46 protein-coding genes (1 of these 46 running past the window's edge) are annotated in these 57,671 nt (G+C 56.4%); 21 read left to right on the plus strand and 25 right to left on the minus strand.

From position 1 onward, the window contains the following. Positions 1 to 89: 89 nt before the first annotated feature. A complete protein-coding gene (locus M5B43_RS11540) occupies positions 90 to 1,658 on the minus strand; it encodes a sensor domain-containing diguanylate cyclase (RefSeq protein ID WP_248750224.1) in 1,569 nt (522 codons plus the stop codon). Positions 1,659 to 2,122: 464 nt separating this feature from the next. Between M5B43_RS11540 and M5B43_RS11545 the strand changes: the two genes are divergently transcribed. Next, positions 2,123 to 3,463, plus strand: a complete 1,341-nt coding sequence (locus tag M5B43_RS11545) for an amidase (RefSeq protein ID WP_248750225.1) — start codon at positions 2,123 to 2,125, stop codon at positions 3,461 to 3,463. A gap of 223 nt (positions 3,464 to 3,686) precedes the next feature. On the opposite strand, the gene M5B43_RS11550 is transcribed toward M5B43_RS11545, so the two are convergent. The 3 genes from M5B43_RS11550 to M5B43_RS11560 form a co-directional block, all read right to left on the minus strand. Then, positions 3,687 to 4,883 (minus strand): hypothetical protein, encoded by a 1,197-nt coding sequence (locus tag M5B43_RS11550; protein WP_248750226.1) that lies wholly within the window; start codon positions 4,881 to 4,883, stop codon positions 3,687 to 3,689. 13 nt (positions 4,884 to 4,896) lie between these two features. Further along, on the minus strand, positions 4,897 to 5,784 hold the full coding sequence (locus M5B43_RS11555; protein ID WP_248750227.1) for a nitrilase family protein: 888 nt from the start codon (positions 5,782 to 5,784) through the stop codon (positions 4,897 to 4,899). A 76-nt stretch (positions 5,785 to 5,860) separates the two neighbouring features. After that, positions 5,861 to 7,840 (minus strand): NAD(P)/FAD-dependent oxidoreductase, encoded by a 1,980-nt coding sequence (locus M5B43_RS11560; protein WP_248750228.1) that lies wholly within the window; start codon positions 7,838 to 7,840, stop codon positions 5,861 to 5,863. A 508-nt stretch (positions 7,841 to 8,348) separates the two neighbouring features. Between M5B43_RS11560 and M5B43_RS11565 the strand changes: the two genes are divergently transcribed. The 5 genes from M5B43_RS11565 (at position 8,349) to katG (ending at position 17,670) form a co-directional block, all read left to right on the plus strand. After that, the gene (locus M5B43_RS11565) at positions 8,349 to 8,831 is read left to right on the plus strand and encodes a hypothetical protein (protein WP_248750229.1); all 483 of its coding nucleotides are present in this window, start codon (positions 8,349 to 8,351) and stop codon (positions 8,829 to 8,831) included. Between the two features lie 84 nt (positions 8,832 to 8,915). After that, positions 8,916 to 10,472 carry a methyl-accepting chemotaxis protein gene (locus M5B43_RS11570; protein ID WP_248750230.1) on the plus strand — a complete coding sequence of 519 codons (1,557 nt, stop codon included), beginning with the start codon at positions 8,916 to 8,918 and terminating at the stop codon, positions 10,470 to 10,472. A gap of 165 nt (positions 10,473 to 10,637) precedes the next feature. Then, positions 10,638 to 12,830, plus strand: coding sequence for a TonB-dependent receptor (locus M5B43_RS11575; protein WP_248750231.1), 2,193 nt, complete (start codon positions 10,638 to 10,640; stop codon positions 12,828 to 12,830). Between the two features lie 188 nt (positions 12,831 to 13,018). After that, a complete protein-coding gene (locus M5B43_RS11580; protein ID WP_248750232.1) occupies positions 13,019 to 15,292 on the plus strand; it encodes an FdhF/YdeP family oxidoreductase in 2,274 nt (757 codons plus the stop codon). 197 nt (positions 15,293 to 15,489) lie between these two features. After that, positions 15,490 to 17,670 (plus strand): catalase/peroxidase HPI, encoded by a 2,181-nt coding sequence (gene katG / locus M5B43_RS11585; protein ID WP_248750233.1) that lies wholly within the window; start codon positions 15,490 to 15,492, stop codon positions 17,668 to 17,670. 499 nt (positions 17,671 to 18,169) lie between these two features. Here the strand turns inward: katG and M5B43_RS11590 are convergent, their stop codons facing one another. The 4 genes from M5B43_RS11590 to M5B43_RS11610 all read right to left on the minus strand — a co-directional run bounded on the left by M5B43_RS11590 (position 18,170) and on the right by M5B43_RS11610 (position 23,936). Beyond that, positions 18,170 to 18,610: a hypothetical protein gene (locus M5B43_RS11590; RefSeq protein WP_248750234.1), complete on the minus strand. Its 441-nt coding sequence runs from the start codon at positions 18,608 to 18,610 to the stop codon at positions 18,170 to 18,172. 1,538 nt (positions 18,611 to 20,148) lie between these two features. After that, on the minus strand, positions 20,149 to 21,309 hold the full coding sequence (locus tag M5B43_RS11600) for an NAD-dependent formate dehydrogenase (RefSeq protein ID WP_248750235.1): 1,161 nt from the start codon (positions 21,307 to 21,309) through the stop codon (positions 20,149 to 20,151). A gap of 169 nt (positions 21,310 to 21,478) precedes the next feature. Beyond that, on the minus strand, positions 21,479 to 22,492 hold the full coding sequence (cydB, locus tag M5B43_RS11605) for a cytochrome d ubiquinol oxidase subunit II (RefSeq protein ID WP_248750236.1): 1,014 nt from the start codon (positions 22,490 to 22,492) through the stop codon (positions 21,479 to 21,481). 37 nt (positions 22,493 to 22,529) lie between these two features. Continuing rightward, on the minus strand, positions 22,530 to 23,936 hold the full coding sequence (locus M5B43_RS11610; RefSeq protein WP_248750237.1) for a cytochrome ubiquinol oxidase subunit I: 1,407 nt from the start codon (positions 23,934 to 23,936) through the stop codon (positions 22,530 to 22,532). Between the two features lie 338 nt (positions 23,937 to 24,274). On the opposite strand from M5B43_RS11610, the gene M5B43_RS11615 reads away from it, so the two are divergent. From M5B43_RS11615 to M5B43_RS11625, 3 genes are all read left to right on the plus strand, one after another. Then, positions 24,275 to 26,548 (plus strand): FdhF/YdeP family oxidoreductase, encoded by a 2,274-nt coding sequence (locus M5B43_RS11615; protein WP_248750238.1) that lies wholly within the window; start codon positions 24,275 to 24,277, stop codon positions 26,546 to 26,548. A gap of 103 nt (positions 26,549 to 26,651) precedes the next feature. Beyond that, a complete protein-coding gene (locus M5B43_RS11620) occupies positions 26,652 to 27,593 on the plus strand; it encodes a Dyp-type peroxidase (protein ID WP_248750239.1) in 942 nt (313 codons plus the stop codon). A gap of 324 nt (positions 27,594 to 27,917) precedes the next feature. Beyond that, complete coding sequence (locus M5B43_RS11625) at positions 27,918 to 30,680, plus strand: AAA family ATPase (protein ID WP_248750240.1); 2,763 nt, start codon at positions 27,918 to 27,920, stop codon at positions 30,678 to 30,680. 115 nt (positions 30,681 to 30,795) lie between these two features. On the opposite strand, the gene M5B43_RS11630 is transcribed toward M5B43_RS11625, so the two are convergent. Further along, a complete protein-coding gene (locus M5B43_RS11630; RefSeq protein ID WP_248750241.1) occupies positions 30,796 to 31,701 on the minus strand; it encodes a bestrophin family protein in 906 nt (301 codons plus the stop codon). Between the two features lie 33 nt (positions 31,702 to 31,734). After that, on the minus strand, positions 31,735 to 32,733 hold the full coding sequence (moaA, locus tag M5B43_RS11635) for a GTP 3',8-cyclase MoaA (RefSeq protein WP_349292369.1): 999 nt from the start codon (positions 32,731 to 32,733) through the stop codon (positions 31,735 to 31,737). A 258-nt stretch (positions 32,734 to 32,991) separates the two neighbouring features. On the opposite strand from moaA (M5B43_RS11635), the gene M5B43_RS11640 reads away from it, so the two are divergent. Then, entirely contained in the window at positions 32,992 to 33,231 is a 240-nt protein-coding gene (locus M5B43_RS11640; protein WP_248750242.1) for a hypothetical protein, read from the plus strand. 1,086 nt (positions 33,232 to 34,317) lie between these two features. Here M5B43_RS11640 and M5B43_RS11645 read toward each other — a convergent pair. Together M5B43_RS11645 and M5B43_RS11650 are read right to left on the minus strand one after the other, a co-directional pair. Further along, the gene (locus M5B43_RS11645) at positions 34,318 to 34,578 is read right to left on the minus strand and encodes a YciI family protein (protein WP_248750243.1); all 261 of its coding nucleotides are present in this window, start codon (positions 34,576 to 34,578) and stop codon (positions 34,318 to 34,320) included. Positions 34,579 to 34,615: 37 nt separating this feature from the next. Further along, positions 34,616 to 35,860, minus strand: a complete 1,245-nt coding sequence (locus M5B43_RS11650; RefSeq protein WP_248750244.1) for a cytochrome P450 — start codon at positions 35,858 to 35,860, stop codon at positions 34,616 to 34,618. A 279-nt stretch (positions 35,861 to 36,139) separates the two neighbouring features. Here M5B43_RS11650 and M5B43_RS11655 point away from each other — a divergent pair, with 279 nt between their 5' ends. Then, the gene (locus M5B43_RS11655) at positions 36,140 to 36,577 is read left to right on the plus strand and encodes a thioesterase family protein (RefSeq protein ID WP_248750245.1); all 438 of its coding nucleotides are present in this window, start codon (positions 36,140 to 36,142) and stop codon (positions 36,575 to 36,577) included. 325 nt (positions 36,578 to 36,902) lie between these two features. Beyond that, on the plus strand, positions 36,903 to 39,176 hold the full coding sequence (locus M5B43_RS11660) for an FdhF/YdeP family oxidoreductase (RefSeq protein WP_248750246.1): 2,274 nt from the start codon (positions 36,903 to 36,905) through the stop codon (positions 39,174 to 39,176). Between the two features lies 1 nt (position 39,177). Here M5B43_RS11660 and fdhD read toward each other — a convergent pair whose 3' ends face one another. Further along, positions 39,178 to 40,005 carry a formate dehydrogenase accessory sulfurtransferase FdhD gene (gene fdhD, locus M5B43_RS11665; protein ID WP_248750247.1) on the minus strand — a complete coding sequence of 276 codons (828 nt, stop codon included), beginning with the start codon at positions 40,003 to 40,005 and terminating at the stop codon, positions 39,178 to 39,180. A gap of 18 nt (positions 40,006 to 40,023) precedes the next feature. Next, entirely contained in the window at positions 40,024 to 40,920 is an 897-nt protein-coding gene (locus tag M5B43_RS11670) for a LysR family transcriptional regulator (RefSeq protein WP_248750248.1), read from the minus strand. Between the two features lie 285 nt (positions 40,921 to 41,205). Between M5B43_RS11670 and moaB the strand changes: the two genes are divergently transcribed. Both moaB and glp read left to right on the plus strand, forming a co-directional pair. Beyond that, on the plus strand, positions 41,206 to 41,745 hold the full coding sequence (moaB, locus tag M5B43_RS11675) for a molybdenum cofactor biosynthesis protein B (protein ID WP_248750249.1): 540 nt from the start codon (positions 41,206 to 41,208) through the stop codon (positions 41,743 to 41,745). Continuing rightward, positions 41,742 to 42,947 (plus strand): gephyrin-like molybdotransferase Glp, encoded by a 1,206-nt coding sequence (glp, locus tag M5B43_RS11680; protein ID WP_248750250.1) that lies wholly within the window; start codon positions 41,742 to 41,744, stop codon positions 42,945 to 42,947. Before moaB ends, glp begins: the two co-directional genes overlap by 4 nt. A 54-nt stretch (positions 42,948 to 43,001) precedes the next feature. Here glp and moaE read toward each other — a convergent pair whose 3' ends face one another. Genes moaE through moaA (M5B43_RS11705) form a run of 5 tightly spaced genes read right to left on the minus strand, consistent with a single transcriptional unit; the run spans position 43,002 to position 46,151 of the window. Then, positions 43,002 to 43,454 (minus strand): molybdopterin synthase catalytic subunit MoaE, encoded by a 453-nt coding sequence (gene moaE, locus M5B43_RS11685; protein WP_248750251.1) that lies wholly within the window; start codon positions 43,452 to 43,454, stop codon positions 43,002 to 43,004. Between the two features lie 3 nt (positions 43,455 to 43,457). Next, positions 43,458 to 43,709: a molybdopterin converting factor subunit 1 gene (gene moaD, locus M5B43_RS11690; protein WP_248750252.1), complete on the minus strand. Its 252-nt coding sequence runs from the start codon at positions 43,707 to 43,709 to the stop codon at positions 43,458 to 43,460. Further along, a complete protein-coding gene (gene moaC, locus M5B43_RS11695; RefSeq protein ID WP_248750253.1) occupies positions 43,706 to 44,200 on the minus strand; it encodes a cyclic pyranopterin monophosphate synthase MoaC in 495 nt (164 codons plus the stop codon). The genes moaD and moaC overlap by 4 nt, the downstream gene beginning before the upstream one ends. Positions 44,201 to 44,213: 13 nt before the next feature. After that, on the minus strand, positions 44,214 to 45,113 hold the full coding sequence (locus M5B43_RS11700) for a bestrophin family protein (protein WP_248750254.1): 900 nt from the start codon (positions 45,111 to 45,113) through the stop codon (positions 44,214 to 44,216). Between the two features lie 39 nt (positions 45,114 to 45,152). Next, the gene (gene moaA, locus M5B43_RS11705; protein ID WP_248750255.1) at positions 45,153 to 46,151 is read right to left on the minus strand and encodes a GTP 3',8-cyclase MoaA; all 999 of its coding nucleotides are present in this window, start codon (positions 46,149 to 46,151) and stop codon (positions 45,153 to 45,155) included. Positions 46,152 to 46,595: 444 nt separating this feature from the next. Between moaA (M5B43_RS11705) and M5B43_RS11710 the strand changes: the two genes are divergently transcribed. The 7 genes from M5B43_RS11710 (at position 46,596) to M5B43_RS11740 (ending at position 53,152) form a co-directional block, all read left to right on the plus strand. Further along, a complete protein-coding gene (locus M5B43_RS11710) occupies positions 46,596 to 48,920 on the plus strand; it encodes an FdhF/YdeP family oxidoreductase (RefSeq protein ID WP_248750256.1) in 2,325 nt (774 codons plus the stop codon). Positions 48,921 to 49,033: 113 nt separating this feature from the next. Continuing rightward, on the plus strand, positions 49,034 to 50,455 hold the full coding sequence (locus M5B43_RS11715) for a cytochrome ubiquinol oxidase subunit I (protein ID WP_248750257.1): 1,422 nt from the start codon (positions 49,034 to 49,036) through the stop codon (positions 50,453 to 50,455). Between the two features lie 15 nt (positions 50,456 to 50,470). Then, entirely contained in the window at positions 50,471 to 51,487 is a 1,017-nt protein-coding gene (gene cydB / locus M5B43_RS11720) for a cytochrome d ubiquinol oxidase subunit II (RefSeq protein WP_248750258.1), read from the plus strand. Further along, positions 51,474 to 51,611: a hypothetical protein gene (locus tag M5B43_RS11725; RefSeq protein WP_248750259.1), complete on the plus strand. Its 138-nt coding sequence runs from the start codon at positions 51,474 to 51,476 to the stop codon at positions 51,609 to 51,611. The genes cydB (M5B43_RS11720) and M5B43_RS11725 overlap by 14 nt, the downstream gene beginning before the upstream one ends. Beyond that, complete coding sequence (locus M5B43_RS11730) at positions 51,598 to 51,759, plus strand: DUF2474 domain-containing protein (RefSeq protein ID WP_248750260.1); 162 nt, start codon at positions 51,598 to 51,600, stop codon at positions 51,757 to 51,759. The genes M5B43_RS11725 and M5B43_RS11730 overlap by 14 nt, the downstream gene beginning before the upstream one ends. Positions 51,760 to 51,820: 61 nt before the next feature. Further along, positions 51,821 to 52,060 carry a hypothetical protein gene (locus M5B43_RS11735; protein ID WP_248750261.1) on the plus strand — a complete coding sequence of 80 codons (240 nt, stop codon included), beginning with the start codon at positions 51,821 to 51,823 and terminating at the stop codon, positions 52,058 to 52,060. Positions 52,061 to 52,294: 234 nt separating this feature from the next. Next, the gene (locus tag M5B43_RS11740; RefSeq protein WP_248750262.1) at positions 52,295 to 53,152 is read left to right on the plus strand and encodes a DNA/RNA non-specific endonuclease; all 858 of its coding nucleotides are present in this window, start codon (positions 52,295 to 52,297) and stop codon (positions 53,150 to 53,152) included. A 34-nt stretch (positions 53,153 to 53,186) separates the two neighbouring features. On the opposite strand, the gene M5B43_RS11745 is transcribed toward M5B43_RS11740, so the two are convergent. The 6 genes from M5B43_RS11745 to M5B43_RS11770 all read right to left on the minus strand — a co-directional run. Beyond that, positions 53,187 to 54,539, minus strand: coding sequence for an ATP-binding protein (locus M5B43_RS11745; protein WP_248750263.1), 1,353 nt, complete (start codon positions 54,537 to 54,539; stop codon positions 53,187 to 53,189). Then, a complete protein-coding gene (locus M5B43_RS11750) occupies positions 54,515 to 55,180 on the minus strand; it encodes a response regulator transcription factor (protein ID WP_248750264.1) in 666 nt (221 codons plus the stop codon). Before M5B43_RS11750 ends, M5B43_RS11745 begins: the two co-directional genes overlap by 25 nt. A 97-nt stretch (positions 55,181 to 55,277) precedes the next feature. Further along, entirely contained in the window at positions 55,278 to 55,706 is a 429-nt protein-coding gene (locus M5B43_RS11755) for a hypothetical protein (protein ID WP_248750265.1), read from the minus strand. 23 nt (positions 55,707 to 55,729) lie between these two features. Next, complete coding sequence (locus tag M5B43_RS11760; RefSeq protein ID WP_248750266.1) at positions 55,730 to 56,494, minus strand: hypothetical protein; 765 nt, start codon at positions 56,492 to 56,494, stop codon at positions 55,730 to 55,732. A gap of 61 nt (positions 56,495 to 56,555) precedes the next feature. Further along, positions 56,556 to 57,623 carry an ABC transporter ATP-binding protein gene (locus tag M5B43_RS11765; protein ID WP_248750267.1) on the minus strand — a complete coding sequence of 356 codons (1,068 nt, stop codon included), beginning with the start codon at positions 57,621 to 57,623 and terminating at the stop codon, positions 56,556 to 56,558. Continuing rightward, positions 57,620 to 57,671: the 3' end of an iron ABC transporter permease gene (locus M5B43_RS11770; protein ID WP_248750268.1), read on the minus strand. Its footprint extends 1,505 nt past the window's final position; the window shows 52 of its 1,557 coding nt (coding positions 1,506-1,557); the start codon falls outside the window, past its right edge; the stop codon is at positions 57,620 to 57,622. Before M5B43_RS11770 ends, M5B43_RS11765 begins: the two co-directional genes overlap by 4 nt.

Consider the following 57,671-nt stretch of genomic DNA (forward strand, 5'->3'; position numbering starts at 1 on the left):
TCCTCAACGCGGGACAAGCCCGCTCGCCACGACAGCCGATTTGTTACAGATTTTGCGTTCGACGGTGATTGTGTAGAGACCTATGGACATCAGGGGGCATGCTGGTCGGTGGAGCACCAGCCATTGCGGCCCTTTTGCTTGGCCTGGTAGAGCATCGCATCCGCCGATTTCAGCAAGTCCCCGGGACTGATCTGCTCCGTGGCCGGATAGCCTGCGGTGATACCGGCACTGGCAGTGACGTAGCCCAGGGGATGACCGGCGTGCTCGATTTTCAGGGTTCGAATGGCTTGCAGGATATCGTTGGCAACCTGCGCTGCCCCCGCGTGGTTAGTATCGGGCAGTAGCACCGTAAACTCCTCCCCACCATAGCGGACGGCCAAATCCCCGGGGCGCTTGATCGCGTGTGCAATCGCCCGGCCCACGGCGCTCAGGCACACATCGCCGGCGGCGTGACCATAGGTGTCGTTGTAGCGCTTGAAGTGATCGACATCGAGCATGATCAAGGCGAGGGACGATCCCCGGCGCTTGGCCAGGCGAATTTCGTCAATCAGTACCGCATCGAGCCGCCGTCGATTGCCCAAGCCGGTCAGGCTGTCCGTCATCGCCATGTCTTGCATGGCCTGATGGGCGTGACGCAGGGCTTTTTCCGCCAACATTCTTTTGCGTAGCTGGTTTAAGACAATCAGCCCGAATATGGCGAGCACGACCATCAGAAAGACCAGCACCCATCCGGTTTTCCAGAGGTCGTGGCGCCAGGGTGCGATGATGGATTCACGCGAAAGCCCTGCTTCTACGACGAGGGGGTAGGTCGTCAAGGCTCTATAAGCGTAAAGCCGGTCGGTATCGTCGATGACGGCCTTGACCTCGGCGATGCCGGTGTTGGACACCGGCAGGTAGTTTTTGAAAATCTCGCTGTCCGCCAGGCTTTTACCGACCACTGAGGTGATGAACGGGCGCCGTACCAGGAGGGTGCCGTTACGCATGGCCAAGACCAGCGCGCCCTTGTCATCGATTTTGAAGTCACCGTAGTAATCCACGAAGTAACTGAGCTTGATCGTGGCCAGCAGCACCCCTGCGAAGGAGCCGTCAGGGTTGTTCAAGCGGCGCGAGATGGGAATGATGAGTTCGTCGGTGGAACGGCTTTTGACGACTTCGCCGATATGCACATTTCGGTCATCGTGGGTGCGGTGATACTGGAAATAATCGCGGTCGGCGTTGTTGGCGGTGTCCGGGGTCACGCGCTTGTCCGTCACCACCCATTGACCGTCGGGGCCGTAGATAAACAACCCATGAAGTTGCGGCATTATCTGGGTTTGCTGAATCAGCAGTTCGTGAATGCGTGGCACATTGATGCCTTGCAATCCATCGCCTTCTACCCGTTCGCTGAGGGCCGCGGTCAGCACATCGACTTGTCGAATGGCGTCTTCGGCATGCTGGGCCGTGGCGCGCGCCAGGTTGGTCACGGAGTCACGGGCAGCGTCGAAGGCGGCGTGATAGTCGCGCCATGTCCGCCAACCCTCAATGGCGATGAACGCAATCACGACCACCAGCATGAAGCTCACGGTGAGGCGTAAGGTGGCTCCCGGTTGCACAATGGGTCCGGCGTCGGGGGCGGTGGCGTTGTCGTCCTTGGGCGTTGGCTGTTTGCGTCCGAGCATCGGGTGTCCTTCTGTGGCTGGCGGGGTAGCGTGTGCGCCCGTTTGATCGTTCGAGAGAAGGCTCAATCGGGAAAATACTGTCGCGCCTCTTCGCTGGTATAGCGCAAGAAGATCTGCACTGCTTGTGGAATCAAGCGTCGCGTCAGTAGAAAAGCATACAGCGAGATGTTCGGCAGGGCATAACCGGACAGGATAGGCGCCGTGTTCTGTTCTCGACCGCCTCGTTGCCGCTGGGCCAGTTGAACTGCGTGTTGTCCAGGCCAGCTGTCGATCTCTACGAAGCCCTGGACGGCGCAAAGGGGTATCGGGTCGATTGTGAGGCCACTTCGATGGATGGGGAGCCTTCCTGTCATAAGTCTGACGTCCTTTTCCGAGCTTATTGAAAGACGCGGATGGCATACATCCGCCTGTCAATCAGGCAGAGTTCCTGTTCACAAGCCTACTTAAGCAGGGGTTTTTTGTTCATGACTCAACTTCGTGGCTACTTCAAAGACAAGACTGTCGCGGAGCTTTCCCGGCAGGTGCGCAACCAAGAGACAAGTTGCGTTCAACTCACCCAGGCGGCGCTGGATGCTATCCATCAACTGAACCCTGTGATCAATGCCTTCGTCTCGCTTCATGCAGGTGAGGCACTCCAGACCGCACAATTGCTCGACAGGGAGATCGCGGAGGGCATATATCGCGGGCCGCTGCATGGCATCCCCATCGCGATCAAGGACAACATTGATACTCAAGGTACGCTTACAACCTATGGTTCTCACCTGTTCCGGCATCAGCGGCCCACGGCCGATGCACGTTGTGTCGCGCAGCTCAGGCAAGCAGGCGCGGTGGTCGTTGGCAAAACGCTCACCAGTGAGTTTGCTCTCGGGCCGACGGGAGAGTTTTCGTTTCAGGGCCCGTCACACAACCCGCACGATCTGAACAGGGTCACAGGCGGATCCAGTGCCGGGAGTGCCGCGGCGGTAGCCGCAGGCATGGTACCTATCGCGATTGGCACTGATACCGCCGGCTCCATCCGTATTCCAGCGTCTTTTTGCGGAGTGGTGGGGTTCAAACCCAGTCATGGGCGCATTTCTCTCGAAGGGATTTATCCTGTCAGCGGCACCCTGGACCATATCGGTCCTCTGGCTCAATGTGTAGAAGACATTGCCATGCTGCTGGAAGTGCTCAGCGCCTCGCCAATAGGTAGGATGCAACCAACCGACGAGCCTCGGGTTGCATGGGTGGATCCCAGGTCGATCCACGATGTGGACGATCGCGTGCTTGCCGGTTGTCTTGCACGATTCCATGCGATATTTGATGCAGGGCGCAGTACTGTCGATATCGACGCGTTGATTCCAACGGCTCAAAGTGCCTTTAAAACCATCCTGCTTGCCGAGGCTTATGCCGTGCACAGCGTTTATCTCCAGGATGAGAGTAGCCATTTCAGCCGCGAGCTTAGAGAGCGCCTTGCACCTGGCGAAGCTATACGTGCCTGGCAGTATCTCAATGCACTGGAGAACCGTAAGTTGCTACAAGGCCAAGTGACCAAACTATTCGAGACGGTTGATTTGCTGGTGATGCCATCCACTGCAATATTGCCACCACCGTTTGGCCTCAAGACCGTCAATATCAACCGCGTTGAACATCCCATCAGGGAGGCTATCAACGGGTTGACGAGCATTTGGAGTCTGCTCGGTTTGCCCGCTATCAGCATTCCTGCCTGCATCGTGGATGGCCTGCCCTGCGGGTTGCAGATTGTTGCAGGGCCGAATCAGGATGAAAAGTTGTTGGCATGGTTGGCGGCGCTGAACATTCAGGTTTGAACGTGGTAAGCGCCATCTGGAAAGCCCATAAGGGGTACAAGTGTCTGTTTCAGATCGTTGCCGTCGGCTTGCCCGGGGTTGCCTAGGGCGACGCCGTCGGGGCCACCGTCGAATCCATGCCGTGCGGTTCGTTTGTCCCCGCCACTGGCGTGACTTGCGGTAGCCCTTTCAGCCCTAGCTTTTTGGGCGAGGCACAGTAGGAAACTCGCCCATCTCAAATAGGTTAATCCGCAATCAATCCACCGATCAAAGGTACGATCAACACTGTACTGATCGCCATGGACAATACGTTGCCGATATACGGATGCATGTATTTCGGCAGCCGCTCGGTAATCGCGCAGGCCAGCGGTGGGGCGATCAGCGCACCCAGTAGCGCGCTGGCCACGATGACCGTCGCGCTGCCGCCATAAGTCAATATGGCGGCGGGCACTACGGACACCAAGGGCACGTAGGTTGGATACCAACCACGTTCACGCCACTTCCGGCGCCACATTACGATGCCGAGCAGTGAGGTCAGCGCTTGGCCTGTCACCAAGTGGGGCAACCATCCCGATCCATAAGCAGGGCTTAGGGGGTTCAATGTATAGGCCACCAACACTCCTGCGAGCAAACCCAGGCTGGCCCATTCGTTACCAAAGAAAGGCGCCTCGGAAAAGTCTGCCAGCACGCGACGCAATGTCCAGCGTATGCCGTAGTCGGGTGTTTTCAGGAGAGCAGCAGGAGGTGCGCGGTCTTGGGATTCAGGCGCACGGCTTACCAGAACCGGAAGCGCACGGCACAGTAAGAACGCGACCACGCTACCTAAGGCCATGCCCAGCACATTACCAATCACCACCGGCAAACCCAGAGGTGTGCACAGGTAATTGACCATCAACAGGCTGCTCGGTGTTACCAAGAGCGCGCCGAGCAGCGCGCCATTCAGTGTGACCTTCCAGCCACCTCCGAACAGCAGTACCATGGCGGCCGGTAGCGACACAAATGCTGCAAAGGTCGGCTGCCAGGAGTCGGCCGTAAGAGTCCATCCCCAAAGTGCGTTACTCAGCAACAACCCGAGCAGCGAGCTGGTCACCAGCCAAGGCCAAAGCCCCGTACCGTAGGTGATGCTGAAGCCTTGCCAGCCTTGGGCATAGCGACTGGTCCAGTAACCGAATGCACCACCGAGCAGTAGGCCGAGTGAGGCAAATTCGTGTTTATAAAACGCCACTTCGCTGATATCACCCACCACCCAGCGTAGCCACGCCATAGGTGACGGCAGGCTTGCCATCATGTCATTGTAGCCTGGCCATAGCCCCGACGCTGAGGCGGAGTAAGCCACTGAAAGTCCTGCAAATGACACCACCAAAGTGAGTAAGGCCAGAACTAGAATGGCAAGGTGGCGAACAGACGAATCTGATGACGTTTTTGTCGGTATGAAATCCATGGTCGCACCCCCATCAGCGTGGCAGGCACGGGTGAGTGCGATAGCCGAGCATCCCGTCATATAGATCTGTACGGCGATCCCGCTGCAGGTCGTTAAGGCTGTTCCAGATCGGTGCGCTGCGGGCACTGGATAGGTCGATGTCGGCGTAAATTATCGTTTGTTCGTTGGGCGAGGCGACCTTGCCGATGGGCCAGCCGTTAGTACCTGCAATCAGCGAGCAGCCGAGATAGCGCGCGTCCCGTTCTTCACCGATTCGGTTGGCGGCAGCAATGAACACGTTGTTGGCGTGAGCGGCGGTCATAGTCAGATATGAGGCCATGCATTTGCCCGCCTCGTCGAACAAGGGGGGAGGTGTCCATACCCAATTGTTCAGGCTGCAAATGATATCGGCGCCTTGCTGGGTCAATATGCGTGGGACTTCGGGAAACCAGATGTCCCAGCAAATCAGCAAGCCAATACGGCCTATGGGCGTTTCGAACACCGGGAAACCCAGGTTGCCGGGGCTGAACCAGAGCTTTTCTTTGTTCCATAAGTGGGCCTTGCGGTACTTGCCTATCAGCCCTTCGGGCCCTAGCAGCACTGCTGTGTCGAACAGTTGCATGCCGTCACGCTCAGCCAAACCGGCCACAAGATACACCTGGTGAAGCTGGGCGAAGTCCATCCAGGCTCGCATGCTGGGACCGTCTGGAACAGGTTCGGCATGTAGATAGGCATCATGGCGAGTGTTGAATAGGTAACCGGTATTGGCGAGCTCCGGTAGCACAATCAGGTTGGCTCCATTGTTCACCGCTTGCAGGGCAAGGCTCAAACTGATTTCCAGGTTGGAGGGACGGTTTTGTATCCCGACTTGCGGATCGAATTGCACAACGGCGACGGTTACGGGGCTCGTAGATTCGTTCATGGCGCAGACCTCTTTTTATTGTTATGAGCCCACCGGAACGGCGGGCGTTTAATAGGAAGTCTTTTTTGCTTATGCGTCAGTAGGTTGTTTCCGTTTGAATCGTAGGCAGTTGCTGGATCGGTGGTTGCCCCTCGTAGCGCGGGTATTCGTCCAGGGTAAAACCACCGTTGAATACGGCGTGGGTGGTATCGCAAAGGTTGATCACGGCGTCGATGGCGCCACGCAGGCAGGGTTCGGTCCAGCCCGCATCCACGGAAAACGATTCCCCGGCCAGATACAGCCCCGAGACATGGGCATAGTCGCGGTTGTATCGCATCAAACTGACTGCCTCGTAGTAAGTCCCCGCGCGATAGAGCTTGGCGCACCCTAGCGCGTTCTTGTCAGTCATCCAGCGTTGGACGATCGCGTTTTTTGTATCGATGTACGGCGATATCGGCGTTTTGATATTGGCGCTGCGTAACAGGATACGGTCCAGTTCCGTGACGCACTTATTGACCAGCGTTTGGTCGTCAAAAGAGGCCAGTTTGGTCGCGTCATCCTCCCAGGTGTAACTGAGCAGGATGCAGTCATAGGGATAGGCGTCGCGATAGCGGTAGGTGTACACATCGTGAATAAAGCTGTCGGTGACCATGACCTGGGGGATCTTTTTGTTTTTCGATAGGAAGCTTTTCTTGAGCGGTGCGTAGATCTTGCAGCTGGTTTCCCAGTGAGCGGTTTTGTAAGCATTGGTGACGGAGTACGGCAGCATATCCTGGCTGAAATTTTCCAACTGAATATGGGTTTCGATAATCCAGGAGGGCAGGGTCATGATCACGGCGTCGAAGTCTTCATGACGTTCAGTTTTGCCAGTAGGACTGCTCGCTTGCCAGTCATAGGTCACTCGAATCTGGCCGTTTTCAAGCTTGGCCAATCGAGTGACTGAGGTATCGGTGAGAAAGCCATTGCCGCGTTGTCGGCAGTGATCATAAAAGGACTGGCCGTTGACCTTGGCTTCCATAAATAGCAGGCACTCGTCGAGTGCTGCCAATCCCAGATAGCGCGGCGCGTCGAACGCTAACTCATTGCTGTCCTTGAGAGTGGTTTCCCCCAAATACGGTGACGCAGCAGGATTGCCGTTGGTGTCGACGCGCCCGTGCACCAACTGCAGTTGGCTACTGAAACCAAAGATTGCAGTGCGTAAAGGGTAGAGGCAGCAGACGTCATAAAACGCCCCCCAGCTGCCATCGCCGATCCCGATGGAATAGAAAAGGGTAGACTCTTCCTGCGTCATGCCGAGCCCGCCAAAGTCCCCAGAGGTATTGGCATTCCACACGACACTTGGCAGTGTCACCATGTCTCGAAAGGACAGGCTTTGGTAGCGCGCGACGATAGCGGCCCATAGGGTTTCCCATTGCGGCGTGCCATATGCCTGCGCGACTTTTCGCGTCATCTGATCAGCGAAATCACGCCACTTGGCATACACCTGCTGCAGCTTTTCTGTTGGCGGTGGGGTGTGACCTTGTGAGTTTTTCCAGATCAGCATCTGCGGCTCCGGCTGTCCTTCGAGCAACCCCTCACGCAGGTAAATACCCGTGCTGTGCACATGAGGTGTGCCAGGGTTGGGGAAGTCAGACAGCCTCAGTTCGAAGAGTTTGCAGTAGTAGGCCAACAGCGACTGGCCATCTAAAGGTGATTCACCTCTCTGATTGAACATGGGCATGCGCATGGCGCCCATTTCGAAGGGTGTTTGACCCAGTAGTGGAGATTGGCCGGTATCAAGCACCGACAGATGACGCCCGCCTACCCGGTGAGACTGTTCCAGCAATGTGACGTTGTTGAATCCGCACCGAAGTAGCTCTCGCGCAGCGGTTAATCCGGTGATGCCAGCACCGACGATGCAGATCTTGTAATCAGATTGTGTTGCCTTGGCGATGCCACATTCTTGTTCAATCAATTTTCGGTAGTTGAAGCATAAGTCCGGAGGGTTGGGGAAACGGCCTCGCCATGAGGATGGATCGCGTGTGGGTAGGCGCTTGGCTACTAAGGCGGGATAGTCGTAGGTGGATCCGATGGTCATGGTTCACGCTCCAGAGTCTGCTCGGTCGGGTATAGGGACCGTTGGCAATGGCGGGTGAATGTAGTGGAACGTGGGAATGGTGAGGTGGTAGATCTTTGTGGTGATGCGATGTTCTCGATCATCAGTAGGTTTTCTGGGTGGAAGACGAGGCACTTCGCCTGTTTTCAGTCACTTCGCATTCTTTGGCGCCACGTTATTCAGCTGTTCTGAAACAATGCCGGGCGAGCTGATAGAGGTCATTGATAAACTGGTCAATCATAACGATTAGACACCTAGGCGATGGGGTATTAGTCTGGCGGCGGTAGTTAATTCTACTTTGTCGAAAGGCGGTATTAATACGCCTATGGGTTCATTGAATATTTGTGTGTTGACTGTTGTTACTTTTTAGGGGGCTGCCAGTCCTTGTCTGGGTTGGTTTATTGCTCCTCCAAGAACGATCTATATAGCAGTCCATCACTCTAGGCTCACTCAACAGCGCCAGGCATTCGTTTTACCAGAGGAGCAGTTGATGCGCGGTCTCAAGTATCGAGAGGGGAAGGTGTTGCTGGTGTACCAGAACACCCTGTTTGATTTGTGCCCGGAATTGTTGACGCTGGATGGCGCACACGGCGATAAGTTATTTCGCGATTTTATCCGACACGTTAACTACAGTCGCCGGGTGTTTGATTGGGCGCAGCATCTCACCTTGTATCGTTGGTTAGAGTGCTCTTCTTATGCACAGGCGTTGGCAAGTAAGCATTTGGACGCGGTGATGGCGGCTGCCGTTTCCCTGTGGTGTGAAAAGGACAACAGTGCACACGCAGGTGTCGCTGTTGTGCACCGCAAGAGCTCCATGATGCTGCTGGGCTGGAAATCAACTGGCCTTCGGGGGCATTCGGGCCTCGAGGTACTTTCGAGTGAGCGCCAGTTATTATCGACCGGTGGTTTTGCATTTTGTCAGGTGTCTAATAATAGCTATCCCTTGCCGCAGCACTTCCAAGTTCTCAACTAATACTGACGTTACGCGTTTGCGTTGCACAGGCATTTTTTCATCAAGTCGTTAAGTCGCGCGAATTTTTTATCGTCTGGAGTTTGTATGTCTGGTTGGATCCGTCACATCCGCGTCAGCGCTAAGCTGAGTTGGGGGTTCGGCCTGGTGCTGGGATTCTCCTTGTTACTGGTCGTCACTGGCTGGGTCGCGATTAATGTACTCACCGAACGCAGTATTAAAGTAGAGAGCATTGCTCGCGTCAGTGATATGACGATGGCGCTGCGTGTTCATCGTGTGCGCATGGAGCTCAACCCCCAGGGCGACAGTGTTCATTTGATTCTGCAGACCCTCAATAAGCTGTCTGGGCACTTGAGCGCTGCTCGCGTGCTGCTGGCGGCACCTCGCGATGAGGCGTTGATTGATGAGCAGATGGCGGCCGTCAAAGCGTATCGCGAGGCACTCGGTACCGTGAGTCAGCCGGGCGTTGATCTGGCGCCAGTGTTTGCGCGGATGAGTGCACAAGGTGACATTTTGCTCGACACGACTGGCCAGTTGATCGCCTCACAAAACAGGCAACGTGATACCGATTCGTCTTTTGCCAAAACCCTGCTCGTCAGTGTGGCGCTGCTGGCGTTGCTGCTAAGCGTGGTGGTGGCCTGGGTCATTAGCCGGCAGATCGTCACACCCCTGCAGCATGTGTTGAACGACGTTGATCGGATTGCGTCTGGCGACTTGAGCCAGGACGTCGTGGTCGATCGTCGCGACGAACTGGGCCAGTTGCAGAGGGGCCTGCAACAGATGAGCAGCCGCTTGCGACAGCTGATCGGCGGTATCAGCGCCAGCGTTATCCAGATTGCCAGTGCGGCAGAGGAGCTGTCCGCCGTCACTAGACACACCAGTGCTGGCGTCAACGGCCAGAGAGTCGAGACCGATCATGTCGCCACTGCCATGAACGAAATGACCTCCACGGTGCAAGCGGTGGCACTGAATGCCGAAGAAGCGTGTGACGCAACGACGATGGCCGGCCAGCATGCACGGGAAGGCGATCAGGTCGTGAGTGAAGCCATCGAGCAGATCGAGCGGTTGGCCATGGAGGTGAGACGTTCAGCCGAGGCGGTGGCTCATCTGAAAGGCCAGAGCGATAAAATCGGAGGTGTGCTGGACGTCATCAAGGCTGTCGCCCAGCAAACCAATCTACTCGCGCTCAATGCTGCGATCGAGGCGGCTCGGGCGGGTGAAGCGGGGCGCGGGTTCGCCGTGGTAGCGGATGAAGTGCGTAGCCTGGCTTTGCGTACCCAACGCTCCACTGAGGAAATTGAAAGCCTGGTGGCCGGTGTTCAAAGTGGCACTCACGCCGTGTCTTCAAGTATGGAGACGAGTTTGCTATTCAGTGAACACAGTGTTGAGTTCACTCGCCGAGCGGGTACGTCGCTGGAAAATATTACCCGCACGGTATCGACCATCCAGCTCATGAATCAGCAGATTGCGGCGGCTGCCGAGCAGCAAAGTGCAGTGGCCGAAGAGATCAATCGCAGCGTGATCACGGTGCGCGATATTTCCGAACAAACAGCCAGTGCCAGTGACCAGACCGCTTCGTCGAGTATCGAGCTGGCGCGGCTGGGGCATGAGCTGGAAGCGATGGTTGCGCGGTTCAAGGTTTGACGCAAAGCTCGCAACCTGAAACCACTGAGCATCAAGCGAGCGGCCACGTTCCGCTCTGTCATGGGATGCAGACGTTCCATGACAGGGATTTCACAGAGTGGAGGAACGTGCATCGCTATATACTTTTTTACACAGCGAGCCCGGGACATCATCGACAGTGACCTCATGCTGCGCCTTTACCCGGTTGCAGTCCGTCAGATTGATACCGATGGCCAGCGTTTTCCTCTCCTGTTGAGTCATTTATCCATGCGACGCTTTACCTCACCGCACCTGACCGTGGTCCCGTTGCTGTTCAGCGTAACGGTACCGTTTGCCCACGCTGAAGCATTGCAACTGGCCCCCATCGACATTAATGCAGACGACATCCTCACCCAGCAGGCCCGCGACAAGGCCGTGACACTGGGGCCCCTGGGCGAGCGGCGCCTACAGGATGTGCCGTATTCGATCAGCGTGGTTTCTCGCGACCTGATCGACAGCCAGCAACTGAAAAGCTTCAAGGACATCATCCGTTATCTGCCCTCCGTGCAGGCGGATGGCGTACGCCCGCAGACCCGAGGCTTTCAAGGCAGCGTGGTGCAGAACAGCCGGCTTGATGGGCTCAATATCGTCTCGACCACCGATTACCCAGCCGAGCAGCTCGACGGCGTTGAGGTGCTCAGCGGTCTCTCCGGCTCCCTGTATGGCCCGGCGAACCCGGCCGGAACGTTCAACCTGCTTTCCAAGCGCCCGACTGATGACACCCTCAACCGTGTCACCGCGGGCGTCGGCAGCGGCTTGAGCTGGTTGAAAGCCGCCGACCTCAGTGGCCCGTTCGACCCCGCCGGCAAGATCAAATACCGTCTCAACCTCGCCGACGAGCAGGGCCATGGCTATGCGCCTGGGAGTACCTTGCGGCGGCAACTGGTGAGTTTGGCGACGGATGTCCAGCTCAGCGACGACAGCGTTATCGAGACTAACTTCAGTCACTACAACTACCTCGCCAAAGGGTTTCCGGGGAAATTCGCCGTGGCTTCCGGTGTCACATTACCCAACGCTCCTGACCCTGCGCGCAGCAACCTGGGGCAGAGCTACGCAGGTGACAACAACACCACCGACACCGCCAGCGCACACGTCAAGCACGACTTCGATGGCAACTGGAAACTCGATGTCGGCGCACTGCGCCAGATCGCCGACCGTGAGTCGACCGGGGTGACCAACACCCTGATCAATAACAGCGGTGTTTATCGCACCTCGGTCTCGAGCATCACCGCCAGCCGCTTCACGATCAACAGTTACCTGGCCAACCTCAACGGCAGCGTGAACACCGGGCCGGTCCGGCATGAACTGACCTTTGGCCTCACCGGGTTCGACTGGGACAACTACAACCCGGTCGCCGGTAGCGCCCAGACGCTGGGCACAGGCTCCCTGAGCAACCCCGTCAACTTTGCCGAGCCCGACTACCCGGATTTTACCCGCCGTTATCATTCGGCCAATACGCAACAACGCGCGCTCATCGTCGCCGATACCCTGACGTTCACTCCCCAATGGAGCCTGATGCTCAGCGGTAGCCAAAGCCGTTTGACGGCGGACAACTACACCTTGAAAGGGGTGCACACGTCTTCCGAAGACTCGGGCATCAGCAGCGCCGGCAGCCTGATCTACAAACCCATCGACGACCTCACGCTCTACCTCACTTATGCCGACAGCCTGCAACAAGGCGACAGTGCAGCCGCAGGCAGCAGCAACGTCGGCAGTATTCTGTCGCCGTACCGCAGTCGGATGTTGGAAGTGGGGGGGAAATGGGTGGTCAGCGGCGTCAACCTGTCGCTCGCGGCGTTCCAGATCAAGCGTCCTTTTGCCTATACGCAAGCGGACAATGTCTATGCCGTCGCCGGTGAGCAACGCAATCGGGGCCTTGAGTTCCTGGCCGACGGCAATGTCACCACCCACTTGAAGATGTATGGCGGTATCACCTGGCTGGACCCCAAGCTGCTATCAACGGGGGATGCCAATACAGAAAATACTCGTATTGTCGGGTTGTCACGGGTAACCGCCAGCCTGTTGACCGAATACCGTATTGATCAGGTGCCCGGGCTGGCCGTCAACCTCAACGCCCGCTACGTCGGTGCCCGCCCAACCGATGACAGCAACGACCATTGGGTCGGCAGTTATCAGACGTTTGACATCGGTACCCGCTACAGCACGCGCCTCATGCAGCACGATACCGTCTATCGCCTGGAAATGACCAACGTCGGCAATGAGCATTATTGGACCAACATCGTCCCAGGCGGTTTGAACGGTTATACCGGGGCAGGGCAGTCCAGCGCTTCGCTCGGTCTACCGCGAATGGTACAAGCCTCTATTCAGGTGGATCTGTAAGTGAAACCGAGGCCAGACGTGTGCGCCAGGGGCTACCTTGACACGTTGTTGCAAGCGGCCTAGGTTCTAGAACACGCCTCACGTGAGTCAATATTCTGTAGAACGCTACACAAGGCTGCTCTGTCGTGGCAGCACCTATGCATCTATCGGCTCCCGCCCTTGGGTGATGAGTCGTCTGTGGAGTGATCATGGCTATCAAGCGCAAGGTACCTGGTGTCCGCAATTACGACGGTCCAGCGGGCGGCTGGGGCGCCCTCAAGGCGACCGCGACGGCGGTACGCGAGCAGATGGATACACTCAAAGCCCCCATTACGTTAATGCGCACCAACCAACCGGATGGGTTCGACTGCCCAGGGTGTGCGTGGCCCGACAAAGAGCACAAATCCACCTTCCAATTCTGCGAAAACGGCGCCAAGGCCGTGACGTGGGAAGCCACCAGCAAACGCGTCACCCCGGAATTTTTTGCCAACCACCCCGTCTCGGCGTTGTTGCATCGCAGTGACTATGAGCTCGAAGATTTGGGACGCCTGACCCACCCGCTTGTTTATGATCGGGCCAGCGATACCTACCGGCCTGTGGAATGGGAAACGGCCTTTGCGCGCATTGGCGAGATACTGCGCGGGCTGGAACCTGACCAGGTCGAGTTCTATACCTCGGGAAGAGCCTCCAACGAGGCCGCGTACCTGTATCAGCTGTTCGTGCGTGAATATGGCACCAACAACTTCCCTGACTGTTCGAACATGTGCCACGAACCCACCAGCGTCGGTTTGCCGCGTTCTATCGGGATGGGTAAAGGCTCCGTCTCGCTGGAAGACTTTGACCTGTGTGAGCTGGTGCTTTCCATCGGCCACAACCCCGGCACCAACCACCCACGGATGATGGGTACGCTGCACGAAATCTCCCGGCGAAAAGTCCCCATCATGGTCTTCAACCCCCTTCGCGAACGTGCCCTGGAGCGCTTTTGTGACCCGCAAGACATGATCGAAATGGCCACCTATGGCTCCACACGTATCGCGTCGACGTATCTGCAAGTCAAGGCGGGCGGGGACGCGGCGGCGATCAAGGGGGTGATGAAAGCCTTGCTGGAATTGGAGGAGTCCGTCGGCAAAGTCCTCGATTACGAATTCATCGAGCAACATACCAACGGTTTCGAGGCGCTCAAGGCGGACTTGCTGGCGACCCCCTGGCCAGACATTGAGTTGGCCAGTGGGTTGCTCAAGGTGGACATGGAAAAAGTCGCTGCCGCCTACGCAAAATCCAATGCCACCATCGTGACGTACGGCATGGGCATTACCCAGCACAACGAGGGCACTGCCAACGTCCGCCTGATTTGTGACCTGTTGATGTTGCGCGGCAACATCGGCAAGCCGGGGGCCGGTATTTGCCCGTTGCGAGGGCACTCCAACGTTCAAGGCAATAGAACCGTCGGCATCACCGAGAAGCCGTCGAGTGCTTTTCTTGGCAAGCTTGAAGAGGTATTGGGCTTCAAGCCTCCGGCAGCTCACGGCCACGATGCAGTGCAAGCCATGCAGGCGATGATTGCCGGTGAATCCAAGGCGCTGTTTTGCCTGGGTGGCAACTTCGCGGTCGCACTGCCTGATCCAGGCCAGTGTTTCCCGGCCATGGGCAAACTGGACCTGAGTGTGCATATCGGCACCAAGCTCAACCGCACCCATTTGCTGGTGGCTAAGGAAACGTACTTGTTTCCCTGCCTGGGCCGCACCGAACTGGATATCCAGAATGGCGCCCGGCAATCGATCACGGTCGAAGACTCCATGTCGATGGTGCATGCCTCCGCCGGGAAGTTGCTGCCAGCCTCTGAACTCCTGCGTTCGGAGCCGGCCATCGTGGCGGGCATCGCCACCGCTGCGTTGCCTGACAGCCAAGTGCCGTGGATGGCACTGGCGGCGGACTATGACAAGATTCGCGACCTCATCGAAAAGACCATTCCAGGCTTTGACGACTACAACGAGCGCATCCGCGTACCCGGTGGCTTTCGCATGCCGCTGCCGGCGTGCGAGCGTGTCTGGATGACGCCCTCGGGCAAGGCCGAGTTCTTTGTGTTCCCGGGCCTGCATGAGGATAAGGAAGTCGATGGTGAGGACGTCTTGCGCCTGATCACCCTGCGCAGCCATGACCAGTACAACACGACGATCTACGCGCTCGACGATCGCTACCGCGGTGTGTTCGGGCGAAGGGACGTGTTGTTCATGAGCCCGGCGGATTTGGCCTCGCGGGGGTTGGCGCACGGCGACCTGGTGGATATCGAGACGGTCACTCAAGGGCGCAAATTGCGCTACGAGAAGATCACCGCCATCGAGTACAAGATATCCAACGGTTCGGTGGGCGCCTATTACCCGGAGGCCAACCAATTGGTGCCGCTGGATTACATCGACGTGGACAGTGGCACACCGTCCTATAAGTCAGTGCCGGTACGTGTGGTGCGCTCAGAGGTGAATTGATTTTAGCGGTATTTGTTTAATCAGGGCAGTGAAAGGAGGTACGTATATAACACCTCCTTTTACGTAAATGAGGTTTTTCCTAGGCCGAGATTTAAAAGTGCTTGTCTCAGCCATTTTGTTCAATACATACAACCCTACTGGGCCTGCGCGGCAGGCTGCTACCAGCGTATCTATAGAAACTTTCAGGAAGAGAACAGATGCCAACCGAATCTAAATGTCCATTCATGCATATTGCTGGCGGCGGCACGTCGAATCAAGACTGGTGGCCAAACCAACTGAACTTGAAGGTCTTGCACCAGAATGCATCCCTGTCCAATCCCATGGACAAGGACTTTGACTACGCTGAAGCCTTCAAAAGCCTTGATCTGGAGGCGGTGAAGAAAGACCTTCTGGTGCTGATGACCGACTCACAAGCTTGGTGGCCGGCAGACTTCGGTCACTATGGTGGGCTGTTTATCCGAATGGCCTGGCACAGCGCGGGCACGTACCGTAAAGGCGATGGCCGCGGAGGTGCAGGGTCGGGCCAGCAGCGTTTTGCGCCGCTCAATAGTTGGCCTGATAACGTCAACCTGGATAAAGCGCGTAGGTTGATCTGGCCGATCAAGCAGAAATACGGTCGGAAAATCTCGTGGGCTGACCTGATTGTCCTCACGGGCACAGTCGCCTTGGAATCGATGGGGCTCAAAACCATTGGTTTCGGAGGAGGCCGCGTGGACGCATGGGAGCCGGACGGCACTGATTGGGGAGCAGAAACAAAATGGTTGGGTGACGACAAGCGCTACTTTGGCGATCACGAACTGGAAAATCCGCTTTCTGCGGTTCAGATGGGGCTAATTTACGTTAACCCGGAAGGCCCGGGTGGCAACCCGGACCCGATCGCCGCTGCCAGGGACATTCGCGAGACGTTCGCGCGCATGGCGATGGACGATGAAGAGACAGTGGCGCTCATTGCGGGTGGTCACACGCTGGGTAAGACTCACGGTGCAGCTCCGGCTTCATACCTCGCTGCCGAGCCGGAATCGGCCGGGCTTGAGCAGCAGGGGCTCGGCTGGAAGAACAGCTTTGGTACGGGCAATGGCGATGACACGATGACGAGTGGCCTGGAAGTCATCTGGAGTCAGACGCCAACGAAGTGGAGCCATCACTTCTTTGAAAATCTATTTGGTTTCGAATGGGAACTTACAAAAAGTCCAGCCGGTGCGCATCAGTGGAAGCCGAAAGACGATGCCGGTGCGGGAGCGATGCCGGACCCCCGAGATCCGTTGAAGCGTCGTTCACCGTCGATGCTGACGACCGATTTGTCACTGCGATTCGACCCGACTTACGAGAAAATTTCGCGACGCTTCCTTGAAAATCCTGATCAGTTTGCCGACGTGTTTGCCCGTGCATGGTTCAAGCTGACACACCGGGATATGGGGCCGATCACTCGCTATCTCGGCCCGGATGTGCCAGCGGAAGATATGCTCTGGCAGGACCCTATTCCGGCCGTCGATCATCCGTTGATCAACATGCAGGACAGTGTCGTGCTGAAGGGAAAAATTCTAGCAACTGGACTTTCTGTGTCGCAATTGGTGTCGACGGCATGGGCCTCGGCATCTACGTTCCGCGGCTCCGACAAACGTGGCGGCGCCAATGGCGCACGTATCCGCCTTGCGCCACAGAAAGATTGGCCGGTCAATCAGCCGACGCAATTAGCGAAGGTGCTGATGACGCTCGAGAAGATCCAGCTTGAATTCAATGCTGCGCAGACCGACGGTAAGCGGGTCTCACTCGCCGACCTAATCGTTCTGGCCGGTGGCGCAGGCGTTGAAGAGGCAGCGAGAAATGCCGGATACAACGTCCAAGTTCCATTTGCGCCGGGACGCATGGATGCATCGCAGGCTCAAACCGATGTGGCCTCGTTCGAGGTGCTTGAACCCATTGCGGATGGCTTCCGTAATTATCTGATGAGTGAGTACTCTGCGTCGGCTGAAGCGCTGCTGGTCGATAGGGCGCAATTGCTGACACTGACTGCGCCAGAGATGACAGTACTTGTCGGTGGTATGCGTGTGTTAAACACGAATGTTGGAGACACAGGGTATGGGGTCTTCACCGAGCGACCAGGGACGTTGACCAACGATTTCTTCGTTAACCTGCTCGACATGGGGACGGAGTGGAAGGCCGTATCGGACGCGAAGGATCTGTTTGAAGGGTTTAGTCGTACAACCGGCGAGCGCCAGTGGACCGGTACGCGTGTCGACTTGGTCTTCGGTTCGAACGCCCAGTTACGGGCATTGTCCGAGGTTTATGGAAGCTCGGATGCCGGAGAAAAGTTCGTCCACGACTTCGTTTCGGTATGGAATAAGGTAATGAATCTCGATCGTTTCGACCCTAAGTAGATTGTAGGGTATCACTCTTAAACGTCCTATGTTGACTGGGGCTACTCCGTGTAGCCCTATTTTTTGTGCTCCATTTTTGGTCGGGCTTTTTCGGAGCACTACTCCCAGTGAAGACTATTGATACGTAAGCGTCCGGCGAAGTTACCCTATCCCTGCGATAAGAGCGATGTTCTCCACTTAAAAATACGTGGGCACCATCGCCCTTATCGTCAGGATTACCATGCGCCAACGAACCTCTTATCCCAAAGGATTTTGATTTTTTGCGGCCAAAGATCAAGCGAGAAGGCTTAACTGATCGGCATTACCCCTTAAGGCCCCATTTTTTTCGCAGCTGGGAGCATGTGTGGTACTTAGACTCAGCTATTCAAAACGCACTCAGCAGCAACCCTTCACTTTCAAATGACTTGAGGAGTGGGGGGATCACCCATGTTTCATGAACACTGCTGAGCAGTGTTCCATGAGTGCCCCAGACATATACCTTTTACGATGAGGCGCAAGTTTACTTGGTCGCGGTAGAATCTTTTGCGAGGATCGCGGCATGAATTGCTTCGGTCATCGTGTTATTGACCTCAATGAGCCGGTGTACCTCATCTTGAATTTTCAACAACGCTTCAGCATCTTGATATGTCTGCAGTGCTTGCTTGTCTGAGGCCGCAGCAGCCACTTTCTGGCCTACCATGATGACTGATAAGAGCACTAACTGTAGAAAAGTTTGGGCAATCCAAGCGATGAGAGTCGAGACTCCTCCTGTGATGGCGGAGGGTAAGCTGATTAAGGCTATTCCCGCAAAAATATAGGCACACCACATGGTGCCAACCGCATTGGTGATCATCAGTGCAATGCGCCCATTCAGACCTATATGCTCTTGTGATATTAGGTGTGGGCCTACTTTTTCACGTTCCTTGATTCTCTGAAGTAGCAGGCGTTCGAGTTGCATCATAGAGCCTCTGGTAGAAATTCAATTAATTACGTCGGCGTTGGATCGATGCCGGGTCTACCGACCGCTTTACCCCACAACACGTCTCGTGAAGCTGAGCTGTGACCGTCGATGTTCCAGTATATCTGCCAATTGAAAAGGGGGGCATGAAATACATCTAAAATGAACATCTAATTTGCTATTTCTGTGCTGCGGGAAATTTTCTCGATTGGCTTTATCTGCTTAGGTCATCTTCCTTGACGTTCTGCTCTAACCGATCCGAGAGGCGTTCATGATCCCTGCGTATTCACACTCAATTTGTTCGTAACCCTATGTGCTTTCGAGCCTTCTGACGATGAAGTGACCTCTGACAGTGTCTTGATAGACGTCAGTGAACAGAGCATTGATCGATGCACCGGTCAACACTTCAATTACAGGAACTGCCTGCGCCGCGAGTTTGCTAAATGGTGTAGCCGAAGCGCGTAGCTACTTTTTCGATCAACACAGCCAGCCATTTTCCGGCCTGGCTCGGTGAAAAATAGCTTGTAGCTCTAGCACCGTGTTTGGCGGCTATCTCTGCCAGCTCTTTGGACAAATGCTGCATGCCTCAGTGGTAAAGCTACGAGTTGCGTAGTAACCCGTCTCCGTCGCATCGTCCGCTTGGCTGGGGCCGCCCATAGCGAACACTTCGATGCACGCCTGTTTGGTCGCAAAGTCACTCAAGTCAAAACCTTCGTTGAGCGCCACATCGGCTACTGAGCACATCATAAAGGTCGTGGAGACGGGGAGTTCGAGGGTAAGCGGATGATGAACACACCTACCGAACTCCAGCATTAAGGGCGATGGTGTCCGCGTATTTTTAAGCGGACGCGATTGCCCTTATCGCCAGGATTTTCATGCGACAACGAAGCTCTTACCCCAAACCGTTCAGAGCCCAGGTCGTCCAGGAGTGCCTGTAACTTGGAGCGCCGATTTCCAGCGTAGCCATCCATCACGGAATCAACGCCAACGTTATCCGCAAGTGACTATAGACTTACCAGGATCAATCAGTTGCAACCCTGCCGGCCTTCGTTCCGGTAAAACCGGCACCCAAGCGCGCAACAGAAGAGACGGTGATCATCTTACTGCCTCCTTTGGGTGATAAATCCATTACGGTAAAGTGACCAGCCTCGGATCCGGGCGGCTTTGCGTGTTTCTTCGTGGCCTGGCCCAATGATTCGTGTCGATGCCATCTGGCTCGCCACAAAGCCCATGGCCATGCGCGCCGGCACTGAGACTGCACTGGCAGAGTGGTCAAAGTGTTCGGTGCGGCAAAGCCGCACAGCGCTTACCTCTTTGCCAACCGCCGAGCCAGCCGTATGAAAGTCCTGGTGCACGACGGCGTCGGTATCTGGCTGGCGGCGCGGCGCTTGAACCAAGGCAAATTTTACTGGCCAGGCATCCATCGTGGGGCGGAGGTCGAACTAGACCCTGAGTTACGTAAGTATCAGTTGGATTGGAAGTGGATGACTGTCGGCCTCCCTGGCCCGTGCTGTCGGCATGGAAGGTCTGTCGCATGGAATTTATATGAGCTCGTAAGAGTGCGCTCCTGTACCAGCAAGGCTTCCGCTGTCGACGATGAGATATTCCTCACGAATTCGAGTGCCTTCAAAGTAGCTCTGCAAAATTTCCAATGTGCCCGCAGCATAACGAGCTTGAGCCGAGAGAGAGGTGCCGGACATGTGAGGTGTCATGCCATTGAACGGCATGGTTCGCCAGGGATGTTCGGGTGAGGCGGGCTGAGGAAACCAGACGTCTCCTGCATAACCTGCGATATGTCCTGATTCTAAAGCCCTGACAAGAGCATCGCGCTCAACCAGTTTGCCGCGGGCGCAATTGATGAGATAAGTACCACGCTTCATTTGGGCCAGCGCCGCTTCGTCGAGCAGGTTTTCGGTGGACGGATAGAGGGGGATCTGAAGGTTGATGATGTCGACAGTCTTGATCAGCGACTGTACATCTGAATGAAACGTTAGGTTCAGCTCATTTTCAATGATTGAGTCCAGGCGGTGACGCTGGGTGTAATGTAGATGCAAACCGAATGGTTTAAGCCGACGCAGTACGGCCAAGCCTATTCGCCCTGCGCCGATAGTGCCGAAGTGCAGCCCTTCGATGTCATAGCTTCGGGAAACACAATCCGCAATGTTCCAACCGCCATCAACGGCTATTTGATGAGCAGGCAAATAATTGCGCACCAGCGACAGCGCCATCATCACCACATGTTCCGCGACACTGATGCTGTTGGAACCAGTGACCTCGGCAACGGTGATATTCGCGCGCGCCGCTGCAGCAAGATCCACATGATCAGAGCCGATACCGGCCGTGAGTGCAAGCTTCAGGTTTTTCGCCTTGGCGATCCGGTCGGCGGTCAGATAAGCAGGCCAAAATGGTTGAGATATAACTACCTCGGCATCAGGCAGCAGACGTTCGAACTCGGAGTTCGGCCCGTCCTTGTCACTGATCACAATGAGCTCATGTCCACCCTGTTCCAAATAATTACGCAGCCCCAACTCCCCTGAGACACAGCCCACCAGTTCACCGGGTTTGAACCCGAGAGGGCCCATTGGCGTCGGTGCTGTCTGGCCATTGGCATACGTCGAGATGGTTGGAATCACAGATCTCGCATAACGAGGCGGATAGCCATCAACAGGATCGGGATAAAGAACACACAGTATTTTTGCCATGAACGTTATCTCTCTCATGTCGAATGACTTTCGGTTCAGCGGGAATGAAACCATCGAATTGCAGGGTGACCAAAGGCGGCGTGATCGGGGAGAAGGTGTCCACCTGAGGCGAACTATTTTGTCGTGCTCTCAGGGATTGGACACCTTCCGGGTCTACCAATCTTGGCGTCTAGTGGTGGTAGCCCTCACCGAGTTTTACTTTGCCTCTGAAGACGTAATAACTCCACGCGGTATAGACCAGTATGAAAGGAAGCGTAAACAGTGCTCCAATCAGCGCAAACAGCTGACTTGCCACTGGCGAGGCTGCCTGCCACATTGAGATGGACGGCGGTACGATATTGGGCCAGATGCTGATGCCCAAGCCACTGTAACCGAGGAAAATCACAAGTAATGTCAACAGAAACGGAGTTGCGGTTGCCCGGTGCGCCAGCGTGATCAGTGTGGCTATGAAACAGAACAGCAACAGCAGTGGTACAGGTAGGAAGTAGAACAGGTTCGGCATCGTGAACCAGCGTTGCGCTATCTCCGGATGGGCGAGCGGCGTCCAGATGCTGATCACAGCAATGACGAACAACAGGGCATAGATGAAGTAGGACGAAAATCTGTACATATCCTCCTGCAATCTGCCTTCAGTTTTCATGATCAGCCAGGTGCTTCCCAACTGGGCATAGGCCACCAACAGTGCGAAACCACAAAACAACGGGAAGGGACGAAGCCAGTCGAGACTACCACCAGCGTATGCGTTGTTCACGACTGGAATCCCGTTAAGGAAAGCGCCGAGAGCTACGCCTTGGCTGAAAGTGGCAATAATAGATCCGCCGACAAAGGCCTTATCCCACCAGTGTCGATTGCGCTCGCTGGCTTTGAAGCGAAACTCGAAGGCGACACCTCGAAAAATCAGGCCCAGCAACATGATGATCAGGGGCAAATACAGCGCGCTGAGAATGACTGCATAAGCTAGGGGGAAAGCTCCGAAAAGCCCGGCGCCACCGAGTACCAGCCACGTCTCGTTGCCATCCCATACGGGCGCAACCGTGTTCATCATCACGTCGCGCTCTTCTTTGTCTTTGATCGCAAGAAAGAGCAATCCCACGCCTAGATCAAAGCCATCCATCACGACATACATCATCACGCCGAAGATGATGATCAATGCCCAAATCAAACTTAGGTCGATGCCGCCCATAGCGCTCGCTCCTCAAACTCGGAAAAGTGTCTGAACATCATTTTTCATCTGCAGCCGATAATGGCCTGGCAGGTGTTCGTTGTTGACCTGCGCCGCCCTCAGGAACGGGCTCCGTCCCGTGAGCCTGCGGTCCTTTGTGCACGAGTTTGAGCATGTAAGCGATGCCCGCACCGAACAAGGCGAAGTAAACAAGTACGAAAAGCACTAAGCTAATGCTGACTTGAGAAACAGTCAGTGGCGAAACCGCGTCGACCGTTCGCAGCAGGCCATACACGACCCATGGTTGACGGCCCATTTCAGTAGTGACCCACCCTGCCAGCAACGCGATGAGTCCTGAGGGGCCCATACAAAGCCAGAAGGCCAGGAACGGACGTGAGGTATAGAGCTTTTGGCCACGTCGCAGCCACAGGCTCAGAAGTCCGGCGAGGATCATCAACATCCCCATGCTGACCATCAGTCTGAAGGTCCAGAAAATCACGGTTGAATTAGGTCGGTCTTCTGGCGGGAATGATTTGAGCGCCGGAATCTGCTTGTCTAGACTGTGGGTGAGAATCAAGCTGCCCAGTACCGGAATTTCAATCGCGTAGCGGGTTTTTTCCGCTTTCATATCCGGCCATCCCGCCAGAATGAGCGGCGAGGGCTCACCGGGAGCGTTTTCCCAGTGGCCCTCAATCGCAGCGATTTTTGCCGGCTGATGTTCCAGAGTATTAAGACCATGGGCATCACCGACGACTGCTTGGATCGGCGCGACGATCAGTGCCATCCACGCAGCCATCGACAACATAGTGCGCGCTGCCGGCGTGTCATGGCCGCGTAACAGGTGCCAGGCGCCAGAAGCGCCGACGAAAAATGCCGTCGCCAGAAATGCGGCGATGGCCATGTGTGCGAGCCGGAACGGGAACGACGGGTTGAATACCACTGCCAGCCAGTCAACAGGTACCGCACGACCGCCAACGATTTCGAATCCCTGTGGCGTGTGCATCCAACTGTTCGATGACAGGATCCAGAACGTTGAAATCAGCGTACCTAACGACACCATGGCGGTAGCAAAAAAATGCAGCCCACGGCCAACTTTTTCCCAGCCGAAGAGCATAACGCCTAGAAAACCTGCTTCAAGAAAAAAAGCGGTGAGTACTTCGTACGTCAACAACGGTCCAGTGATGCTGCCTGCAAAATAGGAAAAGCCACTCCAGTTTGTTCCGAACTGATAGGCCATAACCAATCCAGAAACCACGCCCATGCCGAAATTCAGAGCAAAAATCTTTACCCAAAAAGTGTAAAGATCCTGATATACATCTCGTCCGGTTTTAAGCCACAAACCCTCCAACACCGTAAGGAAACTGGCCAAGCCTATTGTTATTGCAGGGAAAACGATGTGGACGCCAACAGTAAACGCGAATTGAATTCGCGCTAGATCAATTGCAGTCGAATCAATTATGTCCATGCTTTTCTGCCTCTCAGGAAGGGTGCAAATTTGCCTGGGAATAAAGCTGGGAAGGCAACTACGCTAGCCCGGTTTATTGGCTTTCCTTGGCCTTGACATGGTGGTGCATGCCGCCTAGATTCTAGATCACCGTCGAAAATCATGAGAAAATATTTTGCTCTCTGAATGAGAGGGTTTCTCAAGAATAGTTCTGAGTTGTATGTTTGTTTTTTACTGAGTGGTTGTGACGTTTACTTCTCTCAAGAGGGTAAAAGTTACGTAATGCCGCATTATAGCGGCAGGAAATATGCAGCTATCGACTCTCACCTCTATGGTTATGAGTCGTATGTGGAGCGATCATGGCAATTAAGCGCAAAGTACCCGGTGTTCGAAATTACGATGGCCCCGCAGGAGGTTGGGGTGCACTTAAGGCCACCGCGACGGCGGTGCGCGAGCAAATGGATACGCTCAAGGCTCCTCTTACGTTAATGAGAACCAATCAGCCGGACGGGTTTGATTGCCCTGGTTGCGCATGGCCAGACAAAGAGCACAAATCAACCTTCCAGTTCTGCGAAAACGGTGCGAAAGCCGTGACTTGGGAGGCTACCAACAAACGTGTTCCGCCCGAGTTTTTTGCTAAACATCCGGTTTCCACTCTTCTCAAACGTACCGACTTCGAGCTTGAAGACTTGGGACGCCTTACGCACCCAATGGTTTACGATCGTGCGACTGATACATACCAACCTGTCGAGTGGGAAGCCGCATTTGCTCGTATAGGCGAAATATTGCGTGGTTTGCAGCCCAATCAGGTTGAGTTTTATACGTCTGGTAGAGCCTCGAACGAGGCAGCTTATTTGTGGCAGTTGTTTGCGCGTAATTTTGGCACTAATAACTTTCCTGATTGCTCAAACATGTGCCATGAACCAACTAGCGTTGGGCTTCCACGTTCCATCGGTATGGGCAAGGGGTCTGTATCGCTGGACGATTTTGAACTGTGCGAACTGGTTATTTCTATCGGACATAACCCAGGCACCAATCACCCAAGAATGATGGGGACGCTGCACGAGATTTCCCGGCGTAAAGTCCCAATCATGGTGATGAATCCATTACGTGAGCGTGCACTAGAGCGATTTGCCGACCCGCAAGACATGATTGAAATGGCCACTTATGGTTCGACCCGTATTGCCTCTACTTATTTGCAGGTCAAGGCCGGTGGTGATGCAGCAGCCATTAAAGGTGTAATGAAGTCCTTGTTGGAAATGGAAGAATCAGTAGGGCAAGTGCTTGATTATGATTTCATTGAAAAGCATACCAACGGCTTCGAGGCACTCAAGGCGGATTTGTTGGCCACCGAATGGCCCGACATCGAATTTGCGAGTGGATTGCTCAAGGCTGACATGGAAAAAGTCGCGGCGGCCTATGCGAAATCCAATGCCACGATCGTGACGTATGGAATGGGGATAACCCAGCACAACGAAGGAACGGCCAACGTAAGACTGATCTGCGATCTTCTGATGCTGCGAGGCAACATCGGTAAGCCCGGCGCGGGCATATGTCCGCTGCGCGGGCATTCCAATGTACAAGGAAACCGAACGGTAGGTATTACCGAGAAACCGTCCAGTGAGTTCCTCGGCAAGATTGAAGAAGTGCTGGGCTTCAAACCGCCAGTTGAGCACGGCCACGATTCAGTACAGGCCATGCAAGCGATGATTGCCGGCGAGTCAAAAGCACTGCTTTGTCTGGGAGGAAACTTCGTCGTCGCATTGCCTGATCCAGGTCAGTGTTTCCCGGCAATGGGCAAACTGGATTTGACTGTGCACATCGGTACAAAACTCAATCGCACTCATTTGCTGGTTTCCAAGGAAACGTACCTGTTTCCTTGCCTGGGCCGCACTGAGCTCGATGTACAGAACGGAGAGCGCCAATCAATTACCGTCGAAGACTCGATGTCGATGGTTCACGCTTCGGCTGGCAAGTTGATGCCCGCATCCGAGTTTTTGCGATCGGAACCGGCCATCGTGGCGGGTATGGCGACTGCCACTCTGCCTGACAGCAAGGTACCGTGGATGGAGCTCTCGCAGAATTACGACAAAATTCGCGATCTGATTGAAAAGACCATTCCAGGCTTTGAGAACTACAATGAACGTATTCGCGTTCCTGGTGGCTTCCGCATGCCGCTGCCCGCGACGGAGCGTATCTGGATGACGCCTTCAGGGAAGGCGGAGTTCTTTGTGTTCCCAGGTTTGCATGAAGATAAAGAGGTCGATGGAGACGATGTGTTACGGCTAATCACTCTGCGTAGCCATGACCAATACAACACGACGATTTACGCATTGGATGATCGTTATCGTGGCGTATTTGGGCGACGGGATGTGTTGTTCATGAACCCTGCCGATCTCCAGTCACGAGGTCTGGCACATGGTGATTTGGTGGATATCGAAACGGTCGTTTCTGGACGCAAGCTGCGCTACGAAAAAATAACGGCTATTGAGTACAAAATATCGGCTGGTTCAGTGGGGGCATACTATCCCGAGGCGAACACGCTGGTACCTTTGGATTACATCGATAAGGACAGTGGAACGCCGTCATATAAGTCGGTGCCCGTGCGTGTAACGCGCTCGGAGCTGAATTGATTACGTAACGGTATCCGGTTGGTCTTTCTAAAATCAAAGGAGGCGCCTTTTGCGCCTCCTTTTTTGTTTCACTAGGTGAAGTTTTATGGGGAATATTTCAGTGATGAGCACCGAAACGCCTGAACCACAAGCGGTGTGCAGCCCGACCACCAGCAGCGCGATTTTCATCGTGGCAACCCTCAAGTCGGGAAAAGAATCCGCAGAAAAAGTGAAGAACTGGTGCGCTGATATTGCGGCGATCACACGCTCTGTCGGCAAGCGAGTCCCAGCGGGCAATCTTTCGTGTGTCTGTGGATTTTCCTCCAGTGCTTGGGACATTTTGTTCGCAAATCCGCGCCCAGTTTCATTGCACGGGTTTCGCGAGTTTGGCGTCGACGGGCGACGCGCTATATCCACTCCTGGTGATATCCTTTTGCATATTCGTGCTGATCAGATGGATCTTTGTTTCGAGTTAGTGACGCAGTTCACTTCTGCGCTGGGCGAAGCCATCACGGTCATCGATGAGGTTCATGGATTTCGATATTTCGACATGCGCAGCATCATTGGATTTGTTGATGGTACTGAAAACCCAGTAGGTCGCAAGGCCACCAACTTTACGATAGTAGGGGATGAAGACCCTGCCTTCAGTGGAGGAAGCTACGTGCTGGTACAGAAGTATCTGCACAACATGACGGCATGGAATCAGCTATCTGTCGAAGCGCAGGAGCATGTGATCGGGCGGAAAAAGCTTTCCGACATTGAGCTGGATGAATCGGTCAAACCAAGCAATTCGCACAGCTCTTTGACGACGATTACGAAGGATGGCGAGGAGGTGAAAATCTTGCGTGACAACATGCCGTTTGGCCGGCCTGGTGCAGGTGAATTTGGAACTTTTTTCATCGGTTACGCTCGTTCACCCGAACCACTCGAACTGATGCTTGAAAATATGTTCGTCGGCAAACCTCCAGGGAATTACGATAGGTTGCTTGACTTCAGTACGGCTGTCACAGGCAACCTTTTTTTCGTGCCGTCGCTGGATTTGCTTGAGGAGTTGGCCGATCGCTAGCTCACGGAAAACCTCCTTTCCTTTTTAGTTTTGGTCTCTCCATGGTGGGTCGCGCTATCTGATCCTCAATGTGCATGGAGAGTTGAAGCACCTATAAACCTCGTTCGTCGGCATCGCTGATGACTCGTAGAGCGCTTTGATCATAACCCTACTATCTTGATCGGGTGGCTGCTCCTCAGGAAATGACGCAACCACTCCCTGCGAAAGGCTTATGAATAATCTCACTGCAATGCGGATTTCATACCTGGCTTCGGTAGGTATCTTTACAAGGAAGTAGATCCATTCGATTGAGCCCGTGTTATCCACCCTTGGAGACAACTCATCATGGCGACACTTTGCGAAATATGTAATGCGAGACCAGCCGTTGCGCGGGTGACGGTCTCGCAAAATGGCCAAGCAAAAACAATGTCCATTTGCGATCACGATTACCGCCAACTCGTCCGTCATCAAAGCATGCTGAATCCATTTGACTCATTGCTGGGCGGTGGTATGTCCCGTTTCTTTGACAGCGTGGGCGGCCACTCGGATCAAGGAGATGATGATCTAAGGCTTTCTGCACAGGTGCCCAGAGAGTCCGTAGACGCAACCGACGCCTTCAGTTCCCAGACGATGGAAATCCTCCAACGCGCTGCAGAGAAGGCCCAGGAACTCAACCGCAGCGAACTCGACACCGAGCACCTGCTGTATGTGTTGGCGGATACCGATGTGGGCACGGCATTGCTCAAGGAGTTGAAGCTCTCTCCCGACGAAATCAAGGGCTACATCGACCATCACGCGCAGCGCGGCAGCGCCGAGTCGCCAGTCGATCAGATGACCGTTTCACCACGTCTGAAGAAGGTCTTCAATTTTGCGTTCCAGGCGTCCCGAGACCTCGGACATTCATACGTAGGCCCGGAGCATTTGTTGATTGGGTTGTCGGCGGTACCGGAGAGTATCGCCGGCACACTGTTAAAAAAATATGGAGTCACCCCCGAAGCCTTGCGGCAGAAAGTGGTCAAGGTCGTGGGCAAAGGCGCCGAGGATGGCCGGGTGGACACCCCGACTGGGACGCCGACGCTCGACAAGTTCGGTCGAGACCTGACGGCGTTGGCCCGTGAGGGCAAGCTTGATCCGGTACTTGGGCGTGCGCAGGAAATCGAAAACACCATTGAAGTACTTGCCCGCCGTAGGAAGAACAATCCGGTGCTCATTGGAGAACCCGGAGTCGGTAAGACAGCAATTGTAGAAGGCCTCGCACAGCGCATCGTAAAAGGTGATGTTCCTGAGATTCTGCGTGGTCGACGACTGGTTGAAGTGAATCTGAACTCAATGGTGGCGGGCTCTAAATACCGTGGGGAATTCGAGGAACGGGCCAAGCAACTGCTGGATGAGGTAACAGCGAAAAGCTCGGAGCTGGTTTTGTTTATCGACGAGCTGCACACCATCGTCGGGGCAGGGGCAGAAGAGGGCGGCCTGGACATTGCTAACGTTCTGAAGCCTGCATTGGCTCGAGGCGAGCTCAGCCTTATCGGCGCGACTACGCTCAATGAGTACCAAAAGCACATCGAAAAAGATGCCGCGCTTGAACGACGCTTTCAACCGGTGCTGGTACCAGAGCCTACGGTCGATCAAACCATCATTATCTTGCGTGGCCTGCGCGACAAGCTTGAGGCGCACCATCAGGTCACGTTTGCGGATGAAGCCTTCGTCGCTGCGGCAGAACTATCGGATCGTTACATTACTTCGCGCTTCTTGCCGGACAAGGCGATTGATCTGATCGATCAGGCGGCTGCGCGTGTTCGCATCAGCGCCAGCTCAAGACCCGCGAGCATCCAGGAACTCGAAGCTGAAATCACCCAGTTGAAACGCGAGCAGGATTATTCGACTTCGCGCAAACGCTTTGATGAGGCCAAGGGTTTTGAGGAGCGCATCAACCAGAAACAAGCACAGCTGGAGGAGGAAACCGAGGCTTGGCAGCGCAAGACCGGGTCTGAAACCCTGGAGGTCACGATGGCCTCGATTGCCGATGTTGTTTCGCGCCTTACGGGCATCCCTGTCACCGAGCTGACGCAAGAAGAGCGGCAAAAGCTGCTCAACATGGAAGACACTCTGCGTGATCGCCTAGTGGGTCAGGAGGACGCTGTTCTCGCCGTCAGTGACGCCGTGCGTCTATCGCGTGCCGGGTTGGGACAAGCGAATCGGCCGATTGCGACGTTTCTTTTCCTCGGCCCTACCGGGGTCGGTAAAACCGAGTTGGCCAAGGCGCTGGCAGAGACTGTGTTTGGCGACGAACAGTCGATTATTCGTATCGATATGTCCGAGTACATGGAGAAGCATGCGGTGGCCCGGCTGATCGGTGCACCACCCGGATACGTCGGTTACGACGAGGGCGGGCAGTTGACCGAGCGCGTGCGCCGCAAGCCCTACAGCGTGATTCTGCTCGACGAAATCGAAAAAGCGCATCCCGATGTCAGCAACGTGTTGCTGCAGGTGTTCGATGATGGTCGATTGACCGATGGCAAGGGGCGCGTCGTGGATTTCAGCAACACCATCATCATTGCCACCAGCAACCTGGGTTCTTCTGTAATCATGCAGAACCTGGAGCGTCCTGAGGATGAGCGTCTCACTGATAAAGCCTTGCGCGATGAGCTGATGGACGTGCTCAAAGGGCATTTCCGTCCCGAGTTCCTGAATCGTATCGACGACATCATCGTGTTCCATGCCTTGAGCCGCGACAATATCCGGGCCATCGTGGGCATCCAGCTCGACCGTGTGACTCGAACCGCCGCAGCGCAGGACATCACGTTGAAAATCGATGACTCGCTTGTTGACCACCTGGCCGATGTTGGCTACCAGCCCGAATTTGGCGCACGCGAATTGAAACGGCAGATTCGCCAAACCGTCGAAACGCGACTTGCCAAAGAGATGCTTGCTGACAAGCTCAAAGCCGGCGACAGCGTTGAGTTGGGTTATGACAAGGGGCGTGATGAAGTGATCTTCAACAAGGTTGAGGTTGATGAACCGAAGGCTTCTGAAAAGACTAGCCCACCGGCAGATCAGCCAAAGCAAACCGATGATTTAGCTTCTACGGCGGGCACTGGAACTTGACGTAAAACCAATATCGACTAAGGAGCGGGCCTGAGGATGTATTGATCACAGGCCTGCTTCGCTTTTCATCAAGGTATTGCTAGCCGAAAAGTTCAGGTAGTTCACAGACCTCCTTTTAGCTTAGGACATAGTCAATAGGTTGGAGTGGAGGGGGGATATGGGTACGGCCAATGGCACTCAAGATATCTCGTTCAATCGCTCGAACGAGGGCATCAGTGGGGAGATCGTTTTCGTCCCGTCCAAAAGGATCCTCCAACTCATCTCCGATAGCATCGAGTCCAAAAAATGTATAGCTGACTATCGCAGTGAAAATTGGCGCAATCCACCCCAAAGGTTCGGCCAACGCAAAGGGCAGCAGTATGCAAAAGAGATAGATAGTGCGGTGCAGGAGTAATGTATATGGAAAGGGAAGCGGGGTATTTTTGATACGCTCGCAAATTGCCTGGGCCTCACACAAACCGGTTAATCGCTGCTCCAGCGTTACATATCGCCATTCACTGATTATGTTTTCTTGAGCCAGGCGTGAACACTCCCTTCCGGTTTCTTGCAAAATGCCATCGCTGATGTTGAAGGTCGGGGTGATCTTGATCAGAAGGCCTGGTACCCAAGGTCGAGCAGCTTTCAGCTCATCTTCATTGCGAAGCTTTGCGTTAAGCGCATGAGCGAACCCACACAATCCCAACAGCATCCTTTCCCTTAACTCAGTGTCCTGAATGACACAACTCTCGCGGATGAAAGAGCGTACTTCGATGATGATTCTTCCCCATTCCTTGCGTCCCTCCCACCACCGATCGTAACAAGCTGAATTGCGAAAGCTCATGAAGATGGACAGTGACAGGCCTAGCAGAGTGAAAGGTGTGGCGTTGACGCGTGAGAAGAAAGCAGGGTGCATGCTTTCAATCAATACGATGATGGAAGCCAGGACGGTGACCATGATGCTTCGCCGAACGATACGTTTAGCGATGGATCCTTTCAACGTAACCAGAACGTTTAGCATGTTTGGTTTGGGATGAACGATCATGGTTGCCCCGCAAGCGAATGAAAGGATTGGAAGTTAACCACCCGTCATGTTCATGAAGCGCAGAATCTGCACGTCGCCATTGGTCGCGAAATGATGGCTGTAGGGCTTCAGCCTCATAGCGTCACGGATGGCTCTGTCGAGCCGTTCGCTATCTGCGGGGTAGCTGCGAAGAATCTGTTTCAGATCGCTTGAGTGTTCGTTACCCAGGCACAGCAGCAGTCGCCCCTCGACCGTTACTCTCACTCGATTACAGCTCCCGCAAAAGTTATGGCTATGGGGTGAAATGAAGCCAATTCTGATATTGGGTGCTTCTGCGATCCGCCAATAACTGGATGGGCCTTGGGTGGATTCGGCTGACTTGATCAAAGTGAAGACTTCGCTCAGACGCGCTCGAACCTCATCACTTGAACAGTAGGACTCATTGCGTTGGTGCTCAGTGATGACGCCCAGCGGCATTTCTTCAATGAAGGAAATGTCTAGCTGTCTATCGATGGCAAATCGCACCAGGTCAACCACTTCGGTATCGTTGCGCCCCTTGAGCACTACACAGTTAAGTTTGGTGTGGCGAAAGTCGGCGGCAAGGGCTGCGTCGATTCCAGCAATCACGCGGCTCAGATCGCCTGTTCTTGTCAGTGATTTGAAAAGCTGGCTGTTCAAGCTGTCCAGGCTGATGTTCAGGCGAGATACGCCAGCGTCATGCAAGGGCTTTGCCATGTGGGTGAGTTGCGAGCCATTAGTGCTCATGCACAGCTCTCTCAGGCCTGGCAGTGTGGCGATCTGACCACACAATTTAACAATGCCGTTTCGTACGAGTGGCTCTCCACCCGTCAATCGAATTTTCTGCACGCCCAAAGCCACGAACTGCTGTGCTATTTGGAACAGCTCTTCTAACGTCAAAATGTTTTGGCGAGGTAGAAATTCCATGTCTTCTGCCATGCAGTAAACGCAGCGAAAATCACAGCGATCAGTCACCGACATTCTGAGGTACGTGATTTTGCGATTGAAGCTGTCGACTAGCTCGTTGTCAGGTATGTCCACTTTTGCCGTACCTTTTCATTGTGATTATCGGTGTCGAGGCGAAAGCATGTTTTGGAGTCAATCTAGGAGAGGAAAGGGTGAAATTTAAGCATAGGCAGACGTCCGAGAGGCGTCAAACAGCATGGCATTCCTGGTTCGACGGCTCACGATTAGTCGGCCCTGCGAGAAGAACTATCATGATCAGACGTTGATGGGGCATTCTACCTAACGAACGTCCGGTGCTGAACATGGCGCCGGATCAAGGAGAGACACATGTCAGAACGTATTGATAAAGATCATCCCGTTAAATACGTGACACAAAGTGGTGTCACCGTGATGATTGGCTTCAGTTGGAGCCCGGCGCTTGATATTCCTGTTGGGGCCAAGTTGACCATGCCAGGCAAGGCTACCCGGCCGGCCTATGTGGAGGGCGACCATTGGGAGAGTTATGAGCAGGCAGTTGAAGGGGCGCGAGAAGCGGCGGAGCGGTGGGTGAACTCTCCGCTTCGATGAAAGGCTTGATCAGTTAGGTATCAATACCGTCACTATGGCGAGGGAGCTTGTTCATTCGTCATAGTGGCTTCAAAGGACTCTTCGAACAGAAGATCAGATCCAGTGGGACCGCGAAATCACAAGCTCCATCTGCCGTCCTCTGTGCTAATTAGAATCCCATTCACGTTGTCTGCTCTGACCAGTTAGGGCATTCACCTGTTTGTAACCTTTCTTTTGCACCGTAAACCACGGGAGTTAACAAGTGATAAAAGTGGTTTACATGAATCGACGGCACGGCGGGGGGACAGATCCCCGCGCCGGTTTGATCAGTGTCTGCTTTCGGCCCAGAGTGTGTAAAAACGCTCAAGGCCTCATCGTCTTGGGTCATTGACGCTCGTGGCCGAACAATTGCGTGGAAAATTCTGCTGTTGCACCTGAATGACCGGCGGCTACGTCAGCTGTGTGCCACAGGAATCGCTGGATGAAGGTGGTTTGTTACTGATTGAATCTGAGAGGATTATTCGTATGAAGTATCTTTTTGAGAACCTGGCACTTGCTCCTGAGCTAAAGGACGGAGAGACCTGGTGCAGCACCTACCAATCGAGTCACGACGATAACTTGGGCGGCGCAACAGCTTCACCTGGCGTTGTTCAATGAGACTGAAATGCTCCAGAAAACGAACACTTTCTATCAGCAATTCTTCGGCTACACTCTGAGTGAAACCGATGCGAGGCATGTGCTCCAGGGGCTGCCCTAAGGACTAGAGCGCACCAGAATTGCTTGGTGTGTGTTGATCGAAGGAACGTCGACTAATTGCCGGCGCTCCGCAAGCCAGTCTCTCATTCGGGCTACATCGAAAATCTGACCTTGCTCTATCAGCCTTAAAATGAGCGATTTAGATATTCGGTAGTGGCCGCAATCAGCGCAAATTCGCTCTGCAAAGTCTCCAGATAATTGAATTTGTTCAGCGCTTCCAGCGCAAATAAGACACCTCATACTCTTTCCTTGGGTATGTCGTCAGCTGAATGCCGTATGGGGGGGTAGCAGCGTCCTGAGCAGTCAATGGCCAGTATTGGAACTGGCCACACTTCGATCATTGAACGAAACTTAGCCGATCTTTAAATGCCACTCGAAGATAGAGATGCTGGCCAAGTCATTTAAGACTAAAGGATCGTTCTTGGCTAATGCCTCGGCTTCTTCTAGAGTGTTCGCTTCAAAAACATAAGCGCCTCCGTGGAAATTGGTATAGGGACCCGCCATTTTTAGCGGGCCTTTCTGAGTCAGTTCGTAGAAAAAGCCCCAATGCGCCTTCATCATCTCATCAGAAACTTCGCGTTTGCCCGTCAAGTGGACCAAGTAGGTTTTCAAAGTTACTCCTATGAATCAAAATGTACGGTTTAAAGTATTAAGTGAGGTCCAGCACCAAGGAGGATGGCATGCGCATGATCAAACTCTCGCGCTGCCAAATGACTTCATGGCCGGCAGCGAGCTTTATAAAGTTAAATCCGCTCAACATTTTTTCACACGCAATTTCTGTTATATATTGCCCTAGCGCCCGCCCCACGCATTGATAACGACCTGCGGTAAACGCCAAGTGTTTGCTGCTGTTTTTTCGTGTGATATCGAATTTATCTGGATCAGCGAATATCTGCTCGTCTCTATTCCCAGAGGCGAGGCAGAGGACAACGTCATCCCCTTTTTTTATCAGCGTACCACCGAGTTGAAAGTCAGTATTTGCCGTGCGCTTAGTCATCTGGGCAGGGGTCTCCATCCGCATGGACTCAGCAAGCGTATTGCGCAGCAGCTTGGCGTCGCTTCTGATTTTTCTCTGTTCTTCAGGCCATTGCGCTAATAACAAGAGCGTGTTGGCAATCACGGCCACCACCGTTTCTGTTCCACCTATAAAGCAGGCGATCGCATCTAACGTATAATCCCGTGCCGTGTATTCAGTGTTGCCGTGGTGCAAGGCTTCGTAAAAAATCCCTTTACTTGAACCTTTTTGATGGTCGCTGTAGTTTCTTTTAAATAGTGTGTCTAGGTTGCTGAGTGCTTCTTTTAAATTCAGCAGTCCATCAAGAGTAATTGAACTTGGGTCAAGCAGGAGCCGAATGTTTTTAACTTCGGCATGAAGTGCGTCTTTGTCTGTCTGTGAGAACCCTAACCACGCGGAAAATAAATTCACCCACAATGGCTTTATCAACATCTCAATGATATTGACCTCGTTGCGATTGTCGAGCGCCTGGATTTGACTGACTAATAAATCTATTTCAACGTTTATGAGGCCCCTGAATTTTTCGATCCAGATGCCCGTAAGAGGCGTCATCAATGATTTTCTATGTTTGGCGAATGCATCGCCCTCTTGAAATAAAATGAGGTCGCGTAGCATGGATCTATTGATCTCAGAGAGCTCGACATTCTTTTTGTCAAACTCATGGATCAGCTTGTTTATGATGCCTGAGGTGACCAGTGACGGTTCATTCAAGCACTGAGATATATCGTTGTAACGTGTCAGGATTAAAGTATTTCCCAAGTAGTGCGAGGGGTATGACTCGCGCATAACGCTATAAGTTTTATAGGGGGATTTGTTGAAGTTAGAAGATTTTGGGTTGAAGAAAAATGCTCTGGCTTTAGTAGGAACAAAACCATCCATAGTATTGCCTCAAAAAATGAAGATGAACACTTGCGAAGTGAGTTCGAAGTAAATCACGTTGGCAAGTCAAAGGGGATGATGGCAAATTGCAATTTTGTATGGGAAATGTAAGTTGTAGGACAATGATGGCTAGGAGTAGCTCGCTCGTACAGGTAAGTTAAATGAGTTTGGTGGAAGCCTGGTTGGATTGCTAAAGTAACGCCATGGTGGTCGCTGGGTTTGTGCCGGTGTGGGCCAAGTTAAAAGGGATAGCGCAGATCGTTAATTCAGGGCTTTAGCATGAGAAAGAAGTATTTTGATAGTGGCACTCGTGAGTTTGGTATTAAAGTACCTTTTCGTGACGTGGACATGGGGGGTGTTGTGTATCATCCTTATTATCTGACTTATTTGGAGGCGGGTAGAGACAATTGGTTTAGTGCGTTTGATATTAATCTGCATGCGCTCATTAAGAATAATCGCTATGCTCTGGTCGTTTCCAGTTTGGATGTTAAATATAAATCTCCGGCGTTTCTAGATGACCGTCTTTTGCTGCGGACAACATTGCTAAAAGGTTCTCTTGCCTCATTTGAATTTACACAGGTTATCTATAGGGGCGAGACGTTGCTGCTCGAAGCGACAACAAAGGTTGTAGGGGTTTATGCGCATGACTTTAAACCGGCTAGACTGCCTGCTGAGGCCATATCACTTGGCGAGATGCCGAGCTTAAAGAGCCGGTAGCGTGTAAATAATGCTGTTAGCTGACGAGTCACTATCAGGCCTTTATTTATCGTCGAGAGTGTATACCCGTTCAGTGCAGATAAACGGCTTGGGTGAGCAGCACTTGTTTATCTTGACACGGTGTTGCATGCCGCCTAGGTTTCAGGTCACGCCTCAGGAGGCGTGACTCCTATTTTTTACGTTATTGATAACAATTCGCGCAGTTGAAGGGTTGTTTTACCTGATCTCGCTGAGTGTGTAGAAGAAACGTGATGCTGCTTTTATTGTGGCAGCAACTGTGCATCTGGCTCCCGCCCTTCGGTGATGAGTCGTTTTTGGAGTGATCATGGCTATTAAGCGCAAGGTACCTGGTGTCCGTAATTACGATGGTCCAGCGGGCGGTTGGGGTGCCCTCAAGGCGACCGCGACGGCGGTACGCGAGCAGATGGATACACTCAAAGCCCCCATTACGTTAATGCGAACCAACCAACCGGATGGGTTCGACTGCCCAGGGTGTGCGTGGCCCGACAAAGAACACAAATCCACCTTCCAATTCTGTGAAAACGGCGCCAAGGCCGTGACGTGGGAAGCCACCAGCAAACGTGTCACCCCGGAGTTTTTTGCCAACCACCCCGTCTCGGCGTTGTTGCACCGCAGTGACTATGAGCTCGAGGATTTGGGGCGCCTGACCCACCCGCTTGTTTATGATCGGGCCAGCGATACGTACCGGCCTGTCGAATGGGAAACGGCTTTTGCCCGCATTGGCGAGATACTTCGCGGGCTGGAGCCTGATCAGGTCGAGTTCTATACCTCGGGAAGAGCCTCCAACGAGGCCGCGTACCTGTATCAGCTGTTCGTGCGTGAATATGGCACCAATAATTTTCCTGACTGTTCGAACATGTGCCACGAACCCACCAGCGTCGGTTTGCCACGTTCTATCGGGATGGGTAAAGGCTCCGTCTCGCTGGAAGACTTTGATCTGTGTGAGTTGGTGCTGTCCATCGGGCACAACCCCGGAACCAACCACCCACGCATGATGGGTACGCTGCACGAAATCTCCCGGCGAAAAGTCCCCATCATGGTCTTCAACCCCCTTCGCGAACGTGCCCTGGAGCGCTTTTGTGATCCGCAAGACATGATCGAAATGGCCACCTATGGCTCTACACGCATCGCCTCGACGTATCTGCAGGTCAAGGCGGGCGGGGATGCCGCAGCGATCAAAGGCGTGATGAAAGCGTTGCTGGAGTTGGAAGAGTCAGTCGGCAAAGTCCTCGATTACGAATTTATCAAGCAACATACCAACGGCTTTGAGGCGCTCAAGGCGGACTTGCTGGCAACGGCATGGCCCGCCATCGAGACGGCCAGCGGATTGCTCAAAGTCGACATGGAAAAAGTCGCTGCCGCCTATGCGAAATCCAATGCCACCATCGTCACCTATGGCATGGGCGTCACTCAGCATAACGAAGGCACTGCCAACGTCCGGCTGATTTGCGACCTATTGATGTTGCGCGGCAACATCGGCAAACCCGGCGCTGGTATTTGCCCGTTGCGTGGCCACTCCAACGTTCAAGGCAATAGAACCGTAGGCATCACGGAGAAGCCCTCCAGTGATTTTCTTGGCAAGATTGAAGAGGTGCTGGGCTTCAAGCCTCCGACCGCCCATGGTCACGATGCGGTGCAAGCCATGCAGGCGATGATTGCCGGTGAGTCCAAGGCGCTGTTTTGCCTGGGCGGCAACTTCGCGGTCGCACTGCCTGACCCAGCCCAGTGTTTCCCAGCCATGGGCAAACTGGACCTGAGTGTGCATATCGGCACCAAGCTCAATCGTACCCATTTGCTGGTGGCTAAGGAGACCTACTTGTTTCCTTGCCTGGGCCGCACCGAGCTGGATATGCAGAACGGCGCACGGCAATCGATCACCGTCGAAGACTCGATGTCGATGGTTCACGCCTCGGCAGGCAAGTTGATGCCCGCTTCTGAATTCCTGCGCTCGGAACCGGCCATCGTCGCTGGCATCGCCACCGCCGTATTGCCTGACAGCAAAGTGCCGTGGATGGAACTGGCGGCTGACTATGACAAGATTCGCGACCTCATTGAAAAGACCATTCCGGGCTTTGACGACTACAACGAGCGCATCCGCGTACCCGGTGGCTTCCGCATGCCGCTGCCGGCGTGCGAGCGTATCTGGATGACGCCCTCGGGCAAGGCCGAGTTCTTTGTGTTCCCGGGCCTGAATGAGGATAAAGAAGTTGATGGTGATGATGTCTTGCGCCTTATCACCCTGCGCAGCCATGACCAGTACAACACGACGATCTACGCGCTCGACGATCGCTACCGCGGTGTGTTCGGGCGAAGAGACGTGTTGTTCATGAGCCCGGCGGATTTGGCCTCGCGGGGGTTGGCGCACGGCGACCTGGTGGATATCGAGACGGTCACTCAAGGGCGCAAATTGCGCTACGAGAAGATCACCGCCATCGAGTACAAGATATCCAACGGTTCGGTGGGCGCCTATTACCCGGAGGCCAACCAATTGGTGCCGCTGGACTACATCGACGTGGACAGTGGCACGCCGTCCTACAAGTCGGTGCCGGTGAGGGTCGTGCGCTCGCAGGTCAATTGAGTCAGACCGGGCTGTAGATCCGCGGCGCGTTTCGGTGAGGCACGTGAATCAGGTTGAGGTGATGCTTGCGCGCCCACTGCACCGTTAACACGGTGGGCGCCGACAAACTGACCAGCGTGCCAAACCGGGCCCTGACCGCTTTGTGAATCAGCTCCAGGCTGCAACGGCTGGTGACCACCGTGAAGCCGCTGCGGGCATCGATCCCGGCGTGCTGCATGGCCCCGATCAATTTATCCAGCGCATTGTGGCGACCGATATCCTCACGGCACAGCAGGGCTGTGCCGTCAGCACCGAAGTGCAAGGCCGCATGCAGGGCGCCGGTGCTTTTTCCCATTATCTGGGCTTCCTCGATACGCTCCCGCAGGCCCTTGAGGTGTTGCGCAGGCGGCAGGGGCGCCGGCTGCAGACTCTCCAGTTGCGGCAGGGCCTGCTCCAGCGCCTCCACCCCACACAAACCGCAACCGCTGGTGCCCGCCATTTGCCGCCGGTGATCTTTCAACGCCCAGAACGCACGGCTCGAAATCTCTACGTCGGCCTGGCAAGCCTGGTCAAAATGCGTGAGTTGAATGTCGTAGATTTCATCCAGGCTATCGACGATTGCGTTGCTCACGCTGAAACCCCGGATGAAGTCTTCGATATTGCCGGGTGAAACCATCATCACCGCCTGGCTCAAGCCGTTGTAGGTAATGGCCAGGGCGATTTCCGCCGCCAGCGCCGCCTGGGCAACCTGGGCGCCTTCGTCATATTCTCGATAGGACACATTGAGCGGTTGCGGGGCCGGTGCATTGGCATCGCCGATGGCAACGGATGGTTCTACTCGGCAAATCATAAACAAACCTCCGATACGCTAGTTTGAGCCCTGGGTGGCAAACAGCTGTTTAGCTTCTGCAAAACACTTTTCGGCGATGGCCGAGCGCGGTTCGGTTTTACGCATCACCATGCCCAGTGGTGCAAGCACACTCGCATCCGGCAGGTTGATAAACGCCAGATTCTCGATGGGGTTTTTCAGGCCGCTGCCCAACGGCATGATCGCGCAGCAAAAACCTTCGTGGATCGCCTGGAACAGTTGGTACGTCGAATCGCTTTCGAGTATGGGCTGGGGGTCGAGGCCGCGGCTGCGAAAGCTCAGGTCAATGGATTTTCGATAGTGCATGCCGTTGCTGATCATCCCCAGGGGCAATTCGGCGGCGTCTTCCCAGCTCATTTCCGTGCCTTCGAAATGGAAGTGGCGGGTGTCGTACAGCAGGCCGACGCGAGTCTCGCCCAGTTCGAAAAAGTCCAGGTAATTGGGGTTGACGTGGTCCAGGTAACACACGCCCAAGTCCAGCTGGTTGGTGCCCAAGGCTTCGATGATCTTGTCCGAGCTCATGGACGACAGGCTGAACTTGAGTTCCGGGAAGGTGTGGGACAGCCCCTGGATGTAGCTGATCGGGTTGAAGCCGCTGAGCGGCACCAGGCCCAGGCGCAGGTTACCCACCAGTTGGCCGCGACACGCAGCGGCTTCGGCGAACAACCCATCATGGGCGGCGAGCAGGGTGCGGGCCCAGGCCAGCACGCGTTCACCGGCTTGGGTGAAACCTTCGAAGCGTTGGCCGCGGGTGACCAACTCCAGGCCCAATTCATCCTCCAGGTTACGCAAGCGCATCGACAGGGTCGGCTGGGTGATGTGACAACGCGCGGCCGCCTGGCCGAAGTGGCGGGTCTGTTCCAGCGCGATCAGGAATTTGAGTTGCTTTATGTCCATTTAAGGCACCTGCCTGGGAAAAAGTAAGAGGTCATCATGAGTGCCAGTGCCGATATTCGCGGACCACAGCGAGTGAGATGCGCAGACGATCTCATTGTAGGGCTTGCGCGTCCAATCACCCATATCGAAGGCATGATCGATTCACTCGATAACCCACCCAAGGCACGCAGGAAAACCAGTGATAGAGAGGCTCGATAACCCGGTCAGCCGTAACGATTAGACAGTCATCGTTTGAGCGCTTTAGCCTCAGGCAATTGTTTTGATAATGGCCTGCCGGAGAATGAGATGAGCGTAACGTCGGATGCATTGTTTGTACCGTTGAATATTGCAGTGTTGACCGTCAGTGATACCCGGGAATATGCCAATGATACCTCCGGGCAACTGCTGGTCAGCCGGCTGCTGGAAGCCGGGCACAGCCTCAGTGAACGCAACCTGCTCAAGGATGACCTGTACAAGATCCGCGCGCAGGTCGCGACCTGGATCGCCAGCGAACAGATTCAAGTGGTGCTGATTACCGGCGGTACCGGCTTCACCGGCCGTGACAGCACGCCCGAGGCGGTCAGCTGTTTGCTGGATAAGCAGATTGAAGGTTTTGGTGAGTTGTTCCGCGCGATCTCCATCCTCGACATCGGCACTTCCACGGTCCAGAGCCGCGCCTTGGCCGGGCTGGCCAACGGTACGCTGGTGTGCTGCCTGCCAGGCTCGACGGGCGCCTGTCGGACGGCGTGGGAAGGCATCCTCGCCGAGCAACTCGATGCGCGCCACCGGCCGTGCAATTTCGTGCCGCACCTCAAGTCGGTGGCGTTGTGCGGGACACGGGGATGAGCCGTTCGCTGCTGATGTCAGTGGAGGAGGCCATTGCCGCCCTGCTGGCCATGGCGCAGGTGCAACGCCTGCAAGACAGCGAACCGGTCGTATTGGGCGAAGCGCGGCAACGCGTGTTGGCCAATGACCTGATTGCCACCCTGGATCTGCCGCCATGGCCGAACAGCGCCATGGACGGTTATGCCCTGAACGTCGGCGATTGGACGGGCGAGCCGCTGGCGGTGTCGCAACAGATTTTCGCCGGCGTTGCGCCTGAGGCGCTGTTGCCTGGCACCTGCGCTCGCATCTTCACTGGCGCACCGGTACCCGCCGGGGCCAATTGCGTCGAGATGCAGGAAAACGTCCAAGTGCTGGAAGACGGCCGCGTGCGCTTCACGCAGCCGCTGAGCGTGAGCCAGAACATCCGCCCGCAAGGTCAGGAGAACCAGGCAGGCCAGGTGTTGCTTGCGGCCGGCAAGCGGCTCGGGCCGTTCGAGTTGGCCATCGCGGCGGCGCAGGGCTGTACCCATGTGCCGGTGGTACGGCGGCCACGGGTGGCGTTGCTGTCCACGGGCGATGAACTGGCCGAGCCGGGTACGCCCCTCAAGCCCGGCTGCATCTACAACAGCAATCGCACCTTGCTCAGCCATTGGCTGAGTGCGTTGGGGTGCGAGGTCATCGATGGCGGCATTCTTCCCGACCAGCCGCAACGCACCCGGCTCAAGCTGGAACAACTGCAACATGCCGCCGATTTGATCCTCACCACCGGTGGCGTCTCGGCCGGCGATGCCGATTGCCTCGGCCAGGTGCTGCGCGAATGCGGCAAGCCATTATTCTGGAAACTCGCGATCAAGCCGGGCAAACCCTTGACCGTGGGCTACTTTGGCAACGTGCCGATGATCGGCCTGCCCGGTAACCCAACCTCGGCGTTGGTGACATTCGGGCTACTGGCGCGGGCCTACCTGTTGCGCATCCAGGGGGTCGAGGACGTCACGCCACTGAGCTTCATGGTTAACATCAGTTTTGACTGGCCCAAAGCTGGCAATCGCCGGGAATACCTGCGAGCCAGGCTGGAGGAGGGCAAGGCCGTGTTGTATCCCAACCAGAGCTCAGGCGTGTTGCTGGGCGCTTCGTGGGCGGATGGGCTGGTTGAAATTCCCGAAGGCCACACGCTGCAAGCGGGTGACACGGCACGCTTCATTCCGTTCTGCGACTTGTTCTAAGGCGAGTCAGGTGCGCCTGGTGTGGCGAGCACGCTCGCTCGCCACACCAAGGTTCTAGACTGCCCAGCGCTGCTGCGCCAAGCGATCACTTTCCCTTTCCTCGACCCAGCGCTCACCCGTCGGCGTCCGTTCACGCTTCCAGAACGGTGCGCGAGTCTTCAGGTAGTCCATCAGGAACGCACAGGCGTCAAAGGCGGCCTGCCGATGCTCACTCGCCACGCCGACAAAGACGATGGGCTCACCGACCTTCAGCGCGCCCACCCGGTGCACGATGCTCACCCGTTGCAACGGCCAGCGTTCATGGGCTTGATCGACGATCAGTTGCAAGGAGCGCTCGGTCATGCCCGGGTAATGTTCAAGGAATAACTCGCTGACCGGGTCCCCTTGGTTGATATCGCGCACATAACCCACGAACGTGGCCACGGCGCCCACGCCTGGGTCTTCGGCGTGGACGCTGCGGGTCAGTTCACCCAGATCGAACAGCGCTGTCTGAACCTGCACAGGCATGGGTCAACCTCCGGTCACGGGTGGGAAGAACGCAATTTCGTCGAAGTCCTCTATCACGGCATCCGGGGTGCACAGTTCGTGATTCAGCGCGCACATCAGGCTGGACTCACCCAGCACTTGCTGCCAGATCTCACCTCGGGCACACAGTCGTTGCCTGACGTCCTCAAGGGTGCGCAAAGATTCATCCAGCGCGATTTTCTCGCCGCCGCTGCCCAGTTGATCGCGATAACGCGCAAAGTAGTTGATCAGGATCATTGGGCGTCACCGGCGATAAACGTCCCCGACTTGCCGCCCGCTTTCTTCAGCAACTGGATACGGTCAATGATCATCCCCCGGTCTACCGCCTTGCACATGTCATAGATCGTCAAGGCCGCCACGCTGGCTGCGGTCAGGGCTTCGAGTTCGACGCCGGTCTGGCCGGTGAGCCGGCAGGTGCTGACGATCCTCACACTGTCGGGCTCCACGGCCTGCAGTTCGAGGTGAATCGAACTGAGCATCAACGGGTGGCAGAGCGGGATCAGTTCGTGGGTTCTCTTTGCCGCCATGATCCCGGCGATACGCGCGACCGCAAAAACGTCGCCCTTGGGGTGTCCATTGTGTTGGATCAACTCCAGGGTCGACGGCTGCATGCGCACCCAAGCCTGGGCCTGGGCTTCGCGGGTGGTGGCCGCTTTGTCTGTGACGTCGACCATGCTGGCCCGGCCGGCAGCGTCCAGATGTGTCAGTGAGTGGGGGTGTTCGTGCATGGGGGACCTCGGATCAGTTCAGAATGAAATCGATGGGTTGCAGCACGGGAGGCAGTGCTGTCGCGCCATTGGCGTGGAGGACTTCGCGTTCAATAGTGCGCACGATGGCATTGGTCGGCAGGTCGTTTTCGTCGTAGCCAAAGGGGTCTTCCAGCTCATCGCCAATCGCATCCAGGCCAAAAAACGTGTAGCTCACGATCGCGGTGAACAGCGGCGTCAGCCAACCCAATGGCTCGGCCATGGCGAAGGGCAGCAAGATGCAGAACATGTAGCTGGTGCGGTGCAACAACAGCGTGTAGGGGAAGGGCAGCGGGGTGCTTTTGATGCGCTCGCAAACCGTTTGTGTGCGGGTCAGCTCGCTCAAGTGCCCGGCCATCACCTGGTAGCGCCATTCGCTGATGTTCCCCGACTCGGCCAGCGTCGAGCATTGCTGGGTGACACGGCCAATGATGCTTTCCGGGATATTGGGGGTGTTGGCCGATGGCAACCGGTCCAGCCAAGGCTCCGCCACGCTCAACTCGTCTTCACGGCGCAGCCTGGCGTTCAGCGCGTGGGCGAACCCGCACAGGTTGCGCAGGATGTCACGGCGCTGGCGGGCATCCTTGATGACTTGGGTTTCGCGAATCATTGCGCGCACCTGCGTCACCATCAGGCCGAGCGCTTTACGCCCTTCGTACCAGCGGTCATAGCAGGCGTTGTTGCGAAAACTCATGAAGATCGAGAGTGACAAGCCCAGCAGCGTGAAGGGCGTGGCGTTGACCCTGGAGAAGTACGCCGGGTGCAGGGTCTCGACCAGCACGATTGCCGAGGCCAGCAGGGTCACCAGCAGGCTGCGCAGCGCGATGCGCCTGGCGACGGAGCCCTTGAGCGAAATCAAGACACCGATCAGGTTGGGTTTGGCTCGGACGATCATGCGCTACAGCCTTCTGCAAAAAGAGGGAAAACCGGGCGGTCAGCCGCCCGTCATGTTCATGAAGCGGACAACCTGCACGTCATCGTTGAGCTCGAAGTTATGCCGGTACGGCTTGAGTTTCATCGACTCGAGAATGGCGCTCTGCAGTCGTTGCGGCTCACCCGGATAACGGCGCAGGACTTCCTTGAGATCGACCGAATGTTCATTGCCCAGGCACAGCAGCAGCCGGCCCTCGACGGTCAGCCGCACGCGGTTGCACGTGCCGCAGAAGTTATGGCTGTGCGGGGAAATGAAGCCCAGGCGAATATGCGGCGCCTCGGCCAGGCGCCAGTAACGTGAAGGGCCTTGGGTCGATTCCGCAGAGTCGATCAGGGTGTAGCGCTCGGCGATACGCTCGCGCACTTGCGCGCTGGAGTAGAACGCCTCGGCACGGCTGTGTTCGCTGATGACGCCCAAGGGCATTTCTTCGATAAACGAAATATCCAGGCCTCGGTCGATGGCGAACGCCACGAGGTCGTTGATTTCGTGATCGTTGCGCCCCTTCATCACCACGCAATTGAGCTTGGTGCGTTGGAAACCCGCCGCATTCGCCGCGTCGATACCGGCGATCACCTTGGCCAAGTCGCCGGTGCGCGTCAGTTCGCGAAAGCGCGCCGGGTCCAGGCTGTCGAGGCTGATGTTCAGGCGTTTGAGCCCGGCATCGAACAGCGGTGCGGCCAGCTTGCCCAATTGCGAGCCGTTAGTGGTCATGCACAACTCGCGCAGGCCGGGCAGCGCCGCGATGCGCCGGCACAGCTCAACCACGCCCGGGCGGATCAAGGGTTCGCCGCCGGTCAGGCGGATTTTTCGCGTGCCCAGCGTCACAAAACTTTCGGCCAATTGATAAAGCTCTTCCAGTGTGAGGATGCGCTGGCGCGGCAGGAATTCCATGTCTTCAGCCATGCAATACACACAACGGAAATCGCAGCGGTCGGTCACCGACATCCTGAGGTAGTCGACCCGGCGAGAAAAACTATCCATCAAGATTTGGTCGGTCATTAAAACCTCCGGCAGCGACTCATTGACCGTAGTCAGGGCGCTGGTTTTTTGGGGGCTCAATAGGAATAAGAGCCTTGTTTGAGTCAAGGCTAGAGTTGTTTTTTAAGTTCGTCTAATCACTATTAGCAACCGGCTGATCGACGAAATCTATGAGGTTTTATTTGTTATTTTTATTGCGGTTTTATGGTTTTATCTTGTTGAAAATACAGGCTATTTTCCTTGATAGATGGTTTCGATGAGGTGGTCATTATTTGTGATTAGACAGGGTATTCAGGCGCGCATAGTCTGAACGCGTAACCCGATGTAGAGCCCGTGAAACGGGTCGGCGCAAATGACGTTTAGTTGTTGATAACGAGGTTTGCGTTTTGCGATGCCTGAAGAACAACCATTAATAAAGGCTTTAAGTTAGGCCGCCGCCTACGTGTGAAGTCTTGGAGAAATACCATGAGCGAAGTTGAGCGTTATAAACCGTACAAGGGGGCGGCCGCAGGTTGGGGCGCACTGATTGCGGTGACGAAAAACTGGCTGGGCAGTGAAAACGCATTCAAGAACATCCGCGCGATGCTCAAGACCAACCAGAATGGCGGCTTTGACTGCCCGGGTTGTGCATGGGGCGAGTCGCCGGAAAGCGGCATGGTCAAGTTCTGCGAGAACGGCGCCAAGGCGGTTAACTGGGAAGCCACCGGGCGCCTGGTCAACCCGGCATTCTTCAATAAATACACGGTGTCGCAGCTGGCGGCGCAAAGTGACTATTGGCTTGAGTATCAGGGGCGCCTGACGCACCCGATGCGTTATGACGCCTCGCTGGACCGTTATGTCGAAACCAGTTGGGACGACGCCTTTGCCTTGATCGCCAAGCACCTCAAGGAGCTGACGTCGCCGGATCAGGCAGAGTTCTATACCTCGGGCCGTGCCAGTAACGAAGCCGCTTACCTGTATCAGCTGTTCGTTCGCGCCTACGGTACCAACAACTTCCCCGATTGCTCGAACATGTGCCACGAGGCCAGCGGCCTGGGCATGGACGACAGCGTCGGCGTGGGCAAAGGCACGGTGACGTTTGATGACCTGGAGGAGGCCGATGCGATTTTCGTCATCGGGCAGAACCCGGGCACCAACCACCCACGCATGCTCGAGCCGCTGCGCGAGGCGGTGAAGCGCGGTGCTCAGGTGATTTGTTTCAACCCGCTCAAAGAGCGCGGCCTGGAACGTTTCCAGCACCCGCAGCATCCGCTGGAGATGCTCACCAACGGCTCCGAACCCACCTCGTCGGCGTACTTCCGTCCGGCCCTGGGGGGCGACATGGCGGCGTTTCGTGGCATCGCCAAGTTCCTGCTGGAATGGGAGCGTGATGCGCTGGAGAACAATGGCGAGGCTGTATTCGACCGTGCATTCATTGCCGAACACACCTCCGGCCTCGAGAGCTACCTGGCGGAAGTGGACGCCACTTCGTGGGAACACATTGTCGAGCAGTCCGGCCTGAGCCTCGCCGACATCGAGCTCGCTGCGCGCATGTACCGCCGCGCCAAACGCGTCATCATGTGCTGGGCGATGGGCGTGACCCAGCACACGCACTCGGTGGTGACCGTGCAGGAAATCATCAACGTGCAGCTGTTGCGCGGCAATATCGGCCGGCCGGGGGCAGGGCTGTCGCCAGTGCGTGGGCACAGTAATGTGCAGGGCGACCGCACCATGGGAATCAACGAGCTGGCGCCGCCGGAGTTGATCAATGCGCTGGAAGCACGTTTTGATTTCAAGGTGCCGCGCCGCCATGGTCACAACACGGTAATGGCGATTGCAGCCATGGAAGAGGGGCGCTCCAAAGTCTTCATTGGCCTGGGCGGCAACTTCGCGCAGGCGACGCCGGACACCCCACGCACCCACGCCGCGTTGCGCAAATGCGACCTGACCGTGCATATCGCCACCAAGCTCAACCGCAGCCATCTGGTGACCGGCCGCGAAGCCCTGATCCTGCCGTGCCTGGGCCGTACCGATATCGACATGCAGGAAGAAGGTCCGCAAGGCGTGACGGTGGAAGACACCTTCAGCATGGTGCACATTTCCCATGGCCAGCTGAAACCCAAGTCGTCATTGATGCGCTCGGAGCCGGCCATTATCGCCGGGATCGCCAATGCGACCCTGGGTAAACACCCGATCGACTGGCTGTGGGCGGTGGCTGACTACAGCCGTATCCGCGACTTGATCGCCGACACCATTCCCGGCTTCAAGGACTTCAACAAAAAACTGCTGCACCCTGGCGGCTTCCACCTGGGCAACAACGCGGCGCAACGCATCTGGAAAACCTCCAGCGGTAAAGCCCAGTTCACCTCTAGCGTGCTGCCTGCTCACTTGGTCAGCGAAGGCGTGCGCAACCTCGACGTCAAGCCGGACCTGATCCTGCAGACCATGCGTTCCCACGACCAGTACAACACCACGTTGTACGGGCTCGATGACCGCTATCGCGGGGTTTATGGCATGCGCGATGTGGTGTTCGTCAATGAGCAGGACATTCGCAAGCTGGGCTACGAGCCAGGGCAAAAGGTCGACATGGTGTCGCTGTGGGGCGATGGACGGGAGCGTCGGGTCAGCGGCTTCACGTTGATTGCCTACGATATTCCAGCCGGCCAGGCCGCTGCCTATTACCCGGAAACCAACCCGTTGGTGCCGTTGGAAAGCTACGGCGACCGTACCTATACCCCGACGTCGAAGTTCATCGCCATTCGGCTTGAACCGGCGCCGGCCAGCAACCTGATTCAGTCCCTCGGCGCTTGAGCCGGACCGGGGCGGCCTGAGCGTCGCCCCGGGTTTTGCTGATCACTGGACACCGTGCGTCATGGGCCGCGAGGCCCAAGGCAGCCGGGCTTGACCACTATGAGGGTATCGTCATGTTCAATCTTGAGGCGCTGGACCTGGCGCGAATTCAATTCGCGTTCACGGTCTCGTTTCACATTATCTTCCCCGCCATCACCATCGGCCTGGCCAGTTTCCTGGCCGTGCTTGAAGGGCTGTGGCTGAAAACCAACAACTCGGTCTACAAGGACCTGTATCACTTCTGGTCGAAAATCTTCGCCGTCAACTTCGGCATGGGCGTGGTATCGGGCCTGGTCATGGCTTACGAGTTCGGTACCAACTGGAGTCGGTTTTCTGACTTTGCCGGGAGCATCACCGGGCCGTTGCTCACCTATGAAGTGTTGACTGCATTCTTCCTGGAGGCAGGCTTCCTGGGCGTGATGCTGTTTGGCTGGAACCGGGTAGGGCGTGGGTTGCACTTCTTTTCCACGGTCATGGTTGCCATCGGTACGTTGATCTCCACGTTCTGGATTCTGGCCTCCAATAGCTGGATGCAGACACCGCAGGGGTTTTCCATCGTAGACGGCCGGGTCATGCCGCTGGACTGGTTCGCCATCGTCTTCAACCCGTCGTTCCCGTTCCGCCTGGCGCACATGGCCATTGCGGCGTTCGTCGCCACCGCGTTTTTTGTCGGTTCGTCGGCCGCCTGGCATCTGCTGCGCAAGAACGACACGCCACCGGTGCGCAAGATGCTTTCAATGGCGATGTGGATGGCGTTGATCGTGGCGCCGATCCAGGCGGTCGTCGGTGACGCCCATGGCCTGAACACCCTGGAGCACCAACCGGCGAAAATTGCCGCTATCGAAGGGCACTGGGAGAACGTCGGTAACGAGGCAACGCCGCTGGTGCTGTTCGGCATTCCCGACATGGACGCCGAAAAGACCCGTTATGCAATCGAAGTCCCTTACCTGGGCAGCCTCATCCTGACCCACAGCCTGGATAAACAGATCCCGGCGCTCAAGAGCTTCCCTAAAGAGGACCGGCCGAACTCCACGATCATTTTCTTTAGCTTCCGGATCATGGCCGGGCTCGGGATGTTGATGATCTTCACCGGGTTGCTGGGGCTTGCCTTGCGTCGAAATGGCGCGCTGTATCGCAACCGCCTGTTCTTGCGCCTGGTGTTGTTCATGGGGCCAACCGGTCTTATCGCGATGCTGGCCGGGTGGATCACCACCGAGGTCGGTCGCCAGCCGTGGGTGGTCTACGGGCTGCTGCGCACTGCCGATGCGGCGTCCAATCACACCGTCACGCAGTTGAGCATCTCCCTGGCGTTGTTTGTGGTGATCTACTTCTCGGTATTTGCCGTGGGCATCGGCTACATGATGAAGCTGGTACGCAAGGGCCCGCAGCCCCATCACGACCATCCGCCTCAGGGCGGCCCCGGCCAGGAACGCACGCCACGCCGTCCCCTGTCCGCTGTCACCGAGACGCTGGCGTCCGGCGACCACACCAACTGATCAAGGGGATTACACATGGGCATTCAAGGTATAGACCTGTCGTTGATCTGGGGCGTGATCATTGCCTTCGGGGTGATGATGTACGTGATCATGGATGGCTTCGACCTGGGGTTGGGCATCCTGTTTCCGTTGATCCCGGACGAGCAGGAGCGCGACGTGATGATGAACACCGTGGCGCCGGTGTGGGACGGCAACGAGACCTGGCTGATCCTCGGCGGGGCGGCGTTGTACGGTGCGTTTCCGCTGGCCTATTCGGTGATTCTGGAGGCGTTGTACCTGCCGCTGATCTTCATGCTGGCTGGGCTGATCTTTCGCGGTGTGGCGTTTGAATTCCGCTTCAAGGCCAGCCCGCAAAAGCGGCATATCTGGGACATGGCCTTTATCGGCGGTTCGTTCCTGGCGACCTTTTGCCAGGGCGTGGTGATTGGTACCTACATTGCCGGCATCCCCGTGGTGAATCGCCAGTTTGCCGGTGGCACCCTGGATTGGTTGTCGCCATTCCCGCTGTTCTGCGGCGTGGGGCTTGTGGTGGCCTACGCATTGCTGGGCAGCACCTGGTTGCTGGTCAAGACCGAAGGCATGCTTGAATCGCGGATGCGCCTGTTCAGTCACTACCTGGCGTTCGCGCTGATGGCGGTGGTGGCGGTGTTGTGTGTATGGACACCGTGGCTGCACCCGGAAATTGCCACGCGCTGGTTCGCCCATGCCCACATCGCGGTGTTCGGCGTACTGATGCTGCTGGGGGTACTGGCCCTGGTCGGGCTGTTGAAGACCTTGCGTCAACATCACTCCCACTGGCCGTTCGTGTTCACGCTGGTGCTGGTATTCCTGGGTTATATCGGCCTGGCCTTCAGCATCTGGCCGAATATCGTGCCGCCGTCCATCAGCCTGTGGGACGCCGCATCACCACCGTCCAGCCAGTTGTTCATCCTGATTGGCACCTTGTTCATCCTGCCGATCATCCTGATGTACACCTGCTGGAGCTACTACGTGTTCCGCGGCAAAGTGAGGATTGGCGATGGCTACCATTAAGGCTGAAAAACCGCTGCCTTTTTACAAGCAGGTGGCGCAGTTGAGCCTGCTGTTTTTAGGTGGGCTGATCATGTTGGCCGCCACTCCGGCCCTGACGATGGAGTTGACCCATGGAACGCTCTGAAGTGTCGCAAACCCAACATAAGCCGGGCCCCTGGTACCAGCGGGTGCTTTGGCTGATCGCTATTTGGTTCGCCAGTGTGGTCGCACTCGGCATCGTGGCCAGTGGTTTTCGCTGGATGATGCACATGGCCGGCATGACCAGCCATTAAGCGCGCATTTCACCCCATGAAAGGCCGGCGCTCAAGGTAGCGCCGGATCCAGGAGAGCACCATGTCGGAACGTATTGATAAAACGCATCCCGTTGAATACAAGACAAAAAAAGGAATTGTGGTACAGATTGGCTTCAGTTGGAGCCCGCCCCTCGATGTGCCGGTTGGGGCTACGCTGACCCTGGCAGGGTCAACGTCCCCCGAAGCCTTTGTCGAGGGTGCTCATTGGGACAGTTACGACCAAGCGTTTAAGGCAGCGCAAGACGCCGCCGAGCGCTGGGTTAATTTTCTGCCTCGATAAACACCACGGGCGCGCTCCGTTGCCTGCACTAAACACACGAAAAGCCATTCAAGCGAATGGCTTTTTTTTGCCTGCGCGTTGAGCAATCGCGGCTTCGGCGCTGTTTCATGGCAGCGTCAACGCAGGAAAAACCGATAGCCATCAACTTGAAATGTTTAAGTGGTTTAATGTGCCAGTCGGCCCGCGATGGAACCGCAAGCCGACGCTCATTGATTCACCCTAAGGAGCTACACCATGCAAGGACGTATGAAGTTCAAACACCTGGCGTTTCTGTTGATCCCGCTTGTCGCCGCCTGTACGACACCCGATAGATCCCGTGAATCCGCCGTCACGCCTCAGGCCCAGCCACAACAGGCATTGCCGTTCGACAACTGCTCGGTCGGCTGCCCGGCCGGCGGTAGCCCCCTGACGTTGAACCGCCAGGCGTACACACTGAACAACAACGGCTCGACCAAGTTTGCCAACTGGGTGTCGTACCGGATCACCAAGGACACCCCGGCCAGCGGTCGCTCGCGTGACTGGAGGACCGACCCGGACATCCCGGCCGGCGAGACGCTCGACCCGGTCGATTACAACGGCGCCAATGTCGCGCTCAAAGTCGACCGTGGCCATCAGGCCAACCTCGCGTCGATGGCTGGCGTGCCCGACTGGCAAACCCTCAATTACCTGTCCAACATCACGCCGCAGAAGGCCGACCTCAACCAGGGACCGTGGGCGCGCCTCGAAGATCAGGAGCGTAACCTCAGCAAAGACCCCGGCATTGACCAGGTGTATGTCGCCACCGGGCCGCTCTATGAGCATTTTGTCGGCACGTTGCCAGGGACGAACAAGGTGCACACCATTCCCAGTGGCTACTGGAAAATCATCTTCGTTGGCAGCTCACCTGAAAACGGGGTGTATGCCTCGTTCGTGATGAATCAGGAAACGCCCAAAGGCGCGAACTTCTGTGACTACCAGGTGACCGTCAGCCAAATCGAAGAGCGCTCGGGGCTGAGGTTCTGGAGCAACCTGCCACAAGCGCTGCAGGCCGCGCTGAAGGCCAAGCAGGGTCAATTGCCGAGCCGGATCGGCTGCAAGCAGGTAGGTGCCTGACTTAGCCGTTCAGCAACTCCAACGACGCGGGCTGTCACGGGGTGGTGTGAAGCCATACCGTGACACACAGCCCGCGCTGTTCCAGCGTATCGCTGAATGACAGCTGCACCCGTGCGCCCGTGCGTTCGGCGATCGCCTTGACGATCGATAAGCCCAGCCCGGAGCCGGCTTCGTCGGTGCCCAGGCTGCGGTAGAACGGGTCGAATACCCGTTCGCGCTCTTGGGCGGGAATGCCGGGGCCGGAGTCCTTGACCTGCAGTTGAACGGCGCCTGGCATCAGCGCCACCGACAGGTCGATACGCCCGCCCGGCGGGGTATAGCGGATGGCGTTGTCCACCAGGTTCTTCACCAGGGTGAACAGGTCCATTGCGTTGAAGACCACCCGCACATCCTCGGCGCCTTCCACGCCGATATCGATCTGCTTGAGGTCGGCCAGCGGCAGCAAATCTTCCAGCACTTGCCGATACACGTCATGCACCGACAACGGGGTGGTGGCCCGCTCCGCTGTCGATTGCGCGGCCGCCAGGCTCAGGAGTTGGTCGATGAGTTTTCGGCCGCGTTCGATCCCCCGGTACAACGGTTCAAAACGCTCACGGCTCAGCGCTGACAGGTCGGTGGCGGCCAGCCGGTCGGCTTGCAGGGACAAGGCGGTCATGGGCGAGCGCAGTTCATGGGCGGCATCGGCGACAAAGCGGCGTTGGCTGTCCATGGATTGCGCCACGCGGGCCAGCAAGCGATTGATGGCGACCACGAACGGGCGGACTTCGGTGGGCAGGTGCTGCTCATCGATGGGGTGCAGTGCCTGTTCGGCCCGCTGGTCGATTTCCGCCGCCAGTACCCCAATCGGGCGAAACAGCTTGCGCACCAGGTCACCCACCACCAGCAGCAGTACCGGAAACAACACCAGGAACGGCAACAAGCTACGCCAGGCGCTCTCGCGCGCGTCCTTGTCACGGGCATCTTGCTCCTGGGCCACGGCAATGCGCTCGCCCTGTGCCGTGGTGTGCACCAGGACACGGAAGGCTTCGCTCGCCACCTCCACAGTCGACAAGCCGTCGGCGAGGGTGGTGGGAAAGGGCAGGGGCAGCGCCTCATCGGTGGCGCCCGTGGCGTGCTGGCCGTCACCCAGGTACTGGACGATCACCCGGGACTCTTCATCATCCCCCACCAGCGCCGTGCCTTGCGGGTAGCGCAGGGTCATGTGCTGGCGATCGAACAACATCGCCACCTGGCGCAAGGTGGCGTCCTGTTGTTCGTGGGCTTCTTCAAAGGCCGAGACAAAGGCAAACACGCTGGCTACCAGCGCCACCAGCAGAATCGCCAGGGACAGGGTCACCGACAACCGCAGTTGGACCGACTCGCTCAAACGCTTTTTGAAACCATCCATCCCATGCCCCTGACGTTCTTGATCACATGACTTCCCAACTTGCGCCGCAGGGCGTGAATCAAGAACTCGATGGCATTGCTTTCGACCTCGTTGCCCCACCCATACAGGCGGTCTTCCAGGTCGCTGCGTGAGAGGATCGCTCCCGGACGAATCAGCAGGGCTTGCAGCAGTGCAAACTCGCGACTGGACAGCGCCACGTCAGGGTGCTCCTCGGTGCTGGCTTGCTTGGACAGCAGGTCCAGCGAGACCACCCCGTTGCCCAATAGCGGCAGCGCGCTGCCACCTTTACGGCGCAGTACCGCGCGCATGCGTGCGAGCAATTCCGGGATGTCGAAGGGTTTGAGCAAATAGTCATCCGCTCCGCCGTCGAGCCCGCGCAGGCGGTCGTCGAGGCTGTCACGGGCGGTGATGATGAGCAAGGGCACGGGGTTGTTGCGCGCTCGAATCGTGTCCAGCACATCGAGGCCGTCCTTGCCGGGCAGGCCGAGGTCCAGCAGCACCAGGTCGTAGGGCTGGGTGTCGAGTGCGGCCAGGGCCGTCAGGCCGTTCTTTACCCAGTCGGTGGCATAGCTCGCATCGCTGAGTGCGCGCTGGAGGGCGTCGCCAATCATCGGGTCGTCTTCGACCAGCAGTATCCGCATGTCGTTTTCTATCCCAAAGGGTAGGCGCAAAAAAACAAACGCGGCGAGGTGATCGCCGCGTTCGTATTGAAGCACTTGCGCCGGCGTTTGTCCGGTATCAGCCCTTCATCAGGTCGAAGGTCTTGAGCAGGTCATTCATCGAGGATTGGCAGTCGGCCTGGTTCGGGTTGCCGTCACGCAATGCCGAGAGCGCGCGGTCGATGGCTTTGTCCAGCACGTGCCAGTCGTTGGCAGCGCGTGGCTTGATACCGGCTTCGGCGGCGTCCCACTGGGTCTCCAGGTCTTTGATACGGGTTTTGGCGCCTGCCAGGTCGTTCTTGGCGACCAGCGCGGAGACGTCCACCGCAATGCTGCGGAACTCGGTCAAGTCACCCAGTTTCGACGCTTGGCGTTGGCTGCTGGTTGAGCCGGCATCGGCACTGGCGTTGGGCTTGTCAGCAGGTTTTGAGCAGCCGGTGGCGATACCCAGCATAAAGATCGCTGAAACAATGGCGGCGTGACGAATCATGTTTTGAACTTTGCTCATGACGGTTTCCTTGAGGTGAATATTCATTGAGTGATGGCTTTGCGGTTGCCGACGCTGATTTGCGCCACGGCCACCAGCAGGACAATGACGCAGAGGAACAACGCGCTGGTCCAGCTGGCGCCCATGCCCAGGCCGCCGTAGGTCTTGGCCTGGGTGAGCAGGTCGCCCAGGGACGCGCCGAACGGCCGGGTGAGGATGTAGGCGATCCAGAATGTCAGCACCGAGTTGACCCCCAGGCGCCAGGCCACCAGTGTGGCGGCGATCAAGCCGGCGAAGATCACCGCGCCCAGGGTAAAGCCCAGGCCCAGCGCTTCGGTGGCCAGGTCACCGGCGGCGGTGCCGAGGGCAAAGGTGCACAGCACGGTGGTCCAATAGAACCACTCGCGGCGCGGGGTGACGATGTCGCGAATCGACAGGCTGCGTTCGGTGCGATACCAGGCCATGAAGTTGAGTGCGAGCAGCACGGAGAAAATCGCCGTGCTGGCGTACAGGCTGACGTCGAGTTTATCGGTGAGGATGTCGGTAATCTGCGTGCCGACGATGCTTACCAGCACCACGGTCAGCCAGTAGATCCAAGGGGTGTAAGCCTTGGTGCGCATTTGCCAGAACAACGCGACCGCCAGCAGTGCGGCCATGCCGATGCTGGTCCAGCCGGCACCGAAACCGGCATCCACCGCGAGGTAGTCCGCGCCGGTTTCGCCCACGGTCGTGGACAAAATCTTGATCACCCAGAATGACAGCGTCACTTCGGGTACTTTGTTCAGCCAACGGGCTGCTGTGGCATTCATCGGGGTTACCTCTCCTTGCAGGTGCGCAGGTTGGCGCAGGAGAGAAGGTAAGCCCCGAAACTTAGCTGAGACTGAGGGCCGGCTCTTTTTTCAACACATGGGCCATGCCCACGGTCGTGAGGTGCACCACGCTCCCGGTGGGTGGCGCCTGCAGGCCGGAGCTGCGCACCAGAATGGCTTGGCCCGGCGCGTGCTCATCGGCCTCCAGCACCACGGTCAGCGTGCAGGTATTGCCGCCGAACTCGCGCTCGGTGACGACCCCACGGCAACCGGAAACGTCGGTGGTACTCAGCTGCAGTTGCTCCGGGCGCAGCATGATCCGTGTCGCCGCGAGGTCCGCGTGGTTGTCGACCTGCACGCGGCCCAGGCCGCAGTGGGCCCAGCCTGCTTCGATCCGGGCGGGCAGCACCACCGCTTCACCGAGGAATAACGCGGTCTGCTCATCGACGGGGTATTGGTACAGGTCCATCGGAGGGCCTGACTGCACCAGCCGCCCCTGGCGCATCACCGCCAATTGATCGGCGAACGACAGCGCCTCACTTTGATCATGAGTGACCAGGATCGTGGTAATGCCGGCGTCGCTCAGCAGCCGTGCGACCATCTTGCGCATGGCCGAGCGCAGCCCGGTGTCCAGGGCGGAAAAGGGTTCATCCAGCAGCATCAGGCGTGGCTGTTGCGCCAATGCCCGGGCCAGCGCCACACGTTGCTGCTGGCCGCCGGACAATTCATGGGGCCAGCGCCGGGCCATGTTGGCGTCCAGGGCGACGCTGTCCATCAGTTCGGCAATACGCTCATGCCGTGACGGGTGCCTGGCAGCCAGGCCGAAGCCGATATTGTCGGCCACGGTCATGTGCGGGAACAGCGCACCATCCTGCGGCACATAGCCGATCTGGCGCTGGTGGGCCGGCACCGCGTGGGTGGCATCCACCAGTGTCTGGCCGTTGAGGGTCAGGCTGCCGGTGTCGGGAAATTCAAAACCGGCGATCATCCGCAGCAAGGTGGTCTTGCCGGAGCCGGAGGGCCCGACGATCACGGTGCGGCTACCGGTGGGCACCGCCAGGGTGACGTCCGCCAAGGCCCGCTGGGTGCCAAAGGTTTTGCAGATGGCGTGGAGTTCGAGGGCGTTCATCGGCCTGCCGTGCGTTTGGATTGGTGATAGAGGAGGCCGGTCAACGGC

This window comes from Pseudomonas sp. MWU15-20650 (genome assembly GCF_023242475.1).
Taxonomy (GTDB): Bacteria; Pseudomonadota; Gammaproteobacteria; order Pseudomonadales; family Pseudomonadaceae; genus Aquipseudomonas.

What these genes read in the sequence shown, in the direction of transcription:
- M5B43_RS11655 (WP_248750245.1), top strand. Translation starts at nt 36,140, where the DNA reads ATGAGAAAGAAGTATTTTGATAGTGGCACTCGTGAGTTTGGTATTAAA.
- M5B43_RS11625 (WP_248750240.1), top strand. Translation starts at nt 27,918, where the DNA reads ATGGCGACACTTTGCGAAATATGTAATGCGAGACCAGCCGTTGCGCGG.
- M5B43_RS11760 (WP_248750266.1), bottom strand. Translation starts at nt 56,494, where the DNA reads ATGAATGCCACAGCAGCCCGTTGGCTGAACAAAGTACCCGAAGTGACG.
- moaA (WP_248750255.1), bottom strand. Translation starts at nt 46,151, where the DNA reads ATGACCGACCAAATCTTGATGGATAGTTTTTCTCGCCGGGTCGACTAC.
- M5B43_RS11745 (WP_248750263.1), bottom strand. Translation starts at nt 54,539, where the DNA reads ATGGATGGTTTCAAAAAGCGTTTGAGCGAGTCGGTCCAACTGCGGTTG.
- M5B43_RS11765 (WP_248750267.1), bottom strand. Translation starts at nt 57,623, where the DNA reads ATGAACGCCCTCGAACTCCACGCCATCTGCAAAACCTTTGGCACCCAG.
- M5B43_RS11630 (WP_248750241.1), bottom strand. Translation starts at nt 31,701, where the DNA reads ATGATCGTTCATCCCAAACCAAACATGCTAAACGTTCTGGTTACGTTG.
- M5B43_RS11660 (WP_248750246.1), top strand. Translation starts at nt 36,903, where the DNA reads ATGGCTATTAAGCGCAAGGTACCTGGTGTCCGTAATTACGATGGTCCA.
- M5B43_RS11650 (WP_248750244.1), bottom strand. Translation starts at nt 35,860, where the DNA reads ATGGATGGTTTTGTTCCTACTAAAGCCAGAGCATTTTTCTTCAACCCA.
- M5B43_RS11740 (WP_248750262.1), top strand. Translation starts at nt 52,295, where the DNA reads ATGCAAGGACGTATGAAGTTCAAACACCTGGCGTTTCTGTTGATCCCG.
- M5B43_RS11560 (WP_248750228.1), bottom strand. Translation starts at nt 7,840, where the DNA reads ATGACCATCGGATCCACCTACGACTATCCCGCCTTAGTAGCCAAGCGC.
- moaE (WP_248750251.1), bottom strand. Translation starts at nt 43,454, where the DNA reads ATGCCTGTGCAGGTTCAGACAGCGCTGTTCGATCTGGGTGAACTGACC.
- M5B43_RS11710 (WP_248750256.1), top strand. Translation starts at nt 46,596, where the DNA reads ATGAGCGAAGTTGAGCGTTATAAACCGTACAAGGGGGCGGCCGCAGGT.
- M5B43_RS11735 (WP_248750261.1), top strand. Translation starts at nt 51,821, where the DNA reads ATGTCGGAACGTATTGATAAAACGCATCCCGTTGAATACAAGACAAAA.
- moaB (WP_248750249.1), top strand. Translation starts at nt 41,206, where the DNA reads ATGAGCGTAACGTCGGATGCATTGTTTGTACCGTTGAATATTGCAGTG.
- M5B43_RS11670 (WP_248750248.1), bottom strand. Translation starts at nt 40,920, where the DNA reads ATGGACATAAAGCAACTCAAATTCCTGATCGCGCTGGAACAGACCCGC.
- M5B43_RS11580 (WP_248750232.1), top strand. Translation starts at nt 13,019, where the DNA reads ATGGCTATCAAGCGCAAGGTACCTGGTGTCCGCAATTACGACGGTCCA.
- M5B43_RS11715 (WP_248750257.1), top strand. Translation starts at nt 49,034, where the DNA reads ATGTTCAATCTTGAGGCGCTGGACCTGGCGCGAATTCAATTCGCGTTC.
- M5B43_RS11600 (WP_248750235.1), bottom strand. Translation starts at nt 21,309, where the DNA reads ATGGCAAAAATACTGTGTGTTCTTTATCCCGATCCTGTTGATGGCTAT.
- M5B43_RS11550 (WP_248750226.1), bottom strand. Translation starts at nt 4,883, where the DNA reads ATGGATTTCATACCGACAAAAACGTCATCAGATTCGTCTGTTCGCCAC.
- M5B43_RS11750 (WP_248750264.1), bottom strand. Translation starts at nt 55,180, where the DNA reads ATGCGGATACTGCTGGTCGAAGACGACCCGATGATTGGCGACGCCCTC.
- cydB (WP_248750236.1), bottom strand. Translation starts at nt 22,492, where the DNA reads ATGGGCGGCATCGACCTAAGTTTGATTTGGGCATTGATCATCATCTTC.
- M5B43_RS11700 (WP_248750254.1), bottom strand. Translation starts at nt 45,113, where the DNA reads ATGATCGTCCGAGCCAAACCCAACCTGATCGGTGTCTTGATTTCGCTC.
- M5B43_RS11640 (WP_248750242.1), top strand. Translation starts at nt 32,992, where the DNA reads ATGTCAGAACGTATTGATAAAGATCATCCCGTTAAATACGTGACACAA.
- M5B43_RS11555 (WP_248750227.1), bottom strand. Translation starts at nt 5,784, where the DNA reads ATGAACGAATCTACGAGCCCCGTAACCGTCGCCGTTGTGCAATTCGAT.
- M5B43_RS11755 (WP_248750265.1), bottom strand. Translation starts at nt 55,706, where the DNA reads ATGAGCAAAGTTCAAAACATGATTCGTCACGCCGCCATTGTTTCAGCG.
- M5B43_RS11575 (WP_248750231.1), top strand. Translation starts at nt 10,638, where the DNA reads ATGCTGCGCCTTTACCCGGTTGCAGTCCGTCAGATTGATACCGATGGC.
- M5B43_RS11590 (WP_248750234.1), bottom strand. Translation starts at nt 18,610, where the DNA reads ATGATGCAACTCGAACGCCTGCTACTTCAGAGAATCAAGGAACGTGAA.
- M5B43_RS11610 (WP_248750237.1), bottom strand. Translation starts at nt 23,936, where the DNA reads ATGGACATAATTGATTCGACTGCAATTGATCTAGCGCGAATTCAATTC.
- M5B43_RS11570 (WP_248750230.1), top strand. Translation starts at nt 8,916, where the DNA reads ATGTCTGGTTGGATCCGTCACATCCGCGTCAGCGCTAAGCTGAGTTGG.
- M5B43_RS11730 (WP_248750260.1), top strand. Translation starts at nt 51,598, where the DNA reads ATGGAACGCTCTGAAGTGTCGCAAACCCAACATAAGCCGGGCCCCTGG.
- moaC (WP_248750253.1), bottom strand. Translation starts at nt 44,200, where the DNA reads ATGCACGAACACCCCCACTCACTGACACATCTGGACGCTGCCGGCCGG.
- M5B43_RS11565 (WP_248750229.1), top strand. Translation starts at nt 8,349, where the DNA reads ATGCGCGGTCTCAAGTATCGAGAGGGGAAGGTGTTGCTGGTGTACCAG.
- cydB (WP_248750258.1), top strand. Translation starts at nt 50,471, where the DNA reads ATGGGCATTCAAGGTATAGACCTGTCGTTGATCTGGGGCGTGATCATT.
- M5B43_RS11725 (WP_248750259.1), top strand. Translation starts at nt 51,474, where the DNA reads ATGGCTACCATTAAGGCTGAAAAACCGCTGCCTTTTTACAAGCAGGTG.
- glp (WP_248750250.1), top strand. Translation starts at nt 41,742, where the DNA reads ATGAGCCGTTCGCTGCTGATGTCAGTGGAGGAGGCCATTGCCGCCCTG.
- M5B43_RS11615 (WP_248750238.1), top strand. Translation starts at nt 24,275, where the DNA reads ATGGCAATTAAGCGCAAAGTACCCGGTGTTCGAAATTACGATGGCCCC.
- katG (WP_248750233.1), top strand. Translation starts at nt 15,490, where the DNA reads ATGCCAACCGAATCTAAATGTCCATTCATGCATATTGCTGGCGGCGGC.
- M5B43_RS11545 (WP_248750225.1), top strand. Translation starts at nt 2,123, where the DNA reads ATGACTCAACTTCGTGGCTACTTCAAAGACAAGACTGTCGCGGAGCTT.
- moaD (WP_248750252.1), bottom strand. Translation starts at nt 43,709, where the DNA reads ATGATCCTGATCAACTACTTTGCGCGTTATCGCGATCAACTGGGCAGC.
- M5B43_RS11620 (WP_248750239.1), top strand. Translation starts at nt 26,652, where the DNA reads ATGAGCACCGAAACGCCTGAACCACAAGCGGTGTGCAGCCCGACCACC.
- M5B43_RS11540 (WP_248750224.1), bottom strand. Translation starts at nt 1,658, where the DNA reads ATGCTCGGACGCAAACAGCCAACGCCCAAGGACGACAACGCCACCGCC.
- fdhD (WP_248750247.1), bottom strand. Translation starts at nt 40,005, where the DNA reads ATGATTTGCCGAGTAGAACCATCCGTTGCCATCGGCGATGCCAATGCA.